Source organism: Pseudomonas sp. JC1203 (genome assembly GCF_056175065.1).
Genome location: NZ_JBWCAM010000014.1, coordinates 69,852 through 126,008, shown reverse-complemented (window position 1 = coordinate 126,008; position 56,157 = coordinate 69,852). Strand labels below are relative to the sequence as shown.

Annotated in this window: 44 protein-coding genes, 9 tRNA genes and 1 pseudogene; 41 read left to right on the top strand and 13 right to left on the bottom strand. The window is 65.5% G+C overall.

The genetic code is table 11. From position 1 onward, the window contains the following. Positions 1 to 72: 72 nt before the first annotated feature. Positions 73 to 1,623 carry a DHA2 family efflux MFS transporter permease subunit gene (locus tag AC0SZ7_RS20770; protein ID WP_475506144.1) on the bottom strand — a complete coding sequence of 517 codons (1,551 nt, stop codon included), beginning with the start codon at positions 1,621 to 1,623 and terminating at the stop codon, positions 73 to 75. Further along, positions 1,613 to 2,650 carry an HlyD family secretion protein gene (locus AC0SZ7_RS20765; protein WP_475506143.1) on the bottom strand — a complete coding sequence of 346 codons (1,038 nt, stop codon included), beginning with the start codon at positions 2,648 to 2,650 and terminating at the stop codon, positions 1,613 to 1,615. The genes AC0SZ7_RS20770 and AC0SZ7_RS20765 overlap by 11 nt, the downstream gene beginning before the upstream one ends. A gap of 174 nt (positions 2,651 to 2,824) precedes the next feature. Between AC0SZ7_RS20765 and gltX the strand changes: the two genes are divergently transcribed. The 11 genes and pseudogenes from gltX to AC0SZ7_RS20710 all read left to right on the top strand — a co-directional run bounded on the left by gltX (position 2,825) and on the right by AC0SZ7_RS20710 (position 8,481). Further along, positions 2,825 to 4,303, top strand: a complete 1,479-nt coding sequence (gene gltX, locus AC0SZ7_RS20760) for a glutamate--tRNA ligase (RefSeq protein ID WP_475506142.1) — start codon at positions 2,825 to 2,827, stop codon at positions 4,301 to 4,303. A 279-nt stretch (positions 4,304 to 4,582) separates the two neighbouring features. After that, positions 4,583 to 4,658, top strand: a tRNA-Ala gene (locus AC0SZ7_RS20755). 72 nt (positions 4,659 to 4,730) lie between these two features. Then, positions 4,731 to 4,806: transfer RNA gene (locus AC0SZ7_RS20750), tRNA-Glu, on the top strand. A 51-nt stretch (positions 4,807 to 4,857) separates the two neighbouring features. Then, a tRNA-Ala gene (locus AC0SZ7_RS20745) sits at positions 4,858 to 4,933 on the top strand. Positions 4,934 to 4,976: 43 nt separating this feature from the next. Then, positions 4,977 to 5,052 (top strand) — tRNA-Glu (locus AC0SZ7_RS20740). A 112-nt stretch (positions 5,053 to 5,164) separates the two neighbouring features. Next, positions 5,165 to 5,240, top strand: a tRNA-Ala gene (locus tag AC0SZ7_RS20735). Between the two features lie 43 nt (positions 5,241 to 5,283). Next, positions 5,284 to 5,359: transfer RNA gene (locus AC0SZ7_RS20730), tRNA-Glu, on the top strand. A 173-nt stretch (positions 5,360 to 5,532) separates the two neighbouring features. Continuing rightward, positions 5,533 to 6,072, top strand: coding sequence for a TetR/AcrR family transcriptional regulator (locus tag AC0SZ7_RS20725; RefSeq protein WP_475506141.1), 540 nt, complete (start codon positions 5,533 to 5,535; stop codon positions 6,070 to 6,072). Positions 6,073 to 6,089: 17 nt separating this feature from the next. Further along, positions 6,090 to 6,917 (top strand): alpha/beta fold hydrolase, encoded by an 828-nt coding sequence (locus AC0SZ7_RS20720; RefSeq protein WP_475506140.1) that lies wholly within the window; start codon positions 6,090 to 6,092, stop codon positions 6,915 to 6,917. Between the two features lie 49 nt (positions 6,918 to 6,966). Next, positions 6,967 to 7,395, top strand: a pseudogene (locus AC0SZ7_RS20715) (acyl-CoA thioesterase); the annotation flags it as partial. A gap of 126 nt (positions 7,396 to 7,521) precedes the next feature. After that, on the top strand, positions 7,522 to 8,481 hold the full coding sequence (locus AC0SZ7_RS20710; protein ID WP_475506207.1) for a tRNA dihydrouridine synthase: 960 nt from the start codon (positions 7,522 to 7,524) through the stop codon (positions 8,479 to 8,481). 37 nt (positions 8,482 to 8,518) lie between these two features. On the opposite strand, the gene AC0SZ7_RS20705 is transcribed toward AC0SZ7_RS20710, so the two are convergent. Together AC0SZ7_RS20705 and AC0SZ7_RS20700 are read right to left on the bottom strand one after the other, a co-directional pair. Further along, on the bottom strand, positions 8,519 to 11,809 hold the full coding sequence (locus AC0SZ7_RS20705) for a sensor domain-containing protein (protein ID WP_475506139.1): 3,291 nt from the start codon (positions 11,807 to 11,809) through the stop codon (positions 8,519 to 8,521). 56 nt (positions 11,810 to 11,865) lie between these two features. After that, a complete protein-coding gene (locus AC0SZ7_RS20700) occupies positions 11,866 to 12,750 on the bottom strand; it encodes a LysR family transcriptional regulator (protein ID WP_475506138.1) in 885 nt (294 codons plus the stop codon). A gap of 131 nt (positions 12,751 to 12,881) precedes the next feature. Here AC0SZ7_RS20700 and leuC point away from each other — a divergent pair, with 131 nt between their 5' ends. The 18 genes from leuC to AC0SZ7_RS20610 all read left to right on the top strand — a co-directional run bounded on the left by leuC (position 12,882) and on the right by AC0SZ7_RS20610 (position 31,171). Further along, positions 12,882 to 14,315: a 3-isopropylmalate dehydratase large subunit gene (leuC, locus tag AC0SZ7_RS20695; RefSeq protein WP_475506137.1), complete on the top strand. Its 1,434-nt coding sequence runs from the start codon at positions 12,882 to 12,884 to the stop codon at positions 14,313 to 14,315. Then, positions 14,312 to 14,956 (top strand): 3-isopropylmalate dehydratase small subunit, encoded by a 645-nt coding sequence (gene leuD, locus AC0SZ7_RS20690; protein WP_475506136.1) that lies wholly within the window; start codon positions 14,312 to 14,314, stop codon positions 14,954 to 14,956. Before leuC ends, leuD begins: the two co-directional genes overlap by 4 nt. Positions 14,957 to 15,050: 94 nt before the next feature. Next, positions 15,051 to 16,133: a 3-isopropylmalate dehydrogenase gene (leuB, locus tag AC0SZ7_RS20685; protein ID WP_416426033.1), complete on the top strand. Its 1,083-nt coding sequence runs from the start codon at positions 15,051 to 15,053 to the stop codon at positions 16,131 to 16,133. 57 nt (positions 16,134 to 16,190) lie between these two features. Beyond that, positions 16,191 to 17,303 carry an aspartate-semialdehyde dehydrogenase gene (asd, locus tag AC0SZ7_RS20680; protein WP_475506135.1) on the top strand — a complete coding sequence of 371 codons (1,113 nt, stop codon included), beginning with the start codon at positions 16,191 to 16,193 and terminating at the stop codon, positions 17,301 to 17,303. A gap of 179 nt (positions 17,304 to 17,482) precedes the next feature. Then, a complete protein-coding gene (locus AC0SZ7_RS20675) occupies positions 17,483 to 18,484 on the top strand; it encodes an aspartate-semialdehyde dehydrogenase (protein WP_475506134.1) in 1,002 nt (333 codons plus the stop codon). Positions 18,485 to 18,621: 137 nt separating this feature from the next. Beyond that, complete coding sequence (locus AC0SZ7_RS20670; protein ID WP_475506133.1) at positions 18,622 to 21,468, top strand: motility hub landmark protein FimV; 2,847 nt, start codon at positions 18,622 to 18,624, stop codon at positions 21,466 to 21,468. A gap of 109 nt (positions 21,469 to 21,577) precedes the next feature. Then, positions 21,578 to 22,432: a tRNA pseudouridine(38-40) synthase TruA gene (gene truA, locus AC0SZ7_RS20665; protein WP_475506132.1), complete on the top strand. Its 855-nt coding sequence runs from the start codon at positions 21,578 to 21,580 to the stop codon at positions 22,430 to 22,432. Between the two features lie 61 nt (positions 22,433 to 22,493). After that, entirely contained in the window at positions 22,494 to 23,126 is a 633-nt protein-coding gene (locus AC0SZ7_RS20660) for a phosphoribosylanthranilate isomerase (protein WP_475506131.1), read from the top strand. Positions 23,127 to 23,437: 311 nt separating this feature from the next. After that, the gene (gene accD, locus AC0SZ7_RS20655) at positions 23,438 to 24,358 is read left to right on the top strand and encodes an acetyl-CoA carboxylase, carboxyltransferase subunit beta (RefSeq protein ID WP_008375504.1); all 921 of its coding nucleotides are present in this window, start codon (positions 23,438 to 23,440) and stop codon (positions 24,356 to 24,358) included. After that, entirely contained in the window at positions 24,355 to 25,662 is a 1,308-nt protein-coding gene (gene folC / locus AC0SZ7_RS20650) for a bifunctional tetrahydrofolate synthase/dihydrofolate synthase (protein WP_475506130.1), read from the top strand. The genes accD and folC overlap by 4 nt, the downstream gene beginning before the upstream one ends. Continuing rightward, complete coding sequence (locus AC0SZ7_RS20645) at positions 25,646 to 26,323, top strand: SPOR domain-containing protein (RefSeq protein WP_475506129.1); 678 nt, start codon at positions 25,646 to 25,648, stop codon at positions 26,321 to 26,323. The genes folC and AC0SZ7_RS20645 overlap by 17 nt, the downstream gene beginning before the upstream one ends. A gap of 77 nt (positions 26,324 to 26,400) precedes the next feature. Next, positions 26,401 to 26,961 (top strand): CvpA family protein, encoded by a 561-nt coding sequence (locus AC0SZ7_RS20640; RefSeq protein ID WP_416426015.1) that lies wholly within the window; start codon positions 26,401 to 26,403, stop codon positions 26,959 to 26,961. A gap of 42 nt (positions 26,962 to 27,003) precedes the next feature. Next, positions 27,004 to 28,509 (top strand): amidophosphoribosyltransferase, encoded by a 1,506-nt coding sequence (purF, locus tag AC0SZ7_RS20635; RefSeq protein ID WP_475506128.1) that lies wholly within the window; start codon positions 27,004 to 27,006, stop codon positions 28,507 to 28,509. A 166-nt stretch (positions 28,510 to 28,675) separates the two neighbouring features. Further along, positions 28,676 to 29,890: an O-succinylhomoserine sulfhydrylase gene (locus AC0SZ7_RS20630; protein WP_475506127.1), complete on the top strand. Its 1,215-nt coding sequence runs from the start codon at positions 28,676 to 28,678 to the stop codon at positions 29,888 to 29,890. After that, a complete protein-coding gene (locus AC0SZ7_RS20625) occupies positions 29,887 to 30,663 on the top strand; it encodes an SDR family oxidoreductase (protein WP_416426010.1) in 777 nt (258 codons plus the stop codon). The genes AC0SZ7_RS20630 and AC0SZ7_RS20625 overlap by 4 nt, the downstream gene beginning before the upstream one ends. A gap of 122 nt (positions 30,664 to 30,785) precedes the next feature. Continuing rightward, a tRNA-Val gene (locus AC0SZ7_RS20620) sits at positions 30,786 to 30,861 on the top strand. Positions 30,862 to 30,923: 62 nt separating this feature from the next. Beyond that, positions 30,924 to 31,000, top strand: a tRNA-Asp gene (locus AC0SZ7_RS20615). A gap of 94 nt (positions 31,001 to 31,094) precedes the next feature. Further along, positions 31,095 to 31,171: transfer RNA gene (locus AC0SZ7_RS20610), tRNA-Asp, on the top strand. A gap of 206 nt (positions 31,172 to 31,377) precedes the next feature. Here AC0SZ7_RS20610 and AC0SZ7_RS20605 read toward each other — a convergent pair. The 3 genes from AC0SZ7_RS20605 to AC0SZ7_RS20595 are packed head-to-tail and all read right to left on the bottom strand — an operon-like array spanning position 31,378 to position 33,124. After that, positions 31,378 to 32,037 (bottom strand): DUF799 domain-containing protein, encoded by a 660-nt coding sequence (locus AC0SZ7_RS20605; protein ID WP_475506126.1) that lies wholly within the window; start codon positions 32,035 to 32,037, stop codon positions 31,378 to 31,380. Then, positions 32,037 to 32,408: a DUF4810 domain-containing protein gene (locus tag AC0SZ7_RS20600; protein WP_475506125.1), complete on the bottom strand. Its 372-nt coding sequence runs from the start codon at positions 32,406 to 32,408 to the stop codon at positions 32,037 to 32,039. The genes AC0SZ7_RS20605 and AC0SZ7_RS20600 overlap by 1 nt, the downstream gene beginning before the upstream one ends. A 32-nt stretch (positions 32,409 to 32,440) precedes the next feature. After that, on the bottom strand, positions 32,441 to 33,124 hold the full coding sequence (locus tag AC0SZ7_RS20595) for a CsgG/HfaB family protein (RefSeq protein ID WP_475506124.1): 684 nt from the start codon (positions 33,122 to 33,124) through the stop codon (positions 32,441 to 32,443). A 302-nt stretch (positions 33,125 to 33,426) separates the two neighbouring features. On the opposite strand from AC0SZ7_RS20595, the gene AC0SZ7_RS20590 reads away from it, so the two are divergent. Beyond that, entirely contained in the window at positions 33,427 to 34,347 is a 921-nt protein-coding gene (locus AC0SZ7_RS20590; RefSeq protein WP_475506123.1) for a DUF2242 domain-containing protein, read from the top strand. 717 nt (positions 34,348 to 35,064) lie between these two features. Here the strand turns inward: AC0SZ7_RS20590 and AC0SZ7_RS20585 are convergent. After that, positions 35,065 to 36,105, bottom strand: a complete 1,041-nt coding sequence (locus AC0SZ7_RS20585; protein WP_475506122.1) for an AraC family transcriptional regulator — start codon at positions 36,103 to 36,105, stop codon at positions 35,065 to 35,067. Positions 36,106 to 36,109: 4 nt separating this feature from the next. Next, positions 36,110 to 37,240 (bottom strand): nitrilase-related carbon-nitrogen hydrolase, encoded by a 1,131-nt coding sequence (locus AC0SZ7_RS20580; RefSeq protein ID WP_475506121.1) that lies wholly within the window; start codon positions 37,238 to 37,240, stop codon positions 36,110 to 36,112. 127 nt (positions 37,241 to 37,367) lie between these two features. Here AC0SZ7_RS20580 and AC0SZ7_RS20575 point away from each other — a divergent pair, with 127 nt between their 5' ends. From AC0SZ7_RS20575 to AC0SZ7_RS20565, 3 genes are all read left to right on the top strand, one after another. Next, positions 37,368 to 37,979: a glutathione S-transferase gene (locus AC0SZ7_RS20575; protein ID WP_475506120.1), complete on the top strand. Its 612-nt coding sequence runs from the start codon at positions 37,368 to 37,370 to the stop codon at positions 37,977 to 37,979. A gap of 160 nt (positions 37,980 to 38,139) precedes the next feature. Beyond that, complete coding sequence (locus AC0SZ7_RS20570) at positions 38,140 to 40,176, top strand: oxidoreductase (protein ID WP_475506119.1); 2,037 nt, start codon at positions 38,140 to 38,142, stop codon at positions 40,174 to 40,176. Positions 40,177 to 40,218: 42 nt separating this feature from the next. After that, the gene (locus AC0SZ7_RS20565; RefSeq protein ID WP_475506118.1) at positions 40,219 to 41,115 is read left to right on the top strand and encodes a 1-aminocyclopropane-1-carboxylate deaminase/D-cysteine desulfhydrase; all 897 of its coding nucleotides are present in this window, start codon (positions 40,219 to 40,221) and stop codon (positions 41,113 to 41,115) included. A 596-nt stretch (positions 41,116 to 41,711) separates the two neighbouring features. Here the strand turns inward: AC0SZ7_RS20565 and AC0SZ7_RS20560 are convergent. Together AC0SZ7_RS20560 and AC0SZ7_RS20555 are read right to left on the bottom strand one after the other, a co-directional pair. Further along, complete coding sequence (locus tag AC0SZ7_RS20560; protein ID WP_475506117.1) at positions 41,712 to 42,263, bottom strand: cytochrome b; 552 nt, start codon at positions 42,261 to 42,263, stop codon at positions 41,712 to 41,714. Beyond that, positions 42,260 to 43,240 carry a DUF1853 family protein gene (locus tag AC0SZ7_RS20555; RefSeq protein ID WP_475506116.1) on the bottom strand — a complete coding sequence of 327 codons (981 nt, stop codon included), beginning with the start codon at positions 43,238 to 43,240 and terminating at the stop codon, positions 42,260 to 42,262. The genes AC0SZ7_RS20560 and AC0SZ7_RS20555 overlap by 4 nt, the downstream gene beginning before the upstream one ends. Before the next feature lie 149 nt (positions 43,241 to 43,389). On the opposite strand from AC0SZ7_RS20555, the gene AC0SZ7_RS20550 reads away from it, so the two are divergent. From AC0SZ7_RS20550 to AC0SZ7_RS20515, 8 genes are all read left to right on the top strand, one after another. Next, positions 43,390 to 44,280, top strand: coding sequence for an NAD(+) kinase (locus AC0SZ7_RS20550; protein WP_416425987.1), 891 nt, complete (start codon positions 43,390 to 43,392; stop codon positions 44,278 to 44,280). After that, positions 44,280 to 45,251, top strand: coding sequence for a metallophosphoesterase (locus AC0SZ7_RS20545; RefSeq protein ID WP_475506115.1), 972 nt, complete (start codon positions 44,280 to 44,282; stop codon positions 45,249 to 45,251). The genes AC0SZ7_RS20550 and AC0SZ7_RS20545 overlap by 1 nt, the downstream gene beginning before the upstream one ends. Further along, positions 45,248 to 46,117 carry a rhomboid family intramembrane serine protease gene (locus AC0SZ7_RS20540; protein ID WP_475506114.1) on the top strand — a complete coding sequence of 290 codons (870 nt, stop codon included), beginning with the start codon at positions 45,248 to 45,250 and terminating at the stop codon, positions 46,115 to 46,117. The genes AC0SZ7_RS20545 and AC0SZ7_RS20540 overlap by 4 nt, the downstream gene beginning before the upstream one ends. A gap of 14 nt (positions 46,118 to 46,131) precedes the next feature. After that, complete coding sequence (locus AC0SZ7_RS20535) at positions 46,132 to 46,392, top strand: YeaC family protein (protein WP_008371636.1); 261 nt, start codon at positions 46,132 to 46,134, stop codon at positions 46,390 to 46,392. Next, complete coding sequence (locus AC0SZ7_RS20530) at positions 46,389 to 47,219, top strand: DUF2797 domain-containing protein (RefSeq protein ID WP_475506113.1); 831 nt, start codon at positions 46,389 to 46,391, stop codon at positions 47,217 to 47,219. Before AC0SZ7_RS20535 ends, AC0SZ7_RS20530 begins: the two co-directional genes overlap by 4 nt. Positions 47,220 to 47,231: 12 nt before the next feature. After that, positions 47,232 to 49,889: an aminopeptidase N gene (gene pepN, locus AC0SZ7_RS20525; protein WP_475506112.1), complete on the top strand. Its 2,658-nt coding sequence runs from the start codon at positions 47,232 to 47,234 to the stop codon at positions 49,887 to 49,889. A gap of 217 nt (positions 49,890 to 50,106) precedes the next feature. After that, positions 50,107 to 50,901 carry a hypothetical protein gene (locus AC0SZ7_RS20520; RefSeq protein ID WP_475506111.1) on the top strand — a complete coding sequence of 265 codons (795 nt, stop codon included), beginning with the start codon at positions 50,107 to 50,109 and terminating at the stop codon, positions 50,899 to 50,901. 60 nt (positions 50,902 to 50,961) lie between these two features. After that, on the top strand, positions 50,962 to 51,573 hold the full coding sequence (locus tag AC0SZ7_RS20515; RefSeq protein WP_475506110.1) for a DUF5666 domain-containing protein: 612 nt from the start codon (positions 50,962 to 50,964) through the stop codon (positions 51,571 to 51,573). Positions 51,574 to 51,604: 31 nt separating this feature from the next. Here AC0SZ7_RS20515 and AC0SZ7_RS20510 read toward each other — a convergent pair whose 3' ends face one another. Together AC0SZ7_RS20510 and AC0SZ7_RS20505 are read right to left on the bottom strand one after the other, a co-directional pair. Continuing rightward, complete coding sequence (locus AC0SZ7_RS20510) at positions 51,605 to 54,724, bottom strand: multidrug efflux RND transporter permease subunit (RefSeq protein WP_475506109.1); 3,120 nt, start codon at positions 54,722 to 54,724, stop codon at positions 51,605 to 51,607. An 8-nt stretch (positions 54,725 to 54,732) separates the two neighbouring features. After that, positions 54,733 to 55,878: an efflux RND transporter periplasmic adaptor subunit gene (locus tag AC0SZ7_RS20505; RefSeq protein WP_475506108.1), complete on the bottom strand. Its 1,146-nt coding sequence runs from the start codon at positions 55,876 to 55,878 to the stop codon at positions 54,733 to 54,735. Positions 55,879 to 56,157: the final 279 nt, after the last annotated feature.

Sequence of the window (56,157 nt, the reverse complement as noted above, 5' to 3'; positions counted from 1 at the left end):
GGGGGGCGCGGCGCCGCCCCCCCGCGCCCCCGGGCCTGGGCCCGGGACGCGGCCTGCGGCCGCTGCTACAGGTCAATGTGCGGCGGCCGGAGCTGCGCCTTTCGGCAACGCCTTGGTCAGCAACACCGCCACCATGGCAATCCCCAACCCCAGCCCCACCCAGTGGAACGCATCGTTGTAGGCCATGATCAGCGCCTGCTGGTGCACGATCTCGCTCAGGTGCCCCAGCGCAGCCGAATCACTGCCCAGGCGCTCGCCCAGTTGCCCCAGGCGCTCCGCCACCTGTGGGTTGCCCGGCACCACCGCTTCGCGCAGGTAATCGAAATACACCTTGGTGCGCGCATCCAGCAGCGTTGCCAGCAGGGCAATGCCGATGGCGCCGCCCAGGTTGCGCAGGATGTTGAACAGGCTCGACGCCGATCCCGCGTCCTGGGGCTGCAGGTAGGCGGTGGCAATCAGCGAGATGGTCACCATGATCAGCGGCTGGCCCAGCGCGCGGATGATCTGGATCTGGTTGAACTGGCTGCCGGCGAAGTCCGGGTTCAGCACCCCTGAAGAAAAACTCGCCAGGCCAAACAGGCCGAAACCCAGGGTGCAGAGAATTTTCGGCGAGATGATTTTCATCAGCTGCGGCACCAGCGGGATCAGCACCAGCTGCGGCAGGCCCATCCACATGATCACCTCGCCGATCTGCAGCGCGTTGTAGTTCTGGATCTGCGCCAGGTACAGCGGCAGCAGGTAGATGGAGCCATACAGGCCCACGCCCATGCCCAGGCTGGCAATGCTGGACAAGCCGAAATTGCGGTTGCGCAGGATGCCCAGGTTGATCAGTGGGTTGGGCCGCGACACCTGCAATATCACAAAGGTGATCAGGCTGAGCAGGGCGATCACCGCCAGCACCACGATTTCGGTGGACTCCAGCCAGTCCTGGCGGTGGCCTTCTTCCAGGAATACCTGCAGGCAGCCCAGGCCCACGCCCAGGGTGAGGATGCCGGCATAGTCGGTGCTTTTCAGCAGCTCCCAGTGCGCCGCTTTCTTTTCCAGCCCGTACAGCAGCCCGGCGATCATCAGCAGCCCTGGCGGCACATTGATGTAGAAGATGTACTGCCAGCCGAAATTCTCCGTCAACCAGCCGCCCAGGGTGGGGCCGATGGAGGGCGCGAAGGTGGCGGTCATGGCGAACATGGCCATGCCCTTGGCGCGGTGGTGCTCGGGCAGCTTGATCAGCGTCAGGGTGAAGGCCAGCGGAATCAGCGCGCCGCCGGTGAAGCCCTGCATGGCGCGGAAGACGATCATGCTTTCCAGGTTCCAGGCCATCGAGCACAGCAACGAGGAGGCCAGGAAGCCCAGCGACACCCAGGTGGCCAGGCGCCGCGCCGACAGCAGCTGCACCAGCCAGGCGGTCAGCGGGATCATGATGATCTCGGCCACCAGGTACGAGGTGGAGATCCACGAGCCTTCCTCCAGCGTCGCCGACAGCGCGCCCTGGATGTCCTTGAGCGAGGAATTGGTGATCTGGATATCCAGCACCGCCATGAACGCGCCGAGCATCACGCTCATCACCGCGATCCAGTCGCGCCGGGTGGGTTCGCCCACCGGGCGCAGCAGCTGGTCACCGGCCATCGGCGATGTTGACGCTGACGGTGACCGACATGCCCGGGCGTACCTTGCCGTGCAACGGGTTGTCCGGGCCGAAGATCAGTTTCACCGGGATGCGCTGCACCACCTTGGTGAAATTTCCCGTGGCGTTGTCTGGCGGCAGCAGGCTGAACTGCGCGCCCGAGGCGGCGAACAGACTGTCGACGCGGGCGTCGATGGGCTGGTCGGGGAAGCTGTCGAAGGTCAGGCGCGCGGCCTGGCCGGGCTGCATGTGGCCGATCTGGGTTTCCTTGAAGTTGGCCTGCACCCAGATGTCCTCGTCGGGGACGATGGACAGCAGGTAGGCGCCGGCCTGCACCACCTGGCCCGTGCGCGCGGCGCGCTGGCCGATCATGCCGCTGATGGGCGCGTGCACCTGCGCGCGGGCCAGGTTCAGCTGGGCCTGGGCAAGGTCGGTGCGGGCGGTGGCGATCTGCGCGTCAAGGCGCTTGATCTCGGCGTTCAGGGCGTTGACCTGCTGGCGCTGGCCCTGCACGTCGGCCTGGGCCTTGCTGACCTGGGAGTGGGCCACGCGGGTGTCGGCCGACAGCGTGGTGACGCGCTCCTCGGACACATAGCCGGGCTTGCGCAGGGCTTCGGCGCGGTTCAGGTCGATCTGCGAGCGGCCCAGGGTGGCCTGGCTGGCGGCCACCTGGGCTTCAGCGGAGGCAATCAGGCTGCCCTGCTGGGTAAGCTTGCTCTGGGCTTGCAGGCGCTCGGCCTGGCGGGTGTCGAGGGTGGCCTGGGCGCGCTCCACGGCAAACTGGAAGTCAGCGGCCTCCAGCGTCACCAGCAGGTCGCCCTGGCGCACGTGCTGGTTGTCCTGTACCAGCACCTGGTCGATACGCGCGCTCAGTTGGCTGGACACCCGGGTGATCTCACCCTGCACATAGGCGTTGTCGGTGCTCTCGAAGAAGCGGCCCTTGAACCACCAGTGGGCCAGGAAGCCTGCGGCGATCAGCAGGACCAGGGTGGCGAAAATCAGCAGTCGGCGTTTGAGCGGCGCAGGCATGGTCGATCCGTCGAAAGGGTAGGGCAGGGTGCCAGGCATGATGATCGGGCGGGGCGAGGGGGCCGGCAAGCGGCAATCATGCCGTTGATGACCGGTAATGTGGCGCATTGCTGGAGCACCACGTGCCGGGCCTGCTAACATCCGCCCTTTGATTCACTCTGCTCGAGACCTTTCATGACCGTTCGTACGCGTATCGCGCCATCGCCCACCGGCGACCCCCATGTCGGCACGGCCTACATTGCCCTGTTCAACTATTGCTTTGCCAAACAGCATGGCGGCGAGTTCATCCTGCGCATCGAAGACACCGACCAGCTGCGTTCCACCCGCGAGTCGGAACAGCAGATCTTCGACGCCCTGCGCTGGCTGGGCATCGAGTGGAGCGAAGGCCCGGACGTAGGCGGCCCGCACGGCCCGTACCGGCAGAGCGAGCGCGGCGACATCTACAAGCAGTACGCCCAGCAGCTGGTGGACATGGGCCACGCCTTCCCGTGCTTCTGCACCGCCGAAGAGCTGGACCAGATGCGTGCCGAGCAGATGGCCCGCGGCGAGACCCCGCGCTACGACGGCCGCGCACTGCTGCTGTCGGCTGAAGAAGTGGCGCGCCGCCTGGCCGCTGGCGAACCGCACGTGATCCGCATGAAAGTGCCGACCGAAGGCGTGTGCGTGGTGCCGGACATGCTGCGTGGCGATGTCGAGATCCCGTGGGACCGCATGGACATGCAAGTGCTGATGAAGACCGACGGCCTGCCGACGTACTTCCTGGCCAACGTGGTGGACGACCACCTGATGGGCATCACCCACGTGCTGCGTGGCGAAGAGTGGCTGCCCTCGGCGCCCAAGCTGATCAAGCTGTACGAGTACTTCGGCTGGGAGCAGCCGGTGCTGTGCTACATGCCGCTGCTGCGCAACCCGGACAAGAGCAAGCTGTCCAAACGCAAGAACCCTACTTCGGTGACCTTCTACGAGCGCATGGGCTTCATGCCCGAGGCCATGCTCAACTACCTGGGCCGCATGGGCTGGTCGATGCCCGACGAGCGCGAGAAGTTCTCGCTGGCCGAGATGGTCGAGCACTTCGACCTGTCGCGCGTGTCCCTGGGCGGGCCGATCTTCGACGTCGAGAAGCTGAGCTGGCTCAACGGCCAGTGGCTGCGCGACCTGCCGGTGGAAGAGTTCGCCGCACGCGTGCAGAAGTGGGCGTTCAACCCCGACTACATGATGAAGATCGCCCCGCACGTGCAGGGCCGCGTCGAGACCTTCAGCCAGATCGCCCCGCTGGGTGGCTTCTTCTTCGCCGGTGCGCTGCAGCTGGACGCCAAGCTGTTCGAGCACAAGAAGCTGTCGAACGACCAGGTGCGCCAGGTGATGCAGCTGATCCTGTGGAAGCTGGAATCCCTGCGTACCTGGGAGAAAGACCGCATCACCGCCACCATCCAGGCCGTGGTTGAGGCGCTGGAACTGAAACTGCGCGATGCCATGCCACTGATGTTCGCCGCCATCACTGGCCAGGCCAGCTCGGTGTCGGTGCTCGACGCCATGGAAATCCTTGGCCCGGACCTGACGCGCTTCCGCCTGCGCCAGGCCCTGGACCTGCTGGGTGGCGTGTCGAAGAAAGAAAACAAGGAATGGGAAAAGCTGCTGGGCAGCATTGCCTGATTCTAGCTGCACGGTGGGGGTTCCCCCACCTTGTGGGAGCGGGCTGGCCAGCGAGCTTTTGTTGCCCTGAAAAGCTCGCTGGAAAGCCAGCTCCCACATCTGCGCCGCCCTTGGCCCAATAAAACCGGGGTGGGGCGCCTGTTTCGTCGGTAAGTGGTTGTATTGCTGGAAAAAATTTTTGAAATTTTTCAAAAATAAGTTTGACAGCCTTTCGATCCGGTCTTAATATGCGCCCCGTCCACACAGCAACACGCAGAGATGCGAAGCGCTGAAGATTGTGGGGCTATAGCTCAGCTGGGAGAGCGCTTGCATGGCATGCAAGAGGTCAACGGTTCGATCCCGTTTAGCTCCACCAAATTCCAAGGCCTGAAGTCGTTGTTTGACTTCGGTCAGATCAGATCCAGACTGATCTTGGTAAGAAGGTTTTGTCCCCTTCGTCTAGTGGCCTAGGACACCGCCCTTTCACGGCGGTAACAGGGGTTCGAGTCCCCTAGGGGACGCCATTTAAAACTAGCGATGCCGTTTTGGTCGCTGCGTCGCAAGACGATAAATTTGGGGCTATAGCTCAGCTGGGAGAGCGCTTGCATGGCATGCAAGAGGTCAACGGTTCGATCCCGTTTAGCTCCACCAATTTGCCAGGGTTCGTGAAAACGGACTTGCTCGAAGGTTTTGCGTCCCCTTCGTCTAGTGGCCTAGGACACCGCCCTTTCACGGCGGTAACAGGGGTTCGAGTCCCCTAGGGGACGCCACGATTTGCCCGCTCTGCGGGAATTTTGAGGCTCATTCGCCTTTTGAATGAGCCTTTTGTTTTTAAAGTAGCGGCACGTGTCACGGGCTGCTCCGTCGCAAGACGTAAAATTTGGGGCTATAGCTCAGCTGGGAGAGCGCTTGCATGGCATGCAAGAGGTCAACGGTTCGATCCCGTTTAGCTCCACCAATTTGCCAGGGTTCGTGAAAACGGACTTGCTCGAAGGTTTTGCGTCCCCTTCGTCTAGTGGCCTAGGACACCGCCCTTTCACGGCGGTAACAGGGGTTCGAGTCCCCTAGGGGACGCCACGATTTACCCGCTCTGCGGGATTTTTAAGGCTCATTCACTGGTTGAATGGGCCTTTTGTTTGTCTGCGATTTGACCCCCCTTCTTTTTTGCCTGCCGACCAGTGGCGCACCTGACGGCTTGCGGAAAAATATTACGAGCATAATATTACCTCCATAATATTCGGAGGTGGCCCATGCTCGACAAGAAAGCCCAAAGCCGCGAGAAGATCCTTGAGGCCGCGCGCAAGGCCATGATTTTGCGCGGCGTGGCCGACCCCAGCGTCAGCGAAGTGATGGGCGCTGCCGGCATGACCGTTGGCGGCTTCTACGCCCATTTCGACAGCAAGGACGCGCTGATGCTGGAGGCCTTCAGCCAGTTGCTGGGCCAGCGCCGGGCCCTGCTCGAACAGGTCGACCCCAACCTGCCCGGTGAAGAGCGCCGCGCGCTGATGGCGCGCTATTACCTGTCGCGCAACCACCGTGACGCCGAAGACCGGGCCTGCCCGCTGCCCACCGCGCTGGGCGAAATGGGGCGGCTGCCCGAGGCCTTCCGCGAGGTGCTCACCGAGCATGTGCAGTTGCTGGTGGCGCAGTTGGCGGACAACCCCGAAGACACCGACAAGGCCCTGGCCGACCTGGCCCTGATGATTGGTGGCCTGGCCCTGGGGCGTGCCCTGGGCCAGACCGAACTGTCCGACCGTATCCTGCGCGCGGCCAAGGCCGCCGTGCGCTAACGCTGGGAGTGCAAACCATGACCACGCTCACCTGGGTTCGCAGCGTCAACCAGACCCTCGGCCACCTGGCCCCGCAACAGATGGCCGCGCGCATGCGCCTGGCGTTCATGCACCCGCGCACGCTGCCGCCACGGGACTGGGAGTTGCCGCTGCTGGCGCGGGCCGAACGCGTGACCCTGCGCTTCGGCCTCTCGGTGCTGCGCTGGGGGCAGGGGCCCACGGTGCTGCTGATGCACGGCTGGGAAGGGCGGCCCACGCAGTTTGCGGCGCTGATCGAGGCGCTGCTGCAGGCCGGTTACAGCGTGGTGGCGCTGGAAGGGCCGGGCCATGGCCGTTCCCGTGGCAGCCAGGCCCATGTGGTGCTGTTTGCCCACGCCTTGCTGGAGGCCGCAGCCGAGCTGCCGCCGCTGCGCGCGGTGATCGGCCATTCCATGGGCGGCGCGGCGGCGTTGCTGGCCAGCCAGTGGGGGCTCAGGGCCGAGGTGCTGGTGAGCGTCTCGGCGCCGGCGCGCATCCTCGGCATGCTGCGCAACTTCGCCGCCCACGTGGGGCTGCCGGCGCGCGCACGCTCGGCGTTCATCCGCCAGGTGGAGAGAACCGTCGGCATCGCCGCGGCGCAACTGGATGTCAGCCGCTACCAACTGGAAATGCCGGGCCTGGTGGTGCACGCGGGCGACGACCCGCTGGTGCCGGTCGCCGAGGCGCGTGCGATTCATGCGGCCTGGTTCGGCAGCCGCTTGCTGGTGTTGCCCGAAGGGGGGCATCAGCGCGTGCTCGCCGACCCGCAACTGATCGACGGCGTGCTGGGGCTGCTCAGCCACCAGCCGGCGCGGCAATCGGCGTGAGGGTGCGCTAGACTGGCGCCTGCCTACCAAAGCAGGAGCGAGTGCGCGTATGAACTGGGACCTGGCTACGCCCTTTGTCATCGACCTGAGTGTCGGTGCCGAGGATATCGATGGATTGGGGCACGCCAACAATGCGGTGTACGTGACCTGGCTGGAACGTTGTGCCTGGCGCCATTCCCAGCGCCTGGGGCTGGACCTGGCCGAGTACCGGCGGCTGAACCGTGCCATGGCAGTGGTGCGGCACGAAATAGATTACCTGGCCGCCGCCTACGAGAATGACGAGCTGCAGCTGGCCACCTGGATCGTCGAATCCGACCAGCGCTTGAAAATGACCCGGCGCTTCCAGCTGATTCGCCCCCGGGACGGGGTGACGCTGCTGCGGGCGCACACCACCTTCTGTTGCATTGACCTGGCCAGCGGCAAGCCCAAGCGCATGCCGCCGGAGTTTATCGAAGGCTACGGCCCGGCGGTGAGGGCCGTTCGCTTATTCTGTGGGAGCTGGCTTGCCAGCGAGCTTTTGCCGGTGCGAAAAGCTCGCTGGCAAGCCAGCTCCCACAGGTTACAATGCGCTCAATTTTCTTCCTTCCTCCCCCCGAGATCCCCCATGCACATTGCCCTGGCCCCCATGGAAGGCCTGGTCGACAACATCCTGCGTGACGTGCTGACCCGTGTCGGCGGTATCGACTGGTGTGTCACCGAGTTCATTCGCGTCAACGACATGCTGCTGCCGCCCGCGGTGTTCCACAAGATGGCGCCGGAGCTGGCCAGTGGCTGCGTCACGCCGGCCGGCACGCAGATGCGCGTGCAACTGCTGGGTTCCGACCCCATCTGCCTGGCCGACAACGCCGCCCTGGCCGTCAGCCTCGGCGCGCCGGTGATCGACCTCAACTTCGGCTGCCCGGCCAAGACCGTGAACAAGTCGCGCGGCGGGGCGGTGCTGCTCAAGGAGCCGGAGCTGCTCAACAACATTCTTTGCGAAGTGCGCCGCGCGGTGCCGGCGCACATTCCGGTCACCGCCAAGATGCGCCTGGGCTTTGACAGTCCCGACGGCGCCCTGGTGTGCGCCGAGGCCCTGGCCGAGGGCGGCGCCGAGGTGCTGGTGGTGCACGCGCGCACCAAGGTCGATGGCTACAAGCCGCCGGCGCACTGGGAATGGGTGGCCAGGGTGCGTGACGTGGTCAAGGTGCCGGTGTACGCCAACGGCGAGGTGTGGACCGTCGACGACTGGCGGCGCTGCCGCGAGATCAGCGGCGTGCCCGACATCATGCTCGGCCGTGGCCTGGTGTCACGCCCTGACCTGGCCCGGCAGATCGCCGCGGCCCAGGCCGGCATCGAGCTGGCGCCCATGACCTGGGCCGAGCTGATGCCGTTGCTGCAGGAGTTCTGGCGCCAGGCCGTCATCGACCTCACCCCGCGCCAGGCGCCGGGGCGTCTCAAGCAATGGCTGGCAATGCTGACCCGCACCTTCCCCGAGGCCGTGGAGCTGTTCGCGCTGGTGCGCCGCGAGACGGATTGCGAGCGGGTGGGGCAGCTGCTGGGCGTGCCAACCCTCCAGGCGGCCTGACCCCATAACCGCAGCCTTTCGGCAGCGGCTACGGGCTTCATTGTGAATCATCGATCAGCATCTGCCGGAACTGCGCCAGCGGCAGCGGGCGGCTGTGCAGGTAGCCCTGGTACAGGTGGCAGCCCAGCCGTTCGAGGAATTCCAGCTGCTCGGACTGCTCCACGCCCTCGGCAATCACCGTCAGGTCCAGACTGCGCGCCATGGCCACGATGGCGCGGACGATCTCGGCGTCATTCGGGTCGTGGGTGGCGTCGCGCACGAATGACTGGTCTATCTTCAGCGCGTCCACCGGCAGGCGCTTGAGGTAGGTGAGCGACGAGTAGCCGGTGCCGAAGTCGTCCATGGCAAAGCTGACGCCCAGCTTCTTCAGGCTGCGCATCTTGCTGATGGTGTCCTCCAGGTTCTGGATCACGATGCCTTCGGTAATCTCCAGCTTCAGCAGCGTGCAGGGCAGGTTGTGCTGGCTGAGGCTGTGGGCCACGCGCTCGACGAAGTCGTTCTGGCGGAACTGCCGCGGGCTGATGTTCACGCACAAGGCGAAGTCGTTGACGTCGATCAGGCCGTCGGCCAGCAACTGCGCGCAGGCGCCGCAGGCTTCGTCGAGAATCCAGATGCCCACCTCCAGGATCAGCCCGCTTTCCTCCAGCACCTGAATGAACTGTGCCGGTGATTGCTGGCCCAGCAGCGGGTGGTGCCAGCGCAGCAGCACCTCGGCGCCGACGATACGGTCTTCGCGGGCGTCCACCTGGGGCTGGAAGTGCAGGCTCAGCTCGCCCCGGGCCAGGGCCATGCGCAGGTCGTTTTCCATCTGCAGGCGCTCGCTGGCGGCCTTCTGCATGGTGTTGTGGAACATCTGCGTGGTGTTGCGCCCCGAATCCTTGGCGCGGTACAGGGCGATGTCGGCGCGCTTGAGCAGGTCCGCCGGGGTGGTGCCGTGGTCGGGAATCAGCGCCACGCCGATGCTGGGGGTGACTTGCAGGCGCTGGCCGTCCAGCGACATGGGCTCGGCCAGCAGCGCGCGCAGGGTGTCGGCCAGTTCGCGCACCTGGGCGGTGACTTCGGCGCGGTTGCCCTCAAGGCCGGTCAGCAGCACCACGAACTCGTCGCCGCCCAGGCGCGCCACGGTGTCTTCCAGGCGCACGCTGGCCTCCAGGCGCGCGGTGATGATCTTCAGCACTGTGTCGCCCACCGGGTGGCCCAGGGAGTCGTTGATGTGCTTGAAGTGGTCCAGGTCGAGGAACAGCAGGGCGCCGCGCAGGTTGTGGCGCTTCAGCAGGGCGATCTGCTGGCTAAGGCGGTCCATCAGCAACGCGCGGTTGGGCAGGTTGGTCAGTGGGTCGTGGTAGGCCAAGTGGCGGATCTGCGCCTGGGCGTTCTTGAGCTGGCTGACGTCACGGGCGTTGAGCAGCAGGCACGGCGTTTCATTGAGCGTGATGGGCTCGATGGACACTTCCAGGGTCAGCGCCTCGCCGCGCTTGTTGCGGCCGATCAGCTCGCGGTGGTGCACGTGGCCACTCTCTTCCAGCTCGGCCAGCAGCAGGCCGTGCTGGCGCGGGTCGGCCCAGAAGCCGATGTCGTCGACGCTGCGCCCCAGCACCTCGTCGCCGCTGTAGCCGGTGAGCCGGCAGAAGCCGTCATTCACTTCCACGTAGCGGCCGCTGTCGCGCTCGGTGATGGTGATGGCGTCGGGGCTGGAGTGGAACGCCTTGGCGAACTTCTCCTCGCTGCTTTTCAGCGCCGCCTCGGCCCGTTGCTGCTGGGTGATGTCGCGCAGCGTGGTGACCACGCAGGGTTGGTTGTCGACGGTGATCAGGCGGCTGGAGATCAGGCAGGTCAACACCTGGCCGTCCTTGTGCATCACCTGCACGGCGACGTTGTTCAGCGCCCGCTCACGAATCACCTCCTCGATGCGCTGCAGGCGCTGCGCGCTGTCCAGCCAGAAACCCAGTTCGTCGGCGGTATGGCGCTTGACCTCGTCGGCGCTCCAGCCAAAGGTCTGGGTGAAGCTGGGGTTGATCTCGATGAACTGGCCGCCGGCCTGCAGGGTCACGCAGATGGGGTCGGTGCTGGCCTGGAACAGGCTGGCGAATTTCTCTTCCGAGCTGACCAGGCGCTGCTCGCGTTCCACCTGTTCAGTGATGTCCAGCAGCGTGCCGGCCATGCGCAGTGGCTGGCCGTTGTCGTCACGGTACAGCCGCGCGCGGCTCTCGATGTAGCGCGAGGCGCCGTTTTCCAGGGCAATGCGGTAGGTGATCTGGTAATTGCCCGCCGGGCCTTCGCGCAGGCTGCGGTAAGCCTGGCGCATGGTGCTGCGCTCTTCGTCCGGCACGCCTTCGAAAAATGCCTCGAAGGACTCGTGGAACGGCACCGGTTCCAGGCCGTGCAGTTGCGCTGCGCGCGCCGAGCCATAGAGCATGCCGCTGGGAATGTGCCAGTCCCAGGTGCCCAGCTGGGCCGAGTCCAGGGCCAGGTCCAGGCGTTCCTGGCTGTCTTTCAGGGCCTGTTCGGCGCGCTTGCTGTCGCTGGTGTCGGTGAACGTGCTGAGCAGGTAGCTGTCGCCCTCAAGCTCGATGGTCTGGGTGCTGAGGATGCCGTCATGGATCTGCCCGCTGCTGGCGCAGAAGCGCACCTCCATGCTCACCGGCTCGCTGGTGTGGCGGGTGGCTTCGAGCATGCGGTGGCGCTGCTCGGGGTCGGCCCACAGGCCCAGCTCCACGGTGGTCTTGTTGATGATCTGGTGCGCGGCCCAGCCCAGGGTCTTTTCGAAGTGGTGGTTGACCTCGTGGATCAGCCCGTCGTTACGGCGGGTCAGCAGCACGACGTTGGGGCTCAGGTGGAACAGCGTGGCGAAGCGCTTTTCCGAGTTGATGAGCGCGGTTTCGCGGTCACGCTGGCGGGTGATCTCGCGAATCACGCCAATCATCTGCGGCCGGCCTTCCTTGTTGGTGACCAGGCTGCCGTTGATCTCCAGCCAGTGCAGGCTGCCGTCGGGCCAGCGGATGCGGTGGCGCATGGCCTGTTCCACCGGTTCCCCGCGCAGCACGGCCTGGAAGGCCTGGGTGGTGCGCGCGCGGTCCTCTTCGGGTAGCAGGTCCAGGTAGTCCATGTCGTTGGGCAGCGGCACGTGCGGGTCGAAGCCGAACAGCGCCTGGGTGCCCCGCGACCAGCTGATCTGCCCGGTTTCTATGTCCCAGAACCAGGCGCCCAGGTGCGCGCCATTGAGCGCCGCCAGCAATTGCGGCGCGCTTTCCCAGGTTTGCTCGGACTCCTGGGGATCAGCCGCATGAATACGCGGCAAGCGCGGAAAGCGTGAAGCTGACTTGGGCATGGACCAGACCTTTGGCGGTTACGGCTTCCTTAAAGTAGACCGTCTGCGCGCTTGTGCTACCCCGCGAGCGTATCCGGCTCGGCGTCAAGCAGCGCCATGAAGGCCCGCGCAGCGTTGGACAGCGTTCTTTCCGTGTGCACGATGTAGCCTAGCTGGCGACTGAGTTGTATGCCCGGCAACGCAATGCTGTGTACCTGGTCGTCGAGCATGGTGCGCGGCAGCACGCTCCAGGCCAGGCCAATGGACACCATCATCTTGATGGTTTCCATATAGTTGGTGCTCATGGCGATGTTCGCCGTCAGGCCCTGGGCCTCGAACAGCCGCTGGACGATATGGTGGGTAAAGGTGTTGCCACCGGGAAACACTGCCGGATGATAGGCGATATCCGCCAGGCTCACCGCGCCGTTGAGCGCCAGCGGGTGCTCGGGGGCCACCACGAAGTCCAGCAGGTCGGTCCACACCGGCACCGCGCGCACCAGGTTGTGCGGCTCGGGGGCCAGGGTAATCACCGCCAATTCGGCGCGGCCATGGAGGATTTCCTCGTAGGCCACCTCTGAATCGAGGAACTGGATGTCCAGCGCAACGTCCGGGTAACGCTTGGTGAAGGCGCGCAGCACCGGCGGCAGGCGGTGCAGGCCAATGTGGTGGCTGGTGGCCAGGGTCAGGCGGCCGCTGACCTCGCCGGTGAGGTTGGTGAGCGCCCGGCGGGTGTCGTCCAGCACGTTCAGAATCTGGTAGGCGCGGGGCAGCAGGGCACGCCCGGCTTCCGTCAGGCTGACTTCGCGCCCAAGGCGGTCGAACAGGCGTACATTGAGTTGTTGCTCAAGGCCCGCTATGCGTTTGCTGATGGCCGGCTGGGTGAGGTGCAGGCGTTCGCCGGCCCCGGAAAAGCTGCCGCATTCGGCAATGGCGAGGAAGGCGTTGAGGTTGGCCAGGTCCATTCAGTCGGATTCCTGTTGGTTATCCAAAGCATGAAAATTATGAATTTGAGTAATCCAATGTAACCCCTTAGCATTCGCCCTACAAGCCAAGCGGTTATTGGCATAGAAAAGATACTGATGAGGAAAGTCTGATGGCCGGCAAAACGCTCTACGACAAGCTCTGGGACTCGCATTTGGTCAAACAGCGCGACGACGGTTCGGCGCTGATCTACATTGATCGTCACATCATCCATGAAGTGACTTCGCCCCAGGCTTTCGAAGGTCTGCGCCTGGCCGGTCGCAAGCCATGGCGCATCGACGCCAACATTGCCACCCCGGACCACAACGTGCCGACTACCCCTGAGCGCAAGGGCGGCATCGAGGCCATCGCCGACCAGGTGTCGCGCCTGCAGGTGCAGACCCTCGACGACAACTGCGACGAGTACGGCATCACCGAGTTCAAGATGAACGACGTGCGCCAGGGCATCGTCCACGTCATCAGCCCGGAGCAGGGCGCTACCTTGCCCGGCATGACCGTGGTCTGCGGTGACTCGCACACCTCCACCCACGGCGCGTTCGGCGCCCTGGCCCACGGCATCGGCACCTCGGAAGTGGAGCACGTGCTCGCGACCCAGTGCCTGGTGGCGAAGAAAATGAAGAACATGCTGGTGCGCGTCGAAGGCCAGTTGCCGTTCGGCGTGACCGCCAAGGACATCGTGCTGGCCGTGATCGGCAAAATCGGTACCGCCGGCGGCAACGGCCATGCCATGGAATTCGCTGGCAGCGCCATTCGCGACCTGTCGGTCGAAGGCCGCATGACCATCTGCAACATGTCCATCGAAGCCGGCGCCCGCGTGGGCCTGGTGGCGGCGGACGAGAAGACCATCGCCTACGTCGAGGGCCGTCCGTTCGCGCCAAAGGGCGAGAACTGGACCAAGGCTGTCGAAGCCTGGAAAGACCTGGTGTCCGACGCCGACGCGGTGTTCGACACTGTGGTGGACCTGGACGCCGCGCAGATCAAGCCGCAGGTCAGCTGGGGCACCTCGCCGGAAATGGTGCTGGCCGTTGACCAGAACGTGCCGGACCCGGCCAAGGAAGCCGACCCGGTCAAGCGTGGTTCCATCGAGCGCGCCTTGAAATACATGGGCCTGAGCGCCAACCAGGCGATCACCGATATCCAGCTGGACCGCGTGTTCATTGGCTCGTGCACCAACTCGCGCATTGAAGACCTGCGCGCCGCTGCCGAGATCGCCAAGGGCCGCAAAGTGGCTTCCACCGTGAAACAGGCCATCGTGGTGCCGGGCTCGGGCCTGGTGAAGGCGCAGGCCGAGAAAGAAGGCCTGGACAAGATTTTCCTCGAAGCGGGCTTCGAATGGCGTGAACCGGGCTGCTCCATGTGCCTGGCCATGAACCCTGACCGCCTGGAGTCTGGCGAGCATTGCGCGTCCACCTCCAACCGCAACTTCGAAGGCCGCCAGGGCGCCGGTGGTCGTACCCACCTGGTCAGCCCGGCCATGGCTGCCGCCGCCGCGGTAACCGGCCGCTTCATCGATGTCCGTGAATTGATCCAAGGGAGCGCAGCATGAAAGCCTTTACCCAGCACACCGGCCTCGTCGCGCCTCTGGACCGTGCCAACGTCGACACCGACCAGATCATTCCCAAGCAATTCCTGAAGTCGATCAAGCGCACCGGCTTTGGCCCCAACCTGTTCGACGAATGGCGTTACCTGGACGTGGGCCAGCCTTACCAGGACAACTCCAAGCGCCCGGTAAACCCCGATTTCGTGCTTAACCACGCGCGTTATCAAGGCGCCAGCGTGCTGCTGGCCCGCGAAAACTTCGGCTGCGGCTCCAGCCGCGAGCACGCGCCGTGGGCCTTGGAAGAGTACGGTTTCCGTACCATCATCGCGCCCAGCTACGCCGATATCTTCTTCAACAACAGCTTCAAGAACGGCTTGCTGCCGATCATTCTCGACGACGCTGAAGTCGACGAGCTGTTCCAGCAGGTCGAAGCCAACCCGGGCTACCAGTTGACCATCGACCTGCAGGCACAGACCGTGACCCGCGCCGATGGCAAGGTGCTGAACTTTGAAATCGACGAGTTCCGCAAGCACTGCCTGCTCAACGGCCTGGACGATATCGGCCTGACCTTGCAGGATGGCGATGCCATCGCGGCGTTCGAAGGCAAGCACCGGGCCAGCCAGCCCTGGTTGTTCCGCGACGCGTAATATACTTCGCCGGCACGGTCTGCTTCTGTAGGAGCGGGCCGTGCCCGCGAAGGCCGCACCGCAATTCCGAATTGAACAAAAGATCGAGGAAAGCATGAGCAAGCAGATTCTGATTCTCCCAGGCGACGGTATTGGCCCTGAAATCATGACCGAAGCGGTCAAGGTGCTGAACCTGGCCAACGACAAGTTCAACCTGGGCTTCGAACTGCAGCACGACGTGATCGGTGGCGCTGCCATCGACAAGCACGGCGTGCCCCTGGCCGACGAGACGCTGGAACTGGCGCGCAAGGCCGATGCCGTGCTGCTGGGCGCCGTGGGCGGCCCGAAGTGGGACAAGATCGAGCGTGACATTCGCCCTGAGCGCGGCCTGCTGAAGATTCGCGCGCAACTGGGCCTGTTCGGCAACCTGCGCCCGGCCATCCTGTACCCGCAACTGGCCGATGCTTCCAGCCTGAAGCCGGAAATCGTCGCGGGCCTGGACATCCTCATCGTTCGTGAACTGACCGGCGGCATCTACTTCGGCGCCCCGCGCGGCAACCGTGAGCTGGAAAACGGCGAGCGCCAGGCGTACGACACCCTGCCGTACAGCGAAAGCGAGATCCGCCGCATCGCCCGCGTCGGCTTCGACATGGCCCGCGTGCGTGGCAAGAAGCTGTGCTCGGTGGACAAGGCCAACGTGCTGGCCTCCAGCCAACTGTGGCGTGAAGTGGTCGAGGAAGTGGCCAAGGACTACCCGGACGTCGAGCTGAGCCACATGTACGTGGACAACGCCGCCATGCAACTGGTGCGCGCGCCCAAGCAATTCGACGTGATCGTCACCGACAACATGTTCGGCGACATCCTGTCGGACGAGGCTTCCATGCTCACCGGTTCCATCGGCATGCTGCCGTCGGCGTCGCTGGATGCCAACAACAAGGGCATGTACGAGCCGTGCCACGGTTCGGCCCCGGACATCGCAGGCAAGGGCATCGCCAACCCGTTGGCGACCATTCTGTCGGTGTCGATGATGCTGCGTTACAGCTTCAACCAGCAGGCTGCGGCCGATGCCATCGAGAAGGCGGTAAGCCTGGTGCTGGACCAGGGCCTGCGCACCGGCGACATCTGGTCGGACGGTTGTGCCAAGGTTGGTACGCAGGAAATGGGTGATGCAGTAGTCGCGGCGCTGCGGAATCTGTAATCTCTTGGGCCCGCTACAGCAGTAGCGGCCCACTTTTTTGTCAAAGGTGTAGTTGCGATGAAACGTGTAGGTCTGATCGGTTGGCGCGGTATGGTCGGTTCCGTGCTCATGCAGCGGATGCTGGAAGAGCAGGACTTCGATCTTATCGAGCCGGTGTTTTTCACCACTTCCAATGTCGGCGGCCAAGGCCCGGCGGTAGGCAAGGATATTGCCCCGCTCAAGGACGCTTACAGCATTGAAGAGTTGAAAACCCTCGATGTCATTCTGACCTGCCAGGGCGGCGACTACACCAGCGAGGTATTCCCCAAGCTGCGTGAAGCCGGCTGGCAGGGCTACTGGATCGACGCCGCTTCCAGCCTGCGCATGCAGGATGACGCGGTCATCGTGCTGGACCCGGTCAACCGCAAGGTCATCGACCAGCAGCTGGATGCCGGCACCAAGAACTACATCGGCGGCAACTGCACCGTCAGCCTGATGCTGATGGGCCTGGGCGGCCTGTTCGAAGCCGGCCTGGTGGAATGGATGAGTGCCATGACCTACCAGGCGGCCTCGGGCGCCGGCGCGCAGAACATGCGCGAGCTGATCCGCCAGATGGGCGCTACCCACGCGGCCGTCGCCGATGACCTGGCCAACCCGGCCAGCGCCATCCTCGACATCGACCGCAAGGTGGCCGAAGCCATGCGCAGCGAAGCCTACCCAACGGAAAACTTCGGCGTGCCGCTGGCAGGCAGCCTGATCCCGTGGATCGACAAGGAACTGCCGAACGGCCAGAGCCGCGAAGAATGGAAGGCCCAGGCCGAGACCAACAAGATTTTGGGCCGCTTCAAGAGCCCGATCCCGGTCGACGGCATCTGCGTGCGTATCGGCGCCATGCGTTGCCACAGCCAGGCGCTGACCATCAAGCTGAACAAGGACGTGCCGCTGGCCGACATCGAAGGCCTGATCAGCCAGCACAACCCATGGGTCAAGCTGGTGCCGAACCAGCGCGAAATCAGCATGCAGGAGCTGAGCCCGACCAACGTTACTGGCACCCTGAACGTGCCGGTTGGCCGCCTGCGCAAGCTGAACATGGGTTCCCAGTACCTGGGCGCGTTCACCGTCGGCGACCAGCTGCTGTGGGGCGCCGCCGAACCGCTGCGCCGCATGCTGCGGATTCTGCTGGAGCGGTAAGTGCTGCCCTGAGTTGAAAGAAACCCGTGCCTTGTGCGCGGGTTTTTTTATGCGGACGCCACACAGCCCCGTAGCAGCTGCCGAAGGCTGCGTCAGGACCCACACCATGCGAAATTTCCCACAACGGCGGCCAATCCAGTAAAGTGCCGCCCCCCTGCCAACTCCCCGAGGAACCTTCCATGACCCAGACTTTTGATATCGCCATCATCGGCGCCACCGGTACCGTCGGCGAAACCCTGGTGCAGGTCCTCGAGGAGCGTGATTTCCCGGTGGGCAACCTGCACCTGCTGGCCAGCATCGAGTCGGCGGGGGCCTCGGTGCCGTTCCGCGGCCGCAACGTGCGCGTGCGCGAGGTGGAGCAGTTCGACTTCAAACAGGTGCGCGTGGCGTTCTTCGCTGCTGGCGCCGCGGTTACCCGCAGCTTCGCCGCCAAGGCCGCGGCCGCCGGTTGCACGGTCATCGACTTGTCTGGCGAGCTGGCGGCGCCACACGTGGTGCCCGAGGCCAACGGCCAGGTGCTGGCCACGCTGAAAGCCCCGGTGCAGGTGGGCAGCCCCAGCTCCAGCGCGGTGGCCCTGGCGCTGATTCTGGCGCCGCTGCGTGAACAATTAGCCCTGGTGCGGGTCAATGTCACCGTCGCCATGGCCGTGTCGGCGCTGGGCCGCGAGGCGGTCAGCGAGCTGGCGCGCCAAACCGCCGAGCTGCTCAACGCCCGCCCGCTGGAGCCGCGTTTCTTTGACCGGCAGGTAGCGTTCAACCTGCTGCCCCAGGTGGGCAAGCCGGACGCCCAGGGCCATGTTGCCCTGGAGCGCCGCCTGGTCACCGAACTGCGTGAGCTGCTGCAACTGCCTTTGTTAAAGATTTCCGTGACTTGCGTTCAAGCTCCGGTGTTTTTTGGCGATAGCCTCACTGTGTCGTTGCAGACCGAAGCAGCTGTCGACCTGGCTGCGGTGAATGCCGCGCTGGACAGTGCCGAGGGCGTGGAACTGGTGGAGGAGGGTGACTTCCCCACCCCGGTGGGTGACGCAGTGGGCCAGGATGTGGTCTATGTTGGTCGCGTGCGCACCGGCATTGATGACCCCTGCGAACTCAACCTTTGGGCTACGCTCGATAACGTGCGCAAGGGCGCTGCGCTCAACGCCGTGCAGCTGGCTGAGTTGTTGATAAAAGACCTGCTGTAAAAGATACTTGGCAACAATTTGCATAATGATTCTAGCCCGGCGCCAAGCGCCGGGCCGATTGCTTGAGGTGAGCTGCCTCCAGGCAGCTTTTCACTTCTTCTCGCTTGCCGAGGAAATGTTCAAACAAGGATTAGGCCATGGTTCAAGTTCGCAAACTGGTGTTAGCAATAGCCGCCGCTTCGGCGCTGTCCTCCGGTATGGCGCGTGCACTGGATCTGGGTGAGGTCACCCTCAAGTCGGCCGCCAACCAGCCGCTGGTGGCCGAGATCGAACTGCTCGACGTTCGCGACCTGGCGCCGGCCGACATCAAGCCCAGCCTGGCCTCGCCCGAAGAGTTCCAGAAAGCGGGCGTGAACCGCGATGCCATCCTCAATGACCTGACGTTCACCCCGGTGATCAACAGTGGCGGCCGCAGCGTGATTCGCGTCACCTCGAAGCAGCCGGTCAGCGAGCCGATGCTCAAGTTCCTGGTGCAGGTGCTGTGGCCCCAGGGCCGCCTGTTGCGCGATTACAGCGTGTTGGTCGATTCGAGCAAATTCGGGCCGCAGAACGCCGCCCCCGTGCAACCTGCCACCACCCCTGCGCTCACCAGCCAGACCCAGGGCAGCGAAGGCGGCTACACCACCGGCAAGCGCGATACCCTGTGGGACATTGCCCAGAAGAACGCCGTGCCGCCTGCCACCGTGCAGCAGACCATGCTGGCTATCCAGGCGCTGAACCCCGACGCCTTCGTCGATGGCAACATCAACCGTCTCAAGACCGGCCAGGTGCTGCGCCTGCCGGACGCCCCGCAAGCCACCGCCCTGGGCCAGGGCCCGGCGATTGCCGAAGTGGCCCGCCAGAACGCCGCCTGGCGTGAAGGCCGCCGCCTGGGTCCGCGCGCCCAGCAGCTGGACGCCACCCGCCGCACCGGCACCGGTAATGCACCGGCGCAGACCGAGGCGGGCGACAAGCTCAGCCTGGTGGCTGCCGATGGCAAGAACGGCCAGGGCAAGGCCGGCGACCGTCAGGCGCGCCTGGCCCAGGCCAAGGAAAACCTCGACGCCACCCGCCGCGACAATGCCGAGCTGAAAAGCCGCATGGGTGACCTGCAGAGCCAACTGGACAAGCTGCAGAAGCTGATCCAGCTCAAGAATGACCAACTGGCCAAGCTGGAAGCCGCAGGCGCCGCCGCGCCAGCAGTGCCAGCTGCCGAGGCCACTGCACCGGCCACGCCCGCACCGGCCGTCGACGCCCAGCTGACGCCGGCGCCAGGCGCCGCCGCGCCGGCAGCACCTGCCGCACCGGCCACGCCTGCGGATGCCGCCACGCCAACGCCGGCGCCAACCCCTGCACCGGTGGCAGCCCCAGCGCCGGCCGAAGAGGCGCAGCCAGGGCTGTTCGGCAAGTTCCTGACCAGCCCGATCATGCTGGGCCTGATCGGTGGCGCCGCGGTGCTGATCCTGTTGCTGGCGGCGCTGCTGCTGGCGCGCCGTCGCAAGGCGCAGCTGGAAGCCGAGAAGCACATGCGCATGGCCCGTGCCCTGGCCGAGGAAACCGATTTCGACAAGGACCTGGACCTGCCGCCCAGCAGCTTCGAAGGCCTGGAAACCCCGCCGCCGGCGGTGAAGCTGGCGCCGGCCATGGTCGCCGCCTCTGCTGCAGCCGCCGTGGCCGCCGCCGAGCCGGCGCCGGTGGTGCAGCCGCCCGTGTCGGAGATCATCCCCACGCCGCCACTGCGCCCGGCGGCCGAGCCCGTTGTCGCCGCCCCTGTGGTGGAGCCGCTGGTGGCGTCGGTCATCGAGCCGAAAGTGGCGCCGGTGGTTGCCCCTGAAGCCGACGTGCTGGCCGAAGCTGAGCGCCTGATCGCCGAAGGGCGCCTGGGCGAGGCCGCCGACCTGCTGGAGCCGGCCGTGAAGGCCCAGCCCGACCGCAGCGACCTGCGCCTCAAGCTGATGGAAGTCTATGCCCACCAGGGTGACCGCAACGCCTTTATCGGCGAAGAGCGCCAACTGGTTGCCACCGGCCAGAACCACAATGCCGTGGAGGCGCTGAAAGCACGCTTCCCGGCCATGCTCGGGGTGGCCATGGCCGCCGCTGGCGCAGCTGCCGTTGCTGCCGAACTGGATGCCCAGTACGTCAAGGACCTGTTGATGGACGAGCCGGGCGCCGCCGACCCGATCGACGACACCTTCGACAGCGATTTCGACCTGAACCTGGACGACGACCTCAGCGCGCCGCTGGAGCCGGACCTGGACGTTGCCGATTTCGACGACGACCTGGTGCTGGACGCCCCGCAACCGCTGGAGGCCGCAGCCGAGCCGGAGCCTGCCGTGGAAGCGCCGTCGGCCCTGGAAGAGGACGACCTGGACTTCGAGGCGTTGCTGGCCGAGCACAGCGTGCCTGCCGAAGAGCCGCCGGTAGATGACCTGGCCGATTTCGACCTGTCCATCGCCGACGACGAACCGGCCGCGCCAGCCCTGGACCCGGAACTGGAAGCACAGCTGGAAGACTTCGAGGCCGAGCTGAACCTGGACAAGCCTGAAGTGCCGCCCGCGCCGGTCGATGATCTGGAGCTGCCGGAAGACTTCGACCTGTCCCTGGCCGAGGAAATGGACGCCACGCCGCCCGCCACCCCGGACAAGCTGCACGACGAACTGGGTGACGTCAGCGCCGAGCTCGACAAGCTGTCCGCCAGCCTTGAGCACCCGCCGATTGCCGAGCCGTTCACGGCCGAGGACAAGCCGGTGGAGGCGCCAGCCGCGAAGCCGGCCGCCAAGCCAGCGTTCGATGACCTCGACAACCTCGACGACCTGCCGCCGTTCGAAGACGACTTCGACTACCTGTCGGGCACCGACGAGGCGGCCACCAAGCTCGACCTGGCGCGTGCCTACATCGAGATGGGCGACCATGACGGTGCACGCGACATCCTCGACGAAGTGGTCAAGGAAGGCACCGAAGGCCAGCAGAGCGAAGCTCGCGAGATGCTGTCGCGGCTGGTCTGAGGCGTTCACCGCACCATGACAACGGCAGCCCGCGTGGCTGCCGTTGTCGTTTCTGCCGCCTGGCCCCGTATAATGGCGGCCATTGCGCTTTATCACAGGCTTGAACCACGTGGACATTCTTCAACAATCGGCCAGCGAAGTCGCTGCCGAAGGCTTCACCCGCATCGCCCTGGGCGTTGAATACAAAGGCTCGCGCTACCGCGGCTGGCAGCGCCAGGCCAGCGGCGTGCTGACCGTGCAGGAAACCCTGGAAAAGGCCCTGTCGATCGTCGCCGACTCGCCCGTCGACCTGATGTGCGCCGGCCGCACCGACGCCGGCGTGCATGCCTGCGGCCAGGTGGTGCACTTCGACACCCGCGCGGTGCGCTCCATGAAGGCCTGGACCATGGGCGCCAACATCAACCTGCCCCACGACATCAGCGTGACCTGGGCCAAGGAAATGCCCGCCACTTTCCATGCGCGCTTCACGGCCATCGCCCGGCGCTACCGCTACGTGATCTACAACGACCAGATCCGCCCCGCGCACCTGGGCGACGAGATCACCTGGAACCACCGCCCACTGGATGTGGAGCGCATGGCCGAGGCCGCCCAGTACCTGATCGGCACCCATGACTTCAGCGCCTTCCGGGCCGGCCAGTGCCAGGCCAAGTCGCCGATCAAGCAGATGCACCACGCCCGTGTCACCCGCCACGGCAAGATGATCGTGCTGGATATCCGCGCCAACGCCTTCCTGCACCACATGGTGCGCAACATCGCCGGCGTGCTGATGACCATCGGCGCCGGCGAGCGCCCGGTGGAGTGGATGCGCGAAGTGCTGGAAGGCCGCGAGCGCCGCGCCGGCGGGGTCACGGCGCACCCGTTCGGCCTGTACCTGGTGCAGGTGGAGTACCGCGACGAGTTCCCGCTGCCGGAACGCTATATCGGCCCGCACTTCCTGACAGGCTTCGATACATTGCCGGGCTGACGGCATGGAATCCATTTGCTAACATCCAAAGCTTTGGCGTCTTCCTGAGGTTTTTCCGCATATGTCCGCCGTTCGCAGCAAAATCTGCGGTATTACCCGCATCGAGGACGCGCTGGCCGCAGCCGAGGCGGGCGCCGATGCCATTGGCCTGGTGTTTTATGCCAAGAGCCCGCGGGCGGTAACGGCAGAGCAGGCGCGCGCCATCGTGCGGGCGTTGCCACCGTTCGTCACCACCGTGGGGCTGCTCGTCAATGCCAGCCGCTGCGAGCTGAACGAGATTCTGGAAGTGGTGCCGCTGGACCTGCTGCAGTTCCACGGCGACGAAACCCCGGCCGACTGCGAGGGCTACCACCGCCCATACATCAAGGCCGTGCGTGTGCGCCCGGGCGAGGACCTGGAAGCCATCTGCAAGCAGTACAGCGGTGCCAGCGGTATCTTGCTGGACACCTTCGTGGCCGGCGTGCCGGGCGGTACCGGCGAGGCGTTCGACTGGAGCCTGGTGCCTGCGCGGCTGAGCAAGCCGATCATCCTGGCCGGCGGCCTGTCGGCGGCCAACGTGGCCCAGGCCATCGCCCAGGTAAAACCCTACGCGGTAGACGTCAGCGGCGGGGTAGAGGCCGCGAAAGGTATCAAGGACGCGGAAAAGATCGAGGCGTTCATGCAAGCAGTACGCGGTACGAATTCGCGCGAATGACGACCAACGTGGGAGCGGGCTCTGCCCGCGAAAAGCCCGCCGCGCAGTTGCTGAATTACCGTGGTGTCTGCTTCGCGGGCGCAGCCCGCTCCCACGGGGTCAGGTGAGGTTGTGCCAAGGGATGTGACGGTTGCCAATCTGCCACCGTCCATACCTCTGGCAAGGCGATGGCGACCGATGGGTCGGCCATCCGGAATTTGAAGATGGCGCGAGCGCATACGTGCAGTTCCCCATCCTTTACACGAATTAAATTGAGCTCAAGGGCATGCGCGGGATCGCGCGAGCTGTCCCCGTTACTGGAGAAATAAAGCATGAGCAACTGGTTGGTAGACAAACTGATCCCTTCGATCATGCGTTCCGAGGTGAAGAAAAGCTCGGTGCCTGAAGGCTTGTGGCACAAGTGCCCGTCCTGCGAGGCGGTGCTGTACCGTCCAGAGCTGGAAAAGACCCTGGACGTTTGCCCCAAGTGCAACCACCACATGCGCATCGGCGCCCGTGCGCGCCTGGACATCTTCCTTGACGCCGAAGGCCGCAACGAGCTGGGCGCGGACCTGGAGCCAGTGGACCGCCTGAAATTCCGCGACGGCAAGAAGTACAAGGACCGCCTGGTCGGCGCCCAGAAGCAGACCGGCGAGAAAGACGCGCTGATCTCCATCAGCGGTACCCTGCTGGGCATGCCGGTGGTGTGCAGCGCCTTCGAATTCTCGTTCATGGGCGGCTCCATGGGTGCCATCGTCGGCGAGCGCTTCGTGCGCGCGGCCAACTACGCCCTGGAAAACCGCTGCCCGATGGTGTGCTTCGCCGCCTCCGGTGGTGCGCGCATGCAGGAAGCGCTGATCTCGCTGATGCAGATGGCCAAGACCTCGGCCGTGCTGGCGCGCCTGCGTGAAGAAGGCCTGCCGTTCATCTCCGTGCTGACGGACCCGGTGTACGGTGGTGTTTCCGCCTCGCTGGCCATGCTGGGTGACGTGATCGTCGCCGAACCCAAGGCCCTGATCGGCTTCGCCGGCCCGCGCGTGATCGAGCAGACCGTGCGTGAAAAACTGCCGGAAGGCTTCCAGCGCAGCGAATTCCTGCTGGAACACGGTGCCATCGACATGATCGTCTCGCGCCAGGAACTGCGCCCACGCCTGGGCAGCCTGCTGGCACAGATGATGGGCCTGCCGACGCCAACCTTCGTCGCCGCTCCCATCGAGCCGATGGTCGTTCCACCGGCGCCTGCCACCGTATGACGCAACGTACCCTGGGCGAGTGGCTCGCTTATCTTGAGCAGTTGCACCCGGCGGCCATCGACATGGGCCTGGACCGTTGCCAGCAAGTGCTGGCGCGGCTGGGCCTGGGTCGCCTGGCGCCCCGGGTCATTACCGTCACCGGCACCAACGGCAAGGGCTCTACGTGCGCCTTTGTCGCTTCGCTGCTCAAGGCCCAGGGCCTGAAAGTCGGCGTCTACGCCTCGCCACACCTGCTGCGCTACAACGAGCGGGTGCTGATCGAGGGCGTGGAAGTCGACGATGCCCGGCTGTGCGAGGCCTTCGCGGCCCTGGAAGCAGCCCGTGGCGAAATTTCCCTGACCTACTTCGAAATGGGCACCCTGGCAGCCTTCTGGCTGTTCAAGCAGGCGGCGCTGGACGCCGTGGTGCTGGAAGTGGGCCTGGGCGGGCGGCTGGATGCGGTCAACCTGATCGATGCCGACCTGTCCCTGATTACCAGCGTGGGCCTGGACCACGCCGATTACCTGGGCAACACCCGTGAGTCGGTGGGCTTCGAGAAGGCCGGCATCATGCGCGCCGGCCACCCGGCGCTGTGTGGCGACCTCGACCCGCCGCACACCGTGCTGGACAAGGTGGCCGAACTGGGCTGCCCGTTCTTCCTGCGCGGTGATGCCTACGACCTGGCCATCGGCGACAACCAATGGCAGTGGCGTGGCCGCACCCTGGACGGCGATGCGCTGGTGCTGGACGGCCTGCCGCTGCTGGACCTGCCCATGGAAAACGCCGCCCTGGCGCTGCAGGCCTATGGCCTGACAGGCCTTGCGTGGCAGCGTGAGCAATTGATCGCCGCCTTGCTGGCCACCCGCGTCACCGGCCGCCTGGATCGGCGCCAGGTGACCTGGAAAGGCAAGCCCCTGAACCTGTTGCTGGACGTGGGGCACAATCCCCACGCCGCCGAGTACCTGGCGCGCCGCCTGGCCGCCCGGCCACCGCAGGGCAAGCGCCTGGCGGTGTTCGGCCTGCTGGCTGACAAGGACCTGGAAGGCGTGATCGCGCCGCTGGCCAACCATGTCGCGCAGTGGGCGGTAACACCGCTGCCGACCGGCCGCACGCGCCCGGCGGACGAACTGGCGCAGGCCCTGGCGAACCTTGGCGCGACCGTGGCGTCCTATGCCAGCGTCGAACAGGCCCTTGAGGCCCAGTGCGACCTGGCAACGGCGGATGATGAAATACTGCTGTTCGGATCTTTTTATTGTGTCGGCGAAGCCCTGGAATGGCTGGCCCGGCATGCCACGGAGGAAGTTGCGGATGGCTTTGCTGGATAAGGTGTTCAAACAGCGCATGGTCGGTGCCCTGGTGCTGATTGCCCTGGCGGTGATTTTCCTGCCGATGCTGTTTTCCCGCCAGGATGAGCTGCGGCAGGTGCGCGTGGATGCGCCCGAAGCCCCGCAGGCGCCGGTTGTCCCGCAGGTCAAGGTAGAGCCGGTGCCGGTGCCCGAGCAGCAAAGCCTGCCCCAGGATGCCGAAACGGTCGAAGCCCAGGCCGCGCCTACCGCGCCGCCGCCGTCCATGCCCGTGGCCCCGCAACCGGTCGTCGCCCCGGCGCCCCGTGTGCAGCAGCAGGCCCAGCAGCCGGTGCAGGCGCCTGCGCCAAAGCCGGCTCCAGCGCCTGTGGCCAAGCCAGCGCCGGCGCCTGCCCAGGTTGCCAAGGCCGACCCTGCCGCCAGCAAGATCGACGCCAATGGCCTGCCGGTCAGCTGGGCCGTGCAATTGGCCAGCCTGTCCAACCGCGGCAGCGCCGACAGCCTGCAGAAATCCCTGCGCAGCCAGGGCTATAATGCCTTTGTACGCTCGGCCGACGGCATGAACCGGGTGTTCGTGGGGCCGCTGATCGACCGCGCCGAGGCAGAGCGCCTGCGCGACCTGATCAGCCGCCAGCAGAACGTCAAGGGTTTTGTGGTACGGTTCCAGCCGGAACGCAACTAAACAGCTGGCAATCACTGCTTACCCATAAGGCGGCGCTCTGCTAAAATGCGCCGCCTTATCCTGTTGCAGGCTGCACCGTGGCATTTACCTGGGTTGACTGGGCGATACTCGCGATTATCGCCATCTCCGCTTTGATCAGCTTGAAGCGCGGCTTCGTCAAGGAAGCCTTGTCTCTGCTCACCTGGATCATTGCCGGTGCGGTCGCCTGGATGTTCGGAGGCGCATTGTCACAATACCTGGAAGGCTACATTCAGACGCCTTCGGCCCGCGTGATCGCAGGCTGCGCCATCCTGTTCGTCGCCACGCTGCTGGTCGGCGCCATGGTCAACTTTCTCATTGGTGAACTGATCCGCGTGACCGGCCTGTCCGGTACCGATCGGTTCCTGGGCACCGCCTTCGGCGCGGCGCGCGGCGGCCTGTTGGTGGTCGTCGGCGTCGGGCTGCTGAGCCTGGGCCCGTTTCAACAAGACACCTGGTGGCAACAGTCTCGGCTGGTGCCCCAATTTCTATTGGTCGCCGACTGGTCGAAAAACCTCGTTCTGGGGATGACCAGCCAGTGGCTCGCCAGCGGAATCAGCACACCAGTTGATATTCCGTTCAAGGATCAACTCTTCCCGACCGCTCACAAGGGTCAATGAAGGGTTGTTCAGTTCAGATTCATTAAGTAGGGGTTGCGTCGCATGTGTGGCATCGTCGGTATCGTCGGTAAGTCGAACGTCAATCAGGCGCTGTATGACGCGCTAACCGTCCTCCAGCACCGCGGCCAGGACGCTGCCGGTATTGTGACCAGCCATGACGGCCGGTTATTCCTGCGCAAGGACAACGGGTTGGTGCGTGATGTGTTCCAGCAGCGCCATATGCAGCGCCTGGTGGGCAACATGGGCATCGGCCATGTGCGCTACCCGACCGCGGGCAGCTCGACCTCGGCCGAGGCCCAGCCGTTCTACGTCAACTCGCCGTATGGCATCACCCTGGCGCACAACGGCAACCTGACCAACGTTGAACAGTTGGCCAAGGAGATCTACGAATCGGACCTGCGTCACGTCAACACCAGCTCCGACTCCGAAGTGCTGCTGAACGTGTTCGCCCATGAGCTGGCCACGCGCAAGCAACTGCAGCCTACCGAGGAAGACGTGTTCGCCGCCGTCGCCGACGTGCACAAGCGCTGCAAGGGCGGCTACGCCGTGGTAGCGATGATCACCGGCTACGGCATTGTCGGCTTCCGCGACCCGAACGCGATCCGTCCGATCGTCTTCGGCCAGCGCCACACCGACGAAGGCGTGGAGTACATGATCGCCTCCGAAAGCGTCTCCCTGGACGTGCTGGGCTTCACCCTGATCCGTGACCTGGCCCCGGGCGAAGCGGTGTACATCACCGAAGACGGCAAGCTGCACACCCGCCAGTGCGCGCCGAACCCGCACTACGCACCGTGCATCTTCGAACACGTGTACCTGGCCCGTCCCGACTCGATCATCGACGGCATCTCGGTATACAAGGCGCGCCTGCGCATGGGCGAGAAGCTGGCCGAGAAAATCCTGCGCGAGCGCCCCGAGCACGACATCGACGTGGTCATCCCGATTCCGGACACCAGCCGCACCGCGGCGCTGGAACTGGCCAACCACCTGGGCGTGAAATTCCGCGAAGGTTTCGTCAAGAACCGCTACATCGGCCGTACCTTCATCATGCCCGGCCAGGCCGCGCGCAAGAAATCGGTACGCCAGAAGCTCAACGCCATCGAGCTGGAATTCCGCGGCAAGAACGTGATGCTGGTGGACGACTCGATCGTGCGCGGCACCACCTGCAAGCAGATCATCCAGATGGCCCGTGAAGCCGGTGCCAAGAACGTCTACTTCTGCTCGGCAGCCCCGGCCGTTCGCTACCCGAACGTCTACGGCATCGACATGCCAAGCGCCCACGAGCTGATCGCGCACAACCGCAGCACCCAGGAAGTGGCCGACCTGATCGGCGCCGACTGGCTGATCTACCAGGACCTGCCGGACCTGATCGACGCGGTTGGCGGTGGCAAGGTCAAGATCGAGCACTTCGACTGCGCGGTGTTCGACGGTAAGTACGTGACCGGCGACATTGACGAGAAATACCTGAACAAGATCGAACAGGCGCGCAACGATGCCTCGAAAATCAAGACCCAGGCCGTGAGCGCGATCATCGATCTGTACAACAACTGATCGGTAGCGCGTTCCACCACGCCCGGGCCTCTGCAAAGAGCCCGGGCGTTTTTTTTGTGGTAGCTACAACACCCCCTGTAGCAGCGGCCGCAGGCCGCGTCCCGGGCCATAATTTGCTAAACTCTCCACCCTGCATTTTCTAATCAATAGCTTTGGGAGTAGCGGCATGACACAGGAATGGGACGCCGGGCGGCTGGACAGCGATCTGGAAGGGGTCTCGTTTGACACCCTGGCCGTGCGCGCCGGTCAGCACCGTACGCCGGAAGGCGAGCACAGCGACCCGCTGTTCTTCACTTCCAGCTATGTTTTCCGCACCGCGGCTGACGCGGCGGCGCGCTTTGCCGGTGAAGTGCCAGGCAACGTCTACTCGCGCTACACCAACCCTACCGTGCGTTCGTTCGAGGAGCGCATCGCAGCTCTCGAAGGTGCCGAGCAGGCCGTGGGCTTCGCCACCGGCATGGCCGCCATCACCGCCGTGGCCATGGGCCTGTGCAGCGCCGGCGACCACGTGCTGATCTCCCAGAGCGTGTTCGGCTCGACCATCAGCCTGTTCGACAAGTACTTCAAGCGCTTCGGCATCGAAGTGGACTACGTGCCGCTGGCCAACCTCGACGCCTGGAACGCCGCCATCAAGGCCAACACCAAGCTGCTGTTCGTCGAGTCGCCGTCCAACCCCCTGGCGGAGCTGGTGGACATCACCGCCCTGGCCGAGATCGCCCACGCCAAGGGCACCCTGCTGGTGGTGGACAACTGCTTCAGCACCCCTGCGCTGCAGCAGCCGCTGAAGCTGGGCGCCGACATCGTCGTGCATTCGGCGACCAAGTTCATCGATGGCCAGGGCCGCTGCATGGGCGGTGTCGTCGCTGGCCGTGCCGAGCACATGAAGGAAATGGTCGGCGTGGTGCGCACTGCCGGCGCTTCCCTGAGCCCGTTCAACGCCTGGGTGTTCCTCAAGGGCCTGGAAACCCTGAACCTGCGCATGCGCGCCCACTGCGCCAGCGCCCAGGCCCTGGCCGAGTGGCTGGAGCAGCAGGACGGGATCGAGAAAGTGCACTACGCCGGCCTGCCAAGCCACCCGCAGCATGAACTGGCCAAGCGCCAGATGCGCGGCGGTTTCGGTGGTGTGGTCAGCTTCGAGGTCAAGGGGGGCAAGGAGGGCGCCTGGCGCTTCATCGACGCCACCCGCCTGATCTCCATCACCGCCAACCTGGGCGACAGCAAGACCACCATCACCCACCCGGGCACCACTTCCCATGGTCGCCTGTCGCCTGCCGAGCGTGAAGCTGCCGGTATCCGCGACAGCCTGATCCGCGTCGCGGTAGGCCTGGAAGACGTTGCCGACCTGCAAGCAGACCTTGCGCGCGGCCTGGCGGCGTTGTGATCGACTGGTCTGCGAAAACCGCCAGCCACAATGGCCGGGTCGCCCTGGTCACCGGGGCGGCGCGCGGCATCGGCCTGGGCATCGCTGCCTGGCTGATCGCCGAGGGCTGGCAAGTGGTGCTCACCGACCTTGACCGCGTGCGCGGCCCCAAGGTGGCGCAAGTGCTGGGCGAGAATGCGCTGTTCATCGCCATGGACGTCGCTGACGAAGCCCAGGTGAAGGCGGGCGTGGCCCAGGTGCTGGGCCAGTTCGGCCGCCTGGACGCGCTGGTGTGCAACGCCGCCATCACCGACCCCCACAACACCACGCTGGAAACCCTGGCGCTGGAGAAGTGGAACCGCGTGCTGGCGGTCAACCTCAGTGGGCCGATGCTGTTGGCCAAGCACTGTGCGCCGTACCTGCGTGCGCACGGTGGCGCCATCGTCAACCTGGCTTCCACCCGGTCCGGCCAGTCCGAGCCGGACACCGAGGCCTATGCGGCCAGCAAGGGCGGCCTGGTGGCCTTGACCCACGCCCTGGCCATCAGCCTTGGCCCGGAAATTCGGGTCAATGCCGTGAGCCCCGGCTGGATCGACGCCCGCGACCCGTCCGAACGGCGCGCTGCGCCGCTGTCCGATGCCGACCACGCCCAGCACCCGGCTGGGCGCGTGGGCACCGTGGAAGACGTGGCGGCGCTGGTGGCGTGGCTGTTGTCGCGCAATGCCGGCTTTGTCACCGGGCAGGAACTGGTGGTGGACGGTGGCATGACCCGCAAGATGATCTACCAGGAATAACGCACGGCACCCCCAAGGATGGGGGGCACGGCAAGAAAACTGTCATTTCCGAAAAAACTTCAATAAAGTTATTGACTTACCTTCGGTGGCTGCGTAAAGTTCGCGTCATTGGAGAGGCAAGCGGGTGATTAGCTCAGCTGGGAGAGCATCTGCCTTACAAGCAGAGGGTCGGCGGTTCGATCCCGTCATCACCCACCACTCTGATCCTCTTTCATCCCAAAGAGGGGAGGCCTTGTTACTGAGAAGGCATCCAGCACTGCGCAGCGGTAGTTCAGTCGGTTAGAATACCGGCCTGTCACGCCGGGGGTCGCGGGTTCGAGTCCCGTCCGCTGCGCCATCTTTACCTGATTCGGCCTTGCCGTGTCAGAGATCGAGAAGCTCGAAATGTCTCGGTCAGACCTGTTTCAACTGCACGCGAGTGCAAGCGATACGCAGCGGTAGTTCAGTCGGTTAGAATACCGGCCTGTCACGCCGGGGGTCGCGGGTTCGAGTCCCGTCCGCTGCGCCATACAAAGCTTCGAGGCCCTTGAACTCCTTGAAGCACAAAGAAAGCGACCTTCGGGTCGCTTTTTTTGTGCCCGCGATTTATAACCCAAACCCCCGTAGCAATAGCTAACTTGTGGGAGCTGGCTTGCCAGCGAGCTGTTGAGGCCCGAAAAACTCGCTGGCAAGCCAGCTCCCACAAAAACAGTTGCGGTTACGGAGGTTTGGGGTTTAGTCAGTGCCGTACTTCGGCGAGCGCGGGCCATACAGCAGGGCATTGGGGTGCCCCGCCGACAGCAACCGGGCGCTGGTCAAGCCCGCGATCGGGTAGCCGGCGTCGGTGCTGCTGTTGATGATCTGCTTCACCGCCGCCGTGATCAGCATGCCGATCAAGCCACCGCCGTTGTTGTTCTGGCCTTCTTCGCTGGAGGCCGAGGCCGCGCCGGTCCACAGGGTGGTGCCGGTTTTCAGGTCGACCAGGCTGGCCGTGGCAGTAACGATGGTGGCGCTGCTGAGCACCATGTACTTGGTGCCGTAGTCCGTCACCTTCACGTACAGCGCCGCGTCGGCGCCGAAGATCGAGCGCAGTTTTGGCGCTGGTACCTGGCTGATCTCGGCGGCGTTGTTCAGGCCGTTCTGCTTGAACGTCTCGTCCACCAGGGCCACCGGCATCACGTAGTAGCCTGCCTCGGCCAGCGGGAAGGTCACCTGGCTCATCATGCTGTAGGTGGCCGTCACGTCTGGCGATTCATTGACCGGCGGCAGCACCAGGATCGAGTGCGGGCGCGCAGCCTTGAAGGCGGTGTAGTCGAGGTTTTTCTGCGGGCCGGCACAGCCGCCCAGCAGGGCCAGGGCCAGCAGGGCCGCAGCGGGTTTGAACAGGCGCAGCATTATTGGGTCGCTCCGTGCGTGGCGTTCTTCACCAGGAAGTCCATGTAGGCGGCAGATTCAGGGAACAGCGTCTTTTCCTGCTGGAACTGCTGAATCATCTGATCGTTTTTGCCCATGCTCGAATACAGCAGCCCCAGTTGGGCGTGGTAGCCCGGCGGTGGGGTGCCGTTCTTGGCGCGGATCTTCTCCAGGTCAGCTTCCAGGGCTTGCGCCTGCTGCTCCTTGGACTCGCCCTTGAAATACTCGTGTACCTGGGTCTGGTAGCCTTCCCATTGGTACAGGGTCTTGGGTTGCTGCGCGCAGCCGCCCAGCACGGCGCCGGCCAGCACCGTGATTGCCAGCCCGAGGCGTGGCGTGAAGGTCTTGCCCATGACGAATGTCGCTCCTTGGGTAACGCGGGAAATTACGGACGGGTCGGCTGCCAGCTGCCGTTGTCGACGGCTTCAACCAGGCGGTTGACGGCTTCGCGCATGGCCAGGTCCAGCACCTTGCCATTGAGAGTGGAGTCGTAGCTGGCGGTACCGCCGAAGCCGATCACTTCGCGGTTGGACAGGGAGTATTCGCCGGCGCCCTGGGTGGAATACACCACCTCGGAGGTGCTGATGTTGACAATGTTCAGCGCCACCTTGGCGTAGGCTACCTGGGTCTTGCCGCGGCCCAGGATGCCGAACAGTTCGTGGTCGCCGACTTCCTTGCGGCCGAACTCGGTGACGTCGCCGGTCACCACGTAGTCAGCGCCCTTGAGCTTCTGCGCCTGGCCCTTGATGGCGGCTTCCTGGGCGATTTCGCCCATGTTGTCGCGGTCCAGCACGTTGAAGCGGTTGGTTTGCTGCAGGTGGGTGATCAGCACGGTCTTGGCCTGGCTGCCGAGGCGGTCGATGCCGTCGGAAAAGATGCCGCGCATGTAGCTGGAGCGGTTGTCGAACTTGCCTACGGCGATGGGCGAACGCGGGCCGGCGTAAGGGCGGCCGGCGCTTTCGACCTTGGCCACGGTGAGGGCCTGGGAGCTTTCGGTGGCGCAACCGCCGGTCAGGGCGAGGGTCAGGGCGGTCAGGCCCAGGCACAAGCCACGGGTAACAGTTTTCACACACAATCTCCTGATGGACAATGATCTTCCTGAAGGCGCGCAACAGCTCTATTCCCTCGGTGCCCGCAGGAAAAGGATGCGGAACTGCACGGTGTTTCAGAGGGAATGTGTAACGAAGGCGACGCATCCTACCTAGGTGTCGCGGTGATGTCATATGACTTTACACCGCGTCCATGTGTCGCCCGGGCTTTTAACTGGCGGGAGGTCGTAGTAGGGTTGGAGGTTGTCTAAAACTCATTTCATGCGCGTTGTTTCTCCGTAGTGAGGCACAATAGAGGCTGATTGTTTGCCCAGGATTCGCAATGTCTAAGTCACTGAGCTTGAGCGCCCCACGGTTGGGCTGTGCTTTGGCGGTCTCGCTGCTCGCGCTGAGCGGCTGTTCCTCGAAGAAACCGGCCATGTACGAGCACGAAGAGTTCTCCGACTCGGGGACCTACTCGCGCAACTACCCGGTCAGCGACTCGTCATCGTGCGAGGCCGCGCGCCGTGCGCTGCTCAGCCAGGGCTACATCATCACCAGCAGCGACCCCAAGCAGCTCAGCGGCCACAAGAGCTTCCAGCAGACGGGCGAGACGCACATGGAGATCAGCTTCAGCGTCACCTGTGCCGCCGATGGCAACAGCAACCAGACCTCGACCATGTTCGCCAACGCCTTGCAGGACCGCTATGCGCTGAAGAAGGTCAACAACTCCGCCAGCCTTGGCGTGGGTGTGTTGGGTTCGGTGTCGATGCCTATCGGTTCCACCGACGACTCGATGGTCAAGGTGGCCAGCGAGACGGTGACCTCCGCCAAGTTCTATGACCGCTACTTCGCCCTGGTGGATGTGTATCTGCCCGCCGAGGCGAAGAAGGCTGCGCATATCGTCGACAAGCCCAAGGCTGACCTTGGCGTGCCGGAGCCCAAGCCCGAGGTGAAGCCTGAGGCCAAGCAGGAAGAAGCCAAGCCTGAGGTCAAGCCCGAGGCCAAGGCCGAGTCTGAAAAACCGGCTGAGCCTGTAGCACCGGCACCTGCCGCTGCTGCGGTGGCGGCGCCAGCCGTGCCTGCAGCTACTGCAGCTGCTACGCAGGGTTCGGAGCCGGTGGTGCCGCCGGCGGATGCGGCGCCGATCACGCCGGTGTCGACGACTGCCACCACGGAAGCTGCGCCTGCTGCGACTGGTACTGATAGCAGCAGCACTACAACGACCTCTACAACATCTACGCCTGCCGCTGCCGCGCAGTAACGGCGTACCCAGATCAAGCGTGCGCCGCAAGATGCGTTTGATCTTGATCCCGTGCGGCCTTTGATCTTGATTGTGTGCCCCATCAAGCGCCAGGGCCGACTGGAGGCGTTGGCCAAGCGGTCCCTGGCGTAGCCCGCTTCGGCGATTTCGAATATATCCATTTTCGCGGTGCGACCACCGACCGTTTCGGCCTTACGCCGACTCACTTTTTTTCAGACGCCAAAAAAAGTAAGCAAAAAACGCTTGCCCCTGCTTGGGCCCTACGCTGCGCTACGGGTCCCCTCCTTCCGGCGCCGCTCAACGGGCAGACGGCACCCGCTATAGAAGCCTGCGGGTTACCGTCTCTTCGGCCTGCGGCCTCGGCCCTTCGGGCAGCCCGTTGATCGACGCCTCCAGTCGGCCCGGGCGCTTTACGGGGCATACAATCAAGATCACAAGCCAGATCAACAGCAGATCAAAAGCCAGATCAAAAGCCAGATCAACAGCAGATCACAAGCAGATCAACATCGCAGCCAGGTCAAGATCGGCAGGTGGGGTAAATTCCTGTTTGCTGTACTCGTTCTCCGTTGACCCCCGTCATTTTTCTTTCATTGCCAAGCGCTATGCTGTCAATGACCCCAACGAGAGGACAATAGAATGGATGAGTACCAGGAAGAACTGCTGGAATCACGCGCCGTCGAGCTGGACCCGCTGGAGCCCGCCGAAGACGCCACCGAACTATAACGCCCGCATGCTCAAGCGCCGATAATCCCCGGGCGTCTGCCCCGTCCAGCGCTTGAACGCGCGCGCGAAGGCTTCCGCCGAAGCAAACCCCAACAGAAAGGCGATCTCGCCGAAGGCCAGCTCCGTGTCACGGATGTAGGCCATGGCCAGGTCGCGCCGCGTGTCATTGAGGATCGCCCGGAACTGGGTGCCCTCATCGGCCAGCTTGCGCCGCAAGGTCCAGGTCGGCAGTTTCAGCCGCGCCGCCACTTCCCCTAGATCCGGCTCCCGCCCACCGTTGAGCAACGGCCCCAGCAACTGGCTGATGCGTTCGCCAAGGCTGCGCGTGCGCGTGCGTTGTTCAAGCTCCTGCTCGCACAGGCTCAGCAGGTATTTGTAGGTGCTGGGGCAATGGTCCGGGTTGCGCAGGGCCAGGTTGGCCAGGCTCAGGCGCACCTGGTTGTGTTCGGCGCCGAAGTTGACCGGGCCACTGCTGAGGCACTGGTACTGTTCGGCGTAGGCGGGCAACTCATACTCCACCTCGATACGCTCGGCGCGCAACGGCTGGCCGCACAGGGTGCCCAGCTGCTGCAGCCAGCCGCCCAGCACCGAGTCCACCACGAAGCGGTTGTAGGCGTTGTAGGGGCTGATGGAGTAGAAGCGCAGCCAGGCGCCGCGTGCGTCTTCGTGCAGGCTGGACTGGCCGCGGTAGTTGGACTGGTTCAGTGGTGCGAAGCGAATCAGCGTGCGCGCGGCCTCGCGCACGGTAGGCGCCTGGGCAGCGGTGACGCCAGCCAGGCCGGCCTGGGGCAGGCGGCACAGGCTGCCCATGCGCAGGCCCAGGGCCGGGTCGCCGGTGAGCTGGATGGCGGCGTGGCCCAGGCGCATGTAGCGCGGTATCGACAGCCGCGCGCCGGCTTCCGCCAGGCGCGAGGGGTCCAGGCCGTATTGCAGAAGCAGCGGGGCGGGGTCCTGGCCATGGCTGGCCACCGCGTCCGCCAGGGCGTGTATGAAGCCTACGGACAGGTCGCCCAGTCTTACCGGTTGGCTAGGCATGGGCCTACAGCCACAGGTTGATCAGCCGCGCGCCGCGGCCGTCATCGGTGGGGTGGGTGTGGCCGTCGTGGTTGGCAAAGCTCTGGCCGTCGCTGAACTGGTCCCAGAACTGCCCGCGCAGGAATACGCTGACGCTGGCGCGGGCCTTGCTGACTGGCTCGCGGCTGGCGTGGGCCAGGCGTTGCCAGGCCTCGCCCTCGCTGACTTCGCCGGGCTTGATGCCCAGTTGCTCGGCGTCGGTGCGCTCGGGGTTGCCGCGCCAGGGTTCGCGCCACACGTCCTTGCCGTTGAGGGCGGCGGGCACGGCGATCAGTTCGCAGCCCTTGGCGTCGAGCTGGGCGTAGTTGGCCGGGTACCAGCTGTCGCTGCCAATCAGTACGCCCAGGCGCCCGGCCGGGGTGTCCAGCACCTGCAACTGCGGCTCGGGGCTGGCCTGCACGTAGCGGCGCTGGACGAAATCGGGGTACAGCTGGCGCTGGGGTTGGCCCAGGGGTTTGCCGTCGGCACCGAACACCAGGCTGACGTTGTACAGGCCGCCACTGCCGGTTTCCAGGGTGCCATCGCGCAGCTGTGGGTCGGGCAGGATGATGGAGCCGGCCACCAGGGTAACGCCGAACTCCCGGGCCAGGCCGCCGAACAGCTGCTGGTAGTCGCGGGCCATGCTGCTGGCCTTCATGCGCAGGCGGGTGTCCTGGGTGCGGTCGTCGCCCTTGGCCGCCAGCCAGGCGCGGGCGAACAGCAGCGGGTTGCTGTAGCCCAGCCACTGATTGGCCTCGGCCAGGTGCGGGGCCTGGTACAGCTCATCCTTCTCGCCGCGGGCCCACAGCAGCGTGCCGATGTGCTCGGGCAGCACTACCACGGTCTTGGCGCTGAGCATGCCCAGGGCGCGGGCCTGGCCGAGGTAGGCGGCCAACTTGCGGTGCAGGGTGGTGAGGCTCTGGTAGTCAGTGGCGAACAGCTCGGGCTGGATGCCCAGCAGGTTGCCGCGGTCGGCGCGCACGCCTTCATCCAGCGCCACCTGGATGCGCAGGTCGGACAGGTAATGGCCTGCTGGGCGGTCCTGGGTCCACACGGCATACGTGCCGAGGGCTACCACCAGAACGAGGGACAGCAGGCTGAACAACAATCGGGCCATGGGCTGGCGTGAAACTCCCGGGTACATGAAATGGAATGTTAGCCGCACAGGTTATCAAGGTGTGAGCCGCTTTGCGCGCCTACGGCACTGCGGTTAATGTAATGGGATAACTCAAGGAGAGACGCCCATGAAGCTGGTTGGCATGCTGGATTCGCCCTACGTTCGCCGCACCGCCATTTCCCTGGACCTGCTGGGCATTGCCTTCGAGCACGACGCCGTGTCGGTGTTCAGCACCTTTGACGCCTTCGCTGCAATCAACCCGGTGGTCAAGGCGCCGACCCTGGTGCTGGACGATGGCACCGTGCTGATGGACTCGACGCTGATCATCGATTACTTCGAGCGCCAAGCCAGTGTGGCCAACACCTTGTTGCCCAAGGCGCCGCAGCCGCTGGCGCAGGCGTTGAGCGTGACGGGCCTGGCCCTGGCGGCGTGCGAGAAAGCCGTGCAAATCGTCTACGAGCGTAACCTGCGGCCTGCCGAGAAGCTGCACCAGCCGTGGGTGGCAAGGGTTACCGGGCAATTGCTGGCGGCCTGCAGCGCGTTGGACGGGCATTGGGCCGCCGTGGCATCGGCCGCCGAACAGCGCCCGGACCAGGCGGCGGTCAGCAGTGCAGTGGCGTGGTCGTTTATCCAGCTGATGGTGCCGGATGTGGTCAAGGGCGGGGATTTCCCGGCCTTGCGTGCCCAGGCCGAGCAGTTGGAACAGAGCGCGGTGTTCAAGCGCTACCCAATGGTCTGACCCGCAGAGCGGCTGTGCTCTTGGATCAATAACTTGTCACTTTCGGTCATTGAGGCGCCTGCGTCTTGGCCGTAAATTCAACGACAGATAAACGACGGCGGGCCGGTACAGGTTACCGAGCCCACCGCATACCGTGATTTGCCTGTTGATGGAGTGACACATGGCCGCCGCTCAATACCCGCACCTGCTCGCCCCGCTGGACCTGGGTTTCACCACCCTGCGCAACCGCACCCTCATGGGCTCGATGCACACCGGCCTTGAAGAGAAGCCCGGCGGTTTCGCGCGCATGGCCGCCTATTTCGCCGAGCGCGCCCGTGGCGGCGTGGGCCTGATGGTGACCGGCGGCATCGCCCCCAACGAAGAGGGCGGTGTATACGCCGGCGCGGCCAAGCTCAGCACGCCGGAAGAAGCCGAAAAGCACTGCGTGGTGACCCAGGCGGTGCACGAGGCAGGCGGCAAGATCTGCCTGCAGATACTGCACGCCGGCCGTTACGCCTACAGCCCCAAGCAAGTGGCACCCAGCGCCCTGCAGGCGCCGATCAACCCGTTCACCCCGCGTGAGCTGGACGAGGAGGGCATCGAGAAGCAGATCGCCGACTTCGTCAACTGCGCGCAACTGGCCCAGCAGGCCGGCTACGACGGCGTGGAAATCATGGGTTCGGAAGGCTACTTCATCAACCAGTTCCTCGCCGCGCAGACCAACCGCCGCACCGACCGCTGGGGCGGCGCCTACGAGAACCGCATGCGCCTGGCCGTGGACATCGTCACCCGCGTGCGCGCAGCGGTAGGCGCGCAGTTCATCATCATTTTCCGCCTGTCCATGCTTGACCTGGTGGAAGGCGGCAGCAGCTGGGATGAAATCGTCATCCTCGCCAAGGCCATCGAACAGGCCGGTGCCACCTTGATCAACACCGGCATCGGCTGGCACGAGGCGCGCATTCCCACCATTGCCACCAAGGTGCCGCGCGCAGCGTTCAGCAAGGTCACCGCCAAGCTGCGCGGCGCGGTGCAGATCCCGCTCATCACCACCAACCGCATCAATACCCCGGAGGTGGCCGAGCAGATCCTCGCCGAGGGCGACGCCGACATGGTGTCCATGGCCCGGCCATTCCTCGCCGACCCCGACTTCGTCAACAAGGCCGCCGAGGGCCGCGCCGACGAGATCAATACCTGCATCGGCTGCAACCAGGCCTGCCTGGACCACACCTTTGGCGGCAAGCTGACCAGCTGCCTGGTCAACCCGCGTGCCTGCCATGAGACCGAGCTCAACTACATCCCCACCGCCAAGGTGAAGAAGATCGCCGTGGTCGGCGCCGGTCCTGCGGGCTTGTCCGCTGCCACCGTGGCCGCCGAGCGCGGGCACCAGGTGACCCTGTTCGATTCGGCCAGCGAAATTGGCGGCCAGTTCAACGTGGCCAAGCGCGTGCCCGGCAAGGAAGAGTTCTTCGAGACCCTGCGCTACTTCAAGCGCAAGTTGGAAACCACCGGCGTCGACCTGCGCCTCAACACCCGCGTCGACGTCGCGCAGCTGGCGGCGGGCGGCTTCGACGACATCATCCTGGCCACCGGCATCGCCCCGCGCCTGCCGGCCATCGACGGCATCGAGCACGCCAAGGTGCTCAGCTACCTGGACGTGCTGCTGCAACGCAAGCCCGTAGGCCAGCGCGTGGCGGTGATCGGCGCCGGCGGCATCGGCTTCGACGTCAGCGAGTACCTGGTGCACGAAGGCGTGGCCACCAGCCAGGATCGCGCCGCGTTCTGGAAGGAGTGGGGCATCGACACCGCCCTGGAAGCCCGTGGCGGCGTGGCTGGCGTCAAGGCGCAGCCACATGCACCGGCGCGCCAGGTGTACCTGTTGCAGCGCAAGGCCAGCAAGGTGGGCGACGGCCTGGGCAAGACCACCGGCTGGATTCACCGCACCGGCCTGAAGAACAAGGGCGTGCAGATGCTCAACAGCGTCGAGTACCTGAGCATCGACGACGCCGGCCTGCACGTGCGCATCGGCCAGGGCGAGCCCCAGGTGCTGGCCGTCGACAACGTGGTGATCTGCGCCGGGCAGGACCCGCTGCGCGAACTGCAGGAGGGCCTTGTGGCCGCCGGGCAGTCGGTGCACCTGATCGGTGGCGCCGACGTGGCGGCCGAACTGGACGCCAAGCGCGCCATCAACCAGGGTTCACGGCTGGCCGCGGAGCTGTGACCCGGTAAACTGGCAGGCTCCATGGCCTGCCAGTGACCTGCAATGACCCTTCCCGACTGGGCGCACCCTGCGCCTCTTCATCCCCTGGACCTCGGTTGGCTGCGCGCCGCCGGGGTGCAGGTGGCCATCCTGCGCCTGGACCAGATCGACCCGTTGGTCAGTGGCAACAAATGGTTCAAGCTCAGCGAACACCTGCAACGCATGCGCACCCAAGGCCTGGGCGGGGTGATGAGCCTTGGCGGCGCCCATTCCAACCACCTTCACGCCCTGGCGGCGGCAGGCAAGCGCCTGGGCTTCAAGACCGTGGGCCTGTTGCGCGGCCACCCGCAGCAGACGCCCACCGTCGAAGACCTGCAGGCATTTGGCATGGAGCTGCACTGGCTGGGTTATGCCGGCTACCGTGAACGCCATGCGCCGGGGTTCTGGCTGCCGTGGCAGGCGCTGTATCCGGATTTGTTGGCGGTGCCTGAAGGTGGCGGCGGCGAGGAGGGCGCGCGCGGCTGCCAGGTACTGCTGGCGCAGGTGCGCGCGGGGTTGCCGGCACTTGGCTGGGACGATTTTGATGCGTGGTGGCTGGCGGTCGGCACGGGCACCACGCTGGCGGGCCTGGTGCAGGCCGGTGGGCCATTCGCCTATGGCGCCACGGCGGTGCCGGGTGGCCATGGGGTGGAGGAAAACCTGGCGGCGTTGCTGGGCGAGGGCAGTGGCTTCGAACTGATCGACGCCAGCCGCGGCGGCTTTGCCAAGGTGGATGCAACGTTGCTGGCGTTCATGGCCGCCGCCGAGCAGGAAAGCGGCGTGCCGCTGGAGCCGCTGTACACCGGCAAGGCGTTGCTGGCGCTGCACGACAACCTCCACCGTTTCGCCCCGGGCACCCGCCTGGTGTTCATCCACACCGGCGGCCTGCAGGGCATACGCGCCGCCCCACACCCCACGTAGCAGCTGCCGTAGGCTGCGTCCGGCCGTTACGCGGTGTGCCTGGCGATGCGCGGTGCCCTCGGACGCGGCCTGCGGCCGCTGCTACAGGGTGCGCGCGCCATACCCCGCGTAGCAGCTGCCGCAGGCTGCGTCCGGCCGTTACGCGGCGTGCCCGCCGATGCGCAGTGCTCCCAGACGCGGCCTGGCGGCCGCTGCTACGGGATCTCCTGCGTAGCAGCTGCCGCAGGCTGCGTCCGACCGTTAAGCGGCGTGCCTGCCGATGCGCGGTGCTCCCAGACGCGGCCTGGCGGCCGCTGCTACGGGATCCCCACGTAGCAGCTGCCGCAGGCTGCGTCCGGCCGTTACGCGGCGTGCCTGCCTATGCGCGGTGCTTCTGGACGCGGCCTGGCGGCCGCTGCTACGGGATCCCCGCGTAGCAGCTGCCGCAGGCTGCGTCCGGCCGTTACGCGGTGTGCCCGCCGATGCGCGGTGCTTCTGGACGCGGCCTGGCGGCCGCTGCTACGGGATTCCCGCGTAGCAGCTGCCGCAGGCTGCGTCCGACCGTTACGCGGCGTGCCTGCCTTTGCGCGGTGTTCCCGGACGCGGCCTGGCGGTAATCAGCCGTGCTTGCGCGGCAACATCCGCACCAGGGTGTTATCACGCACCACGTAATGATGATAAAGCCCCGCCAGCGCATGCAGCCCAATCAACCAATACCCCCAGGTACCAATCTGCTCATGCCAGTGCTTGATCTGCTTGGCCGCCTCGTCGTCCGGGCCAATCAGGTGCGGCAGTTCCAGCCCCCAGAACGGCACTGGCTTGTCGGCGGCGCTGAGAATGAACCAGCCCAGCAGCGGCATGGCCACCATCAGCGCGTACAGCAGGGTGTGCATCAGGTGCGCAAGGCCGGTCTGCCAGCCCGGCGGCTTGGGCACGATTTTCGGCGCGGCGCCGGCTATTTTCACCGCCAGGCGTAGCCACACCAGCACGAACACGGTCAGCCCGGTCATGAAGTGCAGTTGCACGATCAGCGTCCGGCTGTCACTGCCCTTGGGGAAGTTGCCGCGCAACTCGATGCAGGCGTAGACAATGGCCAGCAGCACCAGCATCAGCCAGTGCAAGGCAATGGACAGGCTGCCATAGCGTGCCTCGGTGTTTTTCCAGGTCATGGGGTTTCCTCACGGTCGTTGCATCTTTTTATAGGTGGCGCATTGGGCCACAGGTCCGCGACCAGAAACAGCCGTTCGGCCTCCTCCCAGGCGCCATCGCTGGCTTGGACCAGGCGCACCAGCAATTGTGCCGGGGCCAGCGGGTCCAGCGCCTGCAGCCAGTGCTGCAGTTGCTCGGCGTCCCAGGTGTCGTGTTGTGCAAAACGTGCCGGCGCCAGCCAGGCGTGGCGTGGCAGCAGCTGCCAGCGCCCCGGCTGGCTCTGCCGGTAGAAAGCGGCCCAGTCGCGCTGGTGCAGCCACAGGCCGCGCAGGTGCCTTGGGCATGCACCCAGCGGCGGCTGCGCGGTGCCGGGCCAGGGGTACAGCAGGTAGCCGCCCAGCCACAGCTGCGCGCTGAACTGGTCGATGCCCAGCGCTGCCAGGGCCTGGCGGCTTTCGGCCCGCGCAGAAATGGGCAGCTGGTGCTGGGCCAGGTGCGAAAGCTTCAGGTCCAGGCGGTCGTGGCTGCCCGGGCCCAGCCACAAGGCAGCATTCTCGCCGTCACCGGCCTGGGGCCCCAGGTACAGCTTGATCGCCAGTTCCAGGTGGTGCGCGCCGTCGCCGTCACGCAGCAGAATGTCCAACTCGCCCAGCGTGTGGCCCTCGCGGCGGATGGGCAGGTTCGAGGCAATCAGCTCGATGCCTGGCGCCTGGCTCAGGGCAAACTGCCACAAACGCTCGTAATAGAGCCCCAGGCGACGAGTGGCGGCGCCCCGGGCCAGCCATTCCACCACCGGGCTGTGGTCGATATCCAGCGCCCGCAGCCACGCTTCCAGCCGCCAGGGCTGCGCCACCCAGTCGCTACCGGTCAGCGGGTGGCGCTGCGGCCATGGCGTTTGCGCCAGCATCGGCGGCGCCAGTATCACCCACGCCAGGTCACGCACCTGCGGCTGGCGCAAGTGGCGGGGTAGAGCGGCTAACGTCGGAAATAGAGTCATGGTGCGAGCATAGCCGGTTTGGCTTGCGACCAATCGCCCCCATACAGCAAACCTTTTTGTCCTGCCGGTTGCTTTCGCCCATAATCGACCCCACGTTTCCCAAGGCGCCGCACCGTGGCCGCGCCCGTTCCAGACCCCGCAGGAGCCCCATGGAGCAATTTCGCAATATCGGTATCATCGGCCGCCTCGGCAGTTCCCAGGTGCTTGATACCATTCGCCGCCTGAAAAAATTCCTGCTCGACCGGCACCTGCACGTCATCCTCGAGGACACCATTGCCGAAGTCTTGCCGGGGCACAACCTGCAGACCTCGACGCGCAAGATGCTCGGCGAAGTGTGCGACATGGTGATTGTCGTCGGCGGCGACGGCAGCCTGCTGGGCGCCGCGCGGGCGCTGGCCAAGCACAACGTGCCGGTGCTGGGCATCAACCGCGGCAGCCTGGGCTTCCTCACCGACATCCGCCCCGACGAGCTTGAGGTGAAGGTCGCCGAGGTGCTGGACGGCCACTACCTGGTGGAAAACCGCTTCCTGCTGCAGGCCGAAGTGCGCCGCCACGGCGAGGCCATCGGCCAGGGCGACGCCCTCAACGACGTGGTGCTGCACCCCGGCAAGTCCACGCGCATGATCGAGTTCGAGATCTACATCGACGGCCAGTTCGTGTGCAGCCAGAAGGCCGACGGCCTGATCGTCGCCACGCCCACCGGTTCCACCGCCTACGCGCTGTCGGCGGGCGGGCCGATCATGCACCCCAAGCTCGACGCCATCGTCATCGTGCCCATGTACCCGCACACGCTGTCGGGCCGGCCGATCGTGGTGGATGGCAACAGTGAGCTGAAGATCGTCGTGTCCAAGGACATGACCATCTACCCGCAAGTGTCCTGCGACGGCCAGAACCACTTCACCTGCGCCCCTGGCGACACCGTCACGGTCAGCAAGAAGTCGCAGAAACTGCGCCTGATCCACCCGCTGGACCACAACTATTACGAAGTCTGCCGCACCAAACTCGGTTGGGGCAGCCGGCTGGGAGGCACAGGAGACTGATGCTCGATCCCGCACGCAGCTACGATCTGATCGGTGACGTGCACGGTTGCGCTCATACCCTTGAGCACTTGCTCGACACCCTCGGTTACCGCAAACAGGGCGGTATCTGGCGGCACGCCCAGCGCCAGGCGCTGTTCCTGGGCGATATCATCGACCGCGGCCCACGCATTCGCGAGGCGCTGCACATCGTCCACGACATGGTCGACGCCGGCCAGGCGCACTGCATCATGGGCAACCATGAGTTCAACGCGCTGGGCTGGTGCACGCCGGCGCCGCCGGGCAGCGGCAAGCAATTCGTGCGCGAGCACACGCCACGCCACGCGCGGCTTATCGGCGACACCCTGGCGCAGTTCGAACAGCACCCCGGTGACTGGAAAGACTTCGTGCAGTGGTTCTACGACATGCCGCTGTTCATCGACGCCGGGCGCTTCCGCCTGGTGCACGCCTGCTGGGACCACAGCATGATCGAGCAGCTGCGCGGCCAATACCCGGACGGCTGCATCGACCAGCACTTCGTGCAGGCCGCCGCGGTGCCGGGCAGCTTCGCCTGCAACGTCTTCGACCGCCTGCTGCGCGGCACCGACATGCGCCTGCCCGACGGCCTGACGTTGACCGGCGGCGACGGCCTGACCCGCGCCTTCTTCCGCACCAAGTTCTGGGAAGACGACCCGCAGACCTACGGCGACATCGTCTTCCAGCCCGATGCGCTGCCCGAAGAGGTGGCGAGCACGCCGCTGTCCAGCAGCCAGAAAAACAACCTGCTGCGCTACGGTGTCGACGAACCGTTGCTGTTCGTCGGCCACTACTGGCGCAGCGGCCGGCCCTCGGCCATCCGCCCCAACCTGGCCTGCCTGGACTACAGCGCCGTGCTCTACGGCAAGCTGGTGGCCTACCGCCTGGACCAGGAAACGCTCATTGACCCGCACAAGTTCGTGTGGGTGGACGTGGAACGCGCGCAGGTGCAGCCATGAGGCCGGTCAGCGCCATGCGCCTGCCGCTGGGCACCGACCTCAGCGGTTTCGTGCAGCTGCTGACGCGCCTGCAGGTGCCGCACCGGGTCAGCGAGGAGCGCGGCGAACAGGTGCTGTGGGCCATCGACGAACAGATGGCCGCCGACATCCGCGACCTGTACCAGCGTTTCCCGGATGGCAACGCCGACATCGACCTGGGCAGCTACCAGCCGCGGCCACGCATCTCGCGGCCCAGCCTTTCCGACCAGGCCCGTGCCTGCCCGGCCACGGCGCTGGTGTTGCTGCTGTGCCTGATCGTCGCCGGCCTGACCTACCTGGGCGACAACTTCGACACCCTGCACTGGCTGACCTTCCAGGACTTCAGCTTCGACAGCGAAAACCTCTACTTCCTGCCCCTGGGCGCCAGCCTCGACGCCGGCCAGTGGTGGCGGCTGTTCACGCCCATGCTCCTGCATTTTGGCGTGTTGCACCTGGCCATGAACGCCCTGTGGTACTGGGAACTGGGCAAACGCATCGAAATCCTGCAGGGCCGCATCAACCTCATCGGCCTGACCCTGCTGTTCAGCCTGGTGTCCAACAGCGCCCAGTACTGGTACAGCGGGCCCACCCTGTTCGGTGGCCTGTCGGGCGTGCTGTACGGGCTGCTGGGCCACGTGTTCGTGTTCCAGTGGCTGGCGCCCAACAACGTCTACCGCATGCCGCGCAGCGTGATGGTGATGATGCTGGTGTGGCTGGTCATCTGCATGACCCCGCTGGTGGGCATGTTCGGCCAGATCGCCAACGCCGCCCACGTTGGCGGGCTGTTGGTCGGTTGCCTGACAGGGCTCTTGGGTGGCGCCTTCGCGCGCCGTAAACTACGCGCATAAATTCTGGAGACGCCATGACTTCCTTCGCCCACATGATCGAAAACATCACCCCCGAAATCTACGAGAGCCTGAAACTGGCCGTGGAAATCGGCAAATGGTCCGACGGCCGCAAGCTCACCACCGAGCAGAAAGAGCTGTCGTTGCAGGCGGTAATCGCCTGGGAGATGCAAAACCTGCCCGAAGACCAGCGCACCGGCTACATGGGCCCGCAGGAATGCGCCTCGAAATCGGCGCCGGTGGCGAACATTCTGTTCAAGTCGGATGCTGTCCATTGAACGAGATTGGTCGCGGTACCCTGAGCAAGATGGCCACCCGGCTCGACGAGTCGGCGGTCCAGTACAGCTTTCGCCTGGGCGACGTCGAGATTCCGGTCAATGACCTGATCGGCAAGCCCCTGCGCCTGGAATACCTGGGCGCCATCCACTGCACCCACTGTGGTCGCAAGACCAAGACCAGCTTCAGCCAGGGCTACTGCTACCCCTGCATGACCAAGCTGGCGCAGTGCGACGTGTGCATCATGAGCCCCGAGCGCTGCCACTACGACGCCGGCACCTGCCGCGAGCCGTCCTGGGGCGAGCAGTTCTGCATGACCGACCACGTGGTGTACCTGGCCAACTCGTCGGGCGTGAAAGTGGGCATCACCCGCGCCACCCAGCTGCCCACGCGCTGGCTCGACCAGGGCGCCAGCCAGGCCCTGCCGATCGTGCGCGTGGCCACCCGCCAGCAATCGGGCCTGGTGGAAGACCTGTTCCGCAGCCAGGTGGCCGACCGTACCAACTGGCGCGCGCTGCTCAAGGGCGACGCTGCGCCGGTGGACCTGCCCCTGGTGCGCGACATGTTGTTCGACACCTGTGGCGCCGGCCTGTCGATGCTGCAGGAACGCTTCGGCCTGCAGGCCATCCAACCCTTGCATGACACCGAAGTGCTGGAGATCCGCTACCCGGTCCAGGCCTACCCGGCCAAGATCACCAGTTTCAACCTGGACAAGAATCCTGTCGCCGAGGGTACGCTGCTGGGCATCAAGGGCCAGTACCTGATCTTCGACACCGGCGTGATCAATATTCGCAAATACACGGCGTACCAGCTCGCCGTGCATCAGTAGAAGGATGTCAGCATGCGCACCGAACAGCCGAAAATGATTTACCTCAAGGACTACCAGGCCCCTGAGTACCTGATCGACGAAACGCACCTGACCTTCGAGCTGCACGACGACCATACCCTGGTCCACGCGCAGCTGGTCATGCGCCGCAACCCGGCGCGCGGGCCCGGCCTGCCGCCACTGGTGCTGGACGGCCAGCAGCTTGAACTGCTGTCGGTCAGCCTGGGCGACGTGGAACTGGGTGCTGCCGATTACCAGATCGACGACAGCCACCTGACCCTGCACCCCACGGCAGCCACCTTCACGCTGGACACCAGCGTGCGCATCCACCCCGAGACGAACACGGCGCTGGAAGGCCTGTACAAGTCCGGCAGCATGTTCTGCACCCAGTGCGAGGCCGAGGGCTTCCGCAAGATCACCTACTACCTCGACCGCCCGGACGTGATGAGCAAGTTCACCACCACGGTCAGCGCCGAGCAGCACAGCTACCCGGTGCTGCTGTCCAACGGCAACCCGATTGCCAGCGGCCCCGGTGAAGACGGCCGCCACTGGGCCACCTGGGAAGACCCGTTCATGAAGCCGGCGTACCTGTTCGCCCTGGTGGCCGGTGACCTGTGGTGCGTGGAAGACAAGTTCGAGACCGCGTCCAAGCGCGACGTCACCTTGCGCATCTACGTCGAGCCGGAAAACATCGACAAATGCCAGCACGCCATGACCAGCCTGAAGAAATCCATGCGCTGGGACGAAGAGGCCTACGGCCGCGAGTATGACCTGGACATCTTCATGATCGTTGCGGTCAACGACTTCAACATGGGCGCCATGGAGAACAAGGGCCTCAACATCTTCAACTCCAGCGCCGTGCTGGCCCGCGCCGAGACCGCCACCGACGCCGCCCACCAGCGCGTCGAGGCCATCGTCGCCCACGAATACTTCCACAACTGGTCGGGCAACCGTGTCACCTGCCGCGACTGGTTCCAGCTGTCGCTGAAAGAAGGCTTCACGGTGTACCGTGACGCCGGTTTCTCCTCGGACATGAACTCGGCCACGGTCAAGCGCATCCAGGACGTGGCTTACCTGCGCACCCACCAGTTCGCCGAAGACGCCGGCCCCATGGCCCACCCGGTGCGCCCGGACAGCTTCATCGAGATCTCCAACTTCTACACCCTGACCGTGTACGAGAAGGGCGCCGAAGTGGTCGGCATGCTCCACACCCTGCTGGGCGCCGAAGGCTTCCGCAAGGGCAGCGACCTGTACTTCGACCGCCACGACGGCCAGGCCGTGACCTGCGATGACTTCATCAAGGCCATGGAGGATGCCAACGGCGTCGACCTCACCCAGTTCAAGCGCTGGTACAGCCAGGCCGGCACCCCGCGCGTGCAGGTCAGCGAGAGCTACGACGCTGCCGCCAAAACCTACAGCCTGCACTTCCACCAGACCTGCCCGGCCACCCCGGACAAGGCTGAGAAGCTGCCGTTCGTGATTCCCGTGGCGCTGGGCCTGATCGACGCCCATGGCAACGACCTGCCGCTGCAACTGGCCGGCGAAAGCGCGCCGGTGGGCACCAGCCGCGTGCTGTCGGTGACCGAGGAAGACCAGACCTTCACCTTCCACAACATCGACGCCAAGCCGCTGCCGTCGTTGCTGCGCGGCTTCAGCGCGCCGGTGAAGCTGAGCTTCGACTACAACCGCGACCAGCTGATGGTGCTGATGCAGCACGACAGCGACGGCTTCAACCGCTGGGATGCCGGCCAGCGCCTGGCCGTGCAGTGCCTGCAGGAGCTGACCGCGCAGTACATGGACAACAAGCCCATGGTGCTCGACCCACGGCTGATCACCGCCCTGGGCACCGTGCTGGCGAACCACAGCCTGGACCAGGCCATGGTCGCCGAGATGCTCTCGCTGCCGAGCGAAGCCTATCTGGCCGAGCTCAGCGACCGCGCCGAAGTGGACGCCATCCATGCCGCCCGCGAATTTGCCCGCGCGCAAATTGCCGAGCACCTGTACGGCGCCCTGTGGCAGCGTTACCAGGCCAACCGCGCCATCTCGCGCGAGACCGCCTACGTACCGGAAGCCGAGCACTTCGCCCGTCGTGCGCTGCAGAACATCGCCCTGTCGTACCTGATGCTCACTGCCAAGCCTGAAGTGCTGGAAGCCACCCTTGAACAGTTCGACGCCTGCGACAACATGACCGAGCGCCTCACCGCGCTGGCCGTGCTGGTCAACTCGCACTTCGACGCCGAGAAAGCCAAGGCCCTGGAAAGCTTCGCCGAGCACTTCAAGGACAACCCGCTGGTCATGGACCAGTGGTTCAGCGTGCAGGCCGGCAGCACCCTGCCAGGCGGCCTGAAACGCGTGCAGGCGCTGATGGAACACCCGGCGTTCACCTTGAAAAACCCCAACAAGGTGCGCGCCCTGATCGGTGCCTTCGCCCAGCAGAACCTGGTCAACTTCCACGCCGTGGACGGCTCGGGCTACCGCTTCCTGGCGGACCTGGTCATCCAGCTGAACGCCCTGAACCCGCAGATCGCCTCGCGCCAACTGGGCCCGCTGACCCGCTGGCGCAAATACGACCCGCACCGCCAGGCGCTGATGCGCGGCGAGCTGGAGCGCATCCTGGCCTCCGGCGAGCTGAGCAGTGACGTGTATGAAGTGGTGAGCAAGAGCCTGGCGTAAGCTGGCTGTTGTTTAATCAGGCGCCGCACCTGCCTTGCAGGGCGGCGCCTTTTTTGTGCGTTGCCGGACGCGGTGTTTGACGCGACACGTCCCGTAGCAGCGGCGGGGCGGCCATCCGCCGCAGGCCGCGTCCGGGCACCACGCCAAATCAACCATCAAGAATCCCCACCCGCCGCCGATACGTCCCAACGCCCCCTGGACTTTTCGGCTGACATTCATGAAGCAGTTTTTCAACAAGCCTTACCTGTTACCCACCCTCATTTCCCTGGTGCTGCTGGCCGTGGTGTCGTTGTGGCTGAGCCCGGCGCTGGACGTGCTGGCCCTGGCGCGCGACCTGCGCTGGCTGGCGGTGCTGGCGCTGTTCCTGTACAGCCTGTTCTGCTGGGCGTGCATTTCCCTGGGCCGCTGGGGCGAGGTGGCGTGGAAGCGCGCCGACTACCTGTGGCTGGGCTGCGTGGCGCTGGCGCTGGTGGTGCAGGCGGCGGGCGAGGGCAGCCTGCGCTGGGTGGCCACGGCGTTGCTGCTGGTGCTGGCGCTGGCGTTGCGCGCGGCCAAGGTCAAGGCCGAGGTGTTGCTCAAGACCCCGCGCCGCCAGCCGGTGTGGCTGATCCTCAACCAGCGCCTGGAAATTCCCTCCGAAGGCCGCCTCGACATGAAGGCCCAGCGCGCCAAGGTGCGCCTGGTGCAGCTGCTGCGCGACTGGCGGGTGGGCAAGTTTCCCCTGGCCCATGTGCAGGTGGCGGCCAAGGCCCCGGACCTGCTGGCCAGCTCGGTGGTGGAGGTAAAGCCGCGCTTCAGCGAGCCGGAATTCACCTACGACTTCCAGCACTCGCTGGAGGCCACCGACCTGGGACGCTGGATCCTTGAACAGCCGGTGAACACCGTGTACCTGTTCGGCGAAATCAACTCGACGTTGCTGGCCCAGCTGTTCCGCTGGGGCAAGGACCACGCCCTGGAAGTGATCATCGACGGCGGCGTGACGCTGCTCAACGAAGAGCACGCGCTGGCCTGAACAACGGTGATAGAGTGGGAATTGATCGCTAGCTATCTATTCCCCTCAGGAGTGCCGTTCATGAAGCTGAAACGCCTGTTCACCGCATCCGGCCTGGCCCTGGCCGTGCTTGCCAGTGGCGGCCTGCACGCCGCCGACGCGCAGCCCACGGGCGTGCGCGGGGCCATCACCGCCATCAACGGCGACGACCTGCAGGTGAAGACCAACCGCGGCGAAGACGTGGTGGTGCACCTGACGCCCGACACCCAGGTGCGTGGCGTGACCCTGGCCAACATCGCCGACATCAAGCCGGGCAGCTACGTCGGCTCGGCCGCCATTCCCCAGGCCGACGGCACCCTCAAGGCCCTGGAAGTGCATGTGTTCCCGCCGTCCATGGCCGGCACCGGCGACGGCCATCGCGCCTTCGACCTGGCCGCCAACAGCAGCATGACCAACGGCAGCGTCGGCGACCTGGTGGTGGCCAACGGGCGCACCATCACCGTGAAGTACAAGGGTGGCGAGCAGAAGATCCTGGTGCCGGACGACGTGCCGGTGGTCAACCTGGTGCCGGCTGACCGCAGCCTGCTCAAGCCGGGGGTGAAGATTGTGCTGTTCGCGCAGAAGGCGGCGGACGGCAGCTACACCGCGAAGGCCATTTCCGCTGGGGAAAATGGCCTGAAACCGCCGATGTAATGGTTGTGCCGGACGCAGCCTTCGGCAGCTGCTACAGGGGGGCTGTAGCAGCTGCCGCCAGGCTGCGTCCTGGCTTGCGCAAGCGCACCACCAGGCCATACAGCAACGGCACGAAGAACACCGTCAGCACCGTCGCCGACAGCATCCCGCCGAACACGCTGGTGCCGATCGCCCGCTGGCTGGCCGAACCCGGGCCGGTGGCCAGGGCCAGTGGCAGCACGCCGAACATGAACGCCAGCGAGGTCATCACGATGGGCCGCAGGCGCATGCGCGCCGCGTCCAGTATCGACTGGTGCAGGCTGGCGCCCTGGCGGTGCAGGGTCTCGGCCACCTCGATAATGAGGATGGCGTTCTTCGCCGTCAGGCCCATGATGGTGATCATGCCCACCTTGAAATAAAGGTCATCGGGCATGCCGCGCAAGTGCGTGGCAGCCAGCGCCCCCAGCAGCCCCAGCGGAATGGCGAGGATCACCGCCAGTGGCATCGACCAGCTTTCATACAGCGCCGCCAGGCAGAGGAAAATCACCAGCACCGACAGCCCGAACAGCAGCGGCACCTGGTTGCCCGACAGGCGCTCCTGGTACGACTGCCCGGCCCACTCGTAGCCCACGCCCACCGGCAGCTGCGCCACCAGCGCGCCCAGCGCATCCATGGCCTGGCTGGTGCTGTAGCCCGGCGCCGGCTGGGCGCTGATGGCCATGGCCGGGAAGCCGTTGAAGTGATCGATCTGCAGCGCGCCCAGGGTCCAGCGCATGCTCACGAAGGCACTGAGCGGCACCATGTCACCGTTGCCGTTGCGCACCCGCGCCTGCAGCAGGCTGTCGGCGGCCTGGCGGTCGCGGCCCTCGGCCTGCACCAGGATGCGCCGCACCTGGTTCTTGTAGATGAAGTCACCCAGGTACTGCGAGCCATAGAGGGTGGCCAGGGTGTCGTTGATCTCGCTGACCGCCACGCCCATGCTCTGCGCCTTGACCCGGTCGATGCTCACGCGCAACTGCGGCGCGTCGTCCTGGCCGGAGAATGACACGTCGGCCAGCACCGGGCTTTTGGCGGCCAGCGCCAGCAGTTGGTCCTTGGCCGCCAGCAGTGCGTCGTGGCCCAGGCCGCCGCGGTCCTGCAGGCGCAGGTCGATGCCCTCGGTGCGGCCCATGGACGGCAGCGGCGGGGTGTTCAGCGCCTTCACCGTGGCCTTGGGCTGGCTGGCGGTGCCATTGGCGAAATGGCTGTTGATGCGCTGCATGATCGCGTCCACCTGCTGGTCGGGCTGCTTGCGCTGCGCCCAGTCGATCAGCGTTGGCCACACCATGGCCGCGTTCTGGCCGTCGCCGAAATAGCTGAAGCCTTGCATGGCGAAGCGGCTTTCGATGTTCGCGTCCTGGGCCATGAAGCGCTGCACCTCGTCCACCACCTGGCGCGTGTCGGCCTGGGTGGCGCCCGTGGGCAGCTGGATCACGGTGGCGAAGTTGCCCTTGTCTTCCTTGGGCAGGAAACCGCCCGGCAGGTAGGCGAACAACAACGCGCACACGCCCAGCAGCCCGGCGTACAGCAGCATGAAACGCAGCGGCCGGCGCAGGAAGGCGTCCAGTGCCCGCAGGTAACGGTCGGCGAACGCCTGGCTGGCGCGCGCCACGCGGCCAGGGCTGGCGCGGTGGTTGGCAGGCTTGAGCAGCGTGGCGCACAACGCCGGGGTCAGGCTCAAGGCCAGGAACGCCGACAGCGCCATGGGCACCGCCAGGGCCACGGTGAACTGCCGGTAGATCTGCCCCACGGCGCCCGGGAACAGCGCCATGGGCACGAACACGGCGGTCAGCACCAGGGTGATGGCGATGATTGCGCCGCTGATCTGCCCCATGGCCTGCAGGGTGGCTTCGCGCGGGCCCACGCCTTGCTCGGCCATGATTCGCTCGACGTTCTCCACCACCACGATGGCGTCGTCCACCAGAATGCCGATGGCCAGCACCATGCCGAACAGCGTCAGCACGTTCAGCGAAAAGCCCAGCACCAGCATGGCCGCGCAGGTGCCGGCCAAGGCGATGGGCACTACCAGGCTGGGGATCAGCGTGGCGCGCCAGTTGCCGAGGAATAGCCACATCACCGCGAATACCAGCACCATGGCTTCCACCAGGGTGTAGCCAACCTTGACGATGGACAGGTGCACGAAGGTCGAGGTGTCGAAGGCGGTGTGGTAATGCAGGCCTGGGGGGAACTCCGGCGCCAGCTCGGCCAGGGTGGCCTTGATGGCGTCGGCGGTCTGCAGGGCGTTGGCACCGCTGGCCAGCTTCACCGAGATGGCACCGGCGTAGCGGCCGTTGAGGAACGCCGGGTAGTCGTAGTTCATGCCGCCCAGCTCCACCCGCGCCACGTCGGCCACGCGCAGGGCCGAACCGTCCGGGTTCACGCGCAGGGCAATGGCGCCGAACGCCTGGGGCGTGTCCAGCTCTTCCTGCACCGCCAGCGGCGCGGTAATCGCGGTGCTGGCCGGCGAGGGCGGGGTGCCGATGGCGCCCAGGGTGATGCGCTGGTTCTGCAGGCTGATGGCGTTGACCAGCTCGGTGGTGGTGATGCCGGTGGCGGTCAGGCGTTGCACGTCGGGCCAGATGCGCATGGCGTACTCGGGGCTGTACACCTCGACGCCGCCCACCCCTGGGGTGCGCAGCAGGGCGGGGCGCACCACGCTGGTGGCGTAGTCGCCCAGCTCGATGTCATCGACGTTGGGGTTGTCGGCAGTCAGGGTCACGAACATCAGCTCGTTCTGGCCGCTTTGCTCCACCGTCAGGCCCTGGCGGCGCACGCTCTCGGGCAGGCGCTCCTCCACGCGCTTGAGGCGGTTCTGCACTTCAACGGCAGCCAGCTGGGTGTTGGTGCCGGTCTCGAACGAGAGGTTCAGCTCGATGGTGTTTTCCGAGCTGCTGGAGGCGAAATACAGCAGCCCCGGAATGCCGCTCAGCTCACGCTCGATCACCGCCGTGACGGTACGCTCGGCCACCTCGGGCGAGGCGCCCGGGTAGCTGGCGGTGATGCCCACGCGGGGCGGCGCGACGTTGGGGTACTGCTCCATGGACAGGCGCGTGGCCGCGCCCAGCCCGGCCAGCAGGATGACAATGGCGATGACCCAGGCCATGACCGGCCGGGCGATAAAAAAGGCTGACATGCAATTCCTTATGAGCGATCGGCTACCGTGCCGGTGTCGGCGGAAGGTTTCACGGCCACGGCCTGGCCGTCACCCAGGGCGCCGCCGTCGAGAATCACCTGTTCACCGCCGGCCAGCCCGGCGCTGACCCGCCATTGGCGGCCCTGCAGGGTCTGGGCCTGGACGTTGACCTGGCGCGCGTGGCCATCCTTGAGCACCATCACATAGGCGCCGTTGCGGGTGCGGGTCAGCGCCTGCTGCGGGATCAGCACGTCGTGGTGGCCGCCGGCACGTTCGAATTCCACCTGCACGTACAGCCCGGGCAGTAGCAGTTGTTCGGGGTTGTCGAACTGCGCGCGCAGGGCCACGGTGTCGGTCTTCGGGTCTACTGCGGTGTCGGTGAACAGCAATTTGCCGGCACGCTTGTACAGGCTGCCGTCGCTCAGGCGCAGGGTCACGCGGGCGGCGCCGGGGCTGTCCTTGAGCGCCTCGCCCAACGCCAGGAAGTCGCTGGCCGGCTGCGAGAAGTTGACGTAGATAGGGTCCAGTTGCTCCACGGTAGTCAGCGGCGTGCCTTCGTCCTGGCCCACCATGGCGCCCTCGCTGACCAGCGCGCGGCGGGCGCGGCCGGCAATTGGCGACTTGACGCTGGCGTAGTCCAGTTGCAGGCGCGCGCTGCGCACCTTGGCCGCCGCCGACAGCACCGCGGCCTTGGCGCGCTTCTCGGCGAACAGGTCCTGGCGGCTTTGCTGCACGCTGATGGAATTGTCCACCACCAACTGCTGCGAGCGGTGGGCAATGTCGCTGGCCGATTCGGCGGCCACGCGCGCTTGCGCAAGCTCGGCCTCGGCGGCGGCGAGGTCGGCGGCGAACGGCGCCGAGTCAATGCGGAACAGCAGGTCGCCGGCCTTCACCGCCGCGCCCTCGGTGTAGGTGCGCTGTTCGACGATACCGGCCACGCGGGCGCGGACCTCGGCAGTGCGGAAGGCTTCCAGGCGCCCGGTGAGCACCGTGGTGCGCGGTTCCAGCGCCGGCGTGGCGGTGGCCACGTCCACGGCAATCGGCCCGGCGGCCGCCGCCTGGGTGGGTGAAGCAGGCTTGTCGCAGCCCACCAGCATCCCGCTGGTGGCAATCGACAGGACCAGGGCTTTTAGCGTGGGCGTGAAGCTGGGCATGGTCGTACTCGGATGGGCTCTCTTCATGAGAGGGGTGGGGCGTGAAGAGCAATGGCTGTGCCAATGTAGAAAGGACGAAACAATTGGCCGCTGGATTACTGTGGGTGTCGCTTTTATGCAATTACCTGGAACGAAGGTGCCAGGGTTGGCACCATGTCGGAGCGTATAACTTGTGGGAGCTGGCTTGCCAGCGAGCTTTTGGGGCCATCAACAGCTCGCTGGCAAGCCAGCTCCCACAACGGGGGTGTTGTCACTGCTGGGTGTAGATCTGGTCGAACA

Excerpts from the sequence above, each read along its gene's own strand:
- AC0SZ7_RS20770 (WP_475506144.1), bottom strand. The coding sequence starts at position 1,623 with ATGGCCGGTGACCAGCTGCTGCGCCCGGTGGGCGAACCCACCCGGCGC.
- AC0SZ7_RS20765 (WP_475506143.1), bottom strand. The coding sequence starts at position 2,650 with ATGCCTGCGCCGCTCAAACGCCGACTGCTGATTTTCGCCACCCTGGTC.
- gltX (WP_475506142.1), top strand. The coding sequence starts at position 2,825 with ATGACCGTTCGTACGCGTATCGCGCCATCGCCCACCGGCGACCCCCAT.
- AC0SZ7_RS20725 (WP_475506141.1), top strand. The coding sequence starts at position 5,533 with ATGCTCGACAAGAAAGCCCAAAGCCGCGAGAAGATCCTTGAGGCCGCG.
- AC0SZ7_RS20720 (WP_475506140.1), top strand. The coding sequence starts at position 6,090 with ATGACCACGCTCACCTGGGTTCGCAGCGTCAACCAGACCCTCGGCCAC.
- AC0SZ7_RS20710 (WP_475506207.1), top strand. The coding sequence starts at position 7,522 with ATGCACATTGCCCTGGCCCCCATGGAAGGCCTGGTCGACAACATCCTG.
- AC0SZ7_RS20705 (WP_475506139.1), bottom strand. The coding sequence starts at position 11,809 with ATGCCCAAGTCAGCTTCACGCTTTCCGCGCTTGCCGCGTATTCATGCG.
- AC0SZ7_RS20700 (WP_475506138.1), bottom strand. The coding sequence starts at position 12,750 with ATGGACCTGGCCAACCTCAACGCCTTCCTCGCCATTGCCGAATGCGGC.
- leuC (WP_475506137.1), top strand. The coding sequence starts at position 12,882 with ATGGCCGGCAAAACGCTCTACGACAAGCTCTGGGACTCGCATTTGGTC.
- leuD (WP_475506136.1), top strand. The coding sequence starts at position 14,312 with ATGAAAGCCTTTACCCAGCACACCGGCCTCGTCGCGCCTCTGGACCGT.
- leuB (WP_416426033.1), top strand. The coding sequence starts at position 15,051 with ATGAGCAAGCAGATTCTGATTCTCCCAGGCGACGGTATTGGCCCTGAA.
- asd (WP_475506135.1), top strand. The coding sequence starts at position 16,191 with ATGAAACGTGTAGGTCTGATCGGTTGGCGCGGTATGGTCGGTTCCGTG.
- AC0SZ7_RS20675 (WP_475506134.1), top strand. The coding sequence starts at position 17,483 with ATGACCCAGACTTTTGATATCGCCATCATCGGCGCCACCGGTACCGTC.
- AC0SZ7_RS20670 (WP_475506133.1), top strand. The coding sequence starts at position 18,622 with ATGGTTCAAGTTCGCAAACTGGTGTTAGCAATAGCCGCCGCTTCGGCG.
- AC0SZ7_RS20660 (WP_475506131.1), top strand. The coding sequence starts at position 22,494 with ATGTCCGCCGTTCGCAGCAAAATCTGCGGTATTACCCGCATCGAGGAC.
- accD (WP_008375504.1), top strand. The coding sequence starts at position 23,438 with ATGAGCAACTGGTTGGTAGACAAACTGATCCCTTCGATCATGCGTTCC.
- folC (WP_475506130.1), top strand. The coding sequence starts at position 24,355 with ATGACGCAACGTACCCTGGGCGAGTGGCTCGCTTATCTTGAGCAGTTG.
- AC0SZ7_RS20645 (WP_475506129.1), top strand. The coding sequence starts at position 25,646 with ATGGCTTTGCTGGATAAGGTGTTCAAACAGCGCATGGTCGGTGCCCTG.
- purF (WP_475506128.1), top strand. The coding sequence starts at position 27,004 with ATGTGTGGCATCGTCGGTATCGTCGGTAAGTCGAACGTCAATCAGGCG.
- AC0SZ7_RS20630 (WP_475506127.1), top strand. The coding sequence starts at position 28,676 with ATGACACAGGAATGGGACGCCGGGCGGCTGGACAGCGATCTGGAAGGG.
- AC0SZ7_RS20605 (WP_475506126.1), bottom strand. The coding sequence starts at position 32,037 with ATGCTGCGCCTGTTCAAACCCGCTGCGGCCCTGCTGGCCCTGGCCCTG.
- AC0SZ7_RS20600 (WP_475506125.1), bottom strand. The coding sequence starts at position 32,408 with ATGGGCAAGACCTTCACGCCACGCCTCGGGCTGGCAATCACGGTGCTG.
- AC0SZ7_RS20590 (WP_475506123.1), top strand. The coding sequence starts at position 33,427 with ATGTCTAAGTCACTGAGCTTGAGCGCCCCACGGTTGGGCTGTGCTTTG.
- AC0SZ7_RS20585 (WP_475506122.1), bottom strand. The coding sequence starts at position 36,105 with ATGCCTAGCCAACCGGTAAGACTGGGCGACCTGTCCGTAGGCTTCATA.
- AC0SZ7_RS20580 (WP_475506121.1), bottom strand. The coding sequence starts at position 37,240 with ATGGCCCGATTGTTGTTCAGCCTGCTGTCCCTCGTTCTGGTGGTAGCC.
- AC0SZ7_RS20575 (WP_475506120.1), top strand. The coding sequence starts at position 37,368 with ATGAAGCTGGTTGGCATGCTGGATTCGCCCTACGTTCGCCGCACCGCC.
- AC0SZ7_RS20570 (WP_475506119.1), top strand. The coding sequence starts at position 38,140 with ATGGCCGCCGCTCAATACCCGCACCTGCTCGCCCCGCTGGACCTGGGT.
- AC0SZ7_RS20565 (WP_475506118.1), top strand. The coding sequence starts at position 40,219 with ATGACCCTTCCCGACTGGGCGCACCCTGCGCCTCTTCATCCCCTGGAC.
- AC0SZ7_RS20560 (WP_475506117.1), bottom strand. The coding sequence starts at position 42,263 with ATGACCTGGAAAAACACCGAGGCACGCTATGGCAGCCTGTCCATTGCC.
- AC0SZ7_RS20555 (WP_475506116.1), bottom strand. The coding sequence starts at position 43,240 with ATGACTCTATTTCCGACGTTAGCCGCTCTACCCCGCCACTTGCGCCAG.
- AC0SZ7_RS20550 (WP_416425987.1), top strand. The coding sequence starts at position 43,390 with ATGGAGCAATTTCGCAATATCGGTATCATCGGCCGCCTCGGCAGTTCC.
- AC0SZ7_RS20545 (WP_475506115.1), top strand. The coding sequence starts at position 44,280 with ATGCTCGATCCCGCACGCAGCTACGATCTGATCGGTGACGTGCACGGT.
- AC0SZ7_RS20540 (WP_475506114.1), top strand. The coding sequence starts at position 45,248 with ATGAGGCCGGTCAGCGCCATGCGCCTGCCGCTGGGCACCGACCTCAGC.
- AC0SZ7_RS20535 (WP_008371636.1), top strand. The coding sequence starts at position 46,132 with ATGACTTCCTTCGCCCACATGATCGAAAACATCACCCCCGAAATCTAC.
- pepN (WP_475506112.1), top strand. The coding sequence starts at position 47,232 with ATGCGCACCGAACAGCCGAAAATGATTTACCTCAAGGACTACCAGGCC.
- AC0SZ7_RS20520 (WP_475506111.1), top strand. The coding sequence starts at position 50,107 with ATGAAGCAGTTTTTCAACAAGCCTTACCTGTTACCCACCCTCATTTCC.
- AC0SZ7_RS20515 (WP_475506110.1), top strand. The coding sequence starts at position 50,962 with ATGAAGCTGAAACGCCTGTTCACCGCATCCGGCCTGGCCCTGGCCGTG.
- AC0SZ7_RS20510 (WP_475506109.1), bottom strand. The coding sequence starts at position 54,724 with ATGTCAGCCTTTTTTATCGCCCGGCCGGTCATGGCCTGGGTCATCGCC.
- AC0SZ7_RS20505 (WP_475506108.1), bottom strand. The coding sequence starts at position 55,878 with ATGCCCAGCTTCACGCCCACGCTAAAAGCCCTGGTCCTGTCGATTGCC.